53 protein-coding genes and 1 tRNA gene (1 of these 54 running past the window's edge) are annotated in these 56,621 nt (G+C 65.7%); 33 read left to right on the top strand and 21 right to left on the bottom strand.

Going from position 1 to position 56,621, the window contains the following annotated elements:
• The 7 genes from RRU_RS00270 to RRU_RS00240 all read left to right on the top strand — a co-directional run.
• On the top strand, positions 1–675 hold the end of the coding sequence (locus tag RRU_RS00270) for an acyl-CoA carboxylase subunit beta (protein ID WP_011387814.1). 858 nt of this gene lie to the left of the window's left edge; the window shows 675 of its 1,533 coding nt (coding positions 859–1,533); its start codon lies off the left edge, out of view; its stop codon occupies positions 673–675.
• A gap of 53 nt (positions 676–728) precedes the next feature.
• Positions 729–2,717 carry an acetyl-CoA carboxylase biotin carboxylase subunit gene (locus tag RRU_RS00265; RefSeq protein ID WP_011387813.1) on the top strand — a complete coding sequence of 663 codons (1,989 nt, stop codon included), beginning with the start codon at positions 729–731 and terminating at the stop codon, positions 2,715–2,717.
• A gap of 305 nt (positions 2,718–3,022) precedes the next feature.
• The gene (locus RRU_RS00260) at positions 3,023–4,576 is read left to right on the top strand and encodes an acyl-CoA carboxylase subunit beta (RefSeq protein ID WP_011387812.1); all 1,554 of its coding nucleotides are present in this window, start codon (positions 3,023–3,025) and stop codon (positions 4,574–4,576) included.
• A gap of 12 nt (positions 4,577–4,588) precedes the next feature.
• Entirely contained in the window at positions 4,589–4,996 is a 408-nt protein-coding gene (locus RRU_RS00255; protein WP_011387811.1) for a hypothetical protein, read from the top strand.
• Positions 4,993–5,397, top strand: a complete 405-nt coding sequence (locus RRU_RS00250; protein WP_011387810.1) for a biotin/lipoyl-containing protein — start codon at positions 4,993–4,995, stop codon at positions 5,395–5,397. Before RRU_RS00255 ends, RRU_RS00250 begins: the two co-directional genes overlap by 4 nt.
• A gap of 78 nt (positions 5,398–5,475) precedes the next feature.
• On the top strand, positions 5,476–6,102 hold the full coding sequence (locus RRU_RS00245) for a LysE family translocator (protein ID WP_011387809.1): 627 nt from the start codon (positions 5,476–5,478) through the stop codon (positions 6,100–6,102).
• Positions 6,103–6,244: 142 nt separating this feature from the next.
• Complete coding sequence (locus RRU_RS00240) at positions 6,245–7,852, top strand: ABC-F family ATP-binding cassette domain-containing protein (protein WP_011387808.1); 1,608 nt, start codon at positions 6,245–6,247, stop codon at positions 7,850–7,852.
• Positions 7,853–7,938: 86 nt separating this feature from the next.
• Here RRU_RS00240 and RRU_RS00235 read toward each other — a convergent pair whose 3' ends face one another.
• From RRU_RS00235 to RRU_RS00215, 5 genes are all read right to left on the bottom strand, one after another.
• Complete coding sequence (locus tag RRU_RS00235) at positions 7,939–8,448, bottom strand: DUF523 domain-containing protein (RefSeq protein ID WP_011387807.1); 510 nt, start codon at positions 8,446–8,448, stop codon at positions 7,939–7,941.
• A 13-nt stretch (positions 8,449–8,461) separates the two neighbouring features.
• Entirely contained in the window at positions 8,462–9,682 is a 1,221-nt protein-coding gene (locus RRU_RS00230; RefSeq protein ID WP_237703809.1) for a beta-ketoacyl-[acyl-carrier-protein] synthase family protein, read from the bottom strand.
• Positions 9,683–9,822: 140 nt separating this feature from the next.
• Complete coding sequence (locus RRU_RS00225) at positions 9,823–10,074, bottom strand: acyl carrier protein (protein WP_011387805.1); 252 nt, start codon at positions 10,072–10,074, stop codon at positions 9,823–9,825.
• 36 nt (positions 10,075–10,110) lie between these two features.
• Entirely contained in the window at positions 10,111–11,220 is a 1,110-nt protein-coding gene (gene lpxD / locus RRU_RS00220; protein ID WP_014625858.1) for a UDP-3-O-(3-hydroxymyristoyl)glucosamine N-acyltransferase, read from the bottom strand.
• 270 nt (positions 11,221–11,490) lie between these two features.
• On the bottom strand, positions 11,491–11,988 hold the full coding sequence (locus RRU_RS00215; RefSeq protein ID WP_011387803.1) for a hypothetical protein: 498 nt from the start codon (positions 11,986–11,988) through the stop codon (positions 11,491–11,493).
• A gap of 340 nt (positions 11,989–12,328) precedes the next feature.
• On the opposite strand from RRU_RS00215, the gene RRU_RS00210 reads away from it, so the two are divergent.
• From RRU_RS00210 to ccmI, 10 genes are all read left to right on the top strand, one after another.
• Positions 12,329–12,784, top strand: coding sequence for a c-type cytochrome (locus tag RRU_RS00210; protein ID WP_011387802.1), 456 nt, complete (start codon positions 12,329–12,331; stop codon positions 12,782–12,784).
• Between the two features lie 329 nt (positions 12,785–13,113).
• Positions 13,114–13,815 (top strand): heme ABC exporter ATP-binding protein CcmA, encoded by a 702-nt coding sequence (gene ccmA / locus RRU_RS00205; RefSeq protein WP_011387801.1) that lies wholly within the window; start codon positions 13,114–13,116, stop codon positions 13,813–13,815.
• A complete protein-coding gene (gene ccmB, locus RRU_RS00200) occupies positions 13,812–14,480 on the top strand; it encodes a heme exporter protein CcmB (RefSeq protein ID WP_011387800.1) in 669 nt (222 codons plus the stop codon). Before ccmA ends, ccmB begins: the two co-directional genes overlap by 4 nt.
• Positions 14,481–14,645: 165 nt before the next feature.
• Positions 14,646–15,365, top strand: coding sequence for a heme ABC transporter permease (locus RRU_RS00195; RefSeq protein WP_011387799.1), 720 nt, complete (start codon positions 14,646–14,648; stop codon positions 15,363–15,365).
• Positions 15,366–15,393: 28 nt separating this feature from the next.
• Complete coding sequence (ccmD, locus tag RRU_RS00190; protein ID WP_011387798.1) at positions 15,394–15,549, top strand: heme exporter protein CcmD; 156 nt, start codon at positions 15,394–15,396, stop codon at positions 15,547–15,549.
• Positions 15,550–15,669: 120 nt separating this feature from the next.
• Positions 15,670–16,131 carry a cytochrome c maturation protein CcmE gene (ccmE, locus tag RRU_RS00185; RefSeq protein WP_011387797.1) on the top strand — a complete coding sequence of 154 codons (462 nt, stop codon included), beginning with the start codon at positions 15,670–15,672 and terminating at the stop codon, positions 16,129–16,131.
• 85 nt (positions 16,132–16,216) lie between these two features.
• Positions 16,217–18,232, top strand: a complete 2,016-nt coding sequence (locus tag RRU_RS00180; RefSeq protein WP_011387796.1) for a heme lyase CcmF/NrfE family subunit — start codon at positions 16,217–16,219, stop codon at positions 18,230–18,232.
• A 25-nt stretch (positions 18,233–18,257) separates the two neighbouring features.
• A complete protein-coding gene (locus RRU_RS00175) occupies positions 18,258–18,845 on the top strand; it encodes a DsbE family thiol:disulfide interchange protein (RefSeq protein WP_011387795.1) in 588 nt (195 codons plus the stop codon).
• Entirely contained in the window at positions 18,842–19,354 is a 513-nt protein-coding gene (locus RRU_RS00170) for a cytochrome c-type biogenesis protein (protein WP_011387794.1), read from the top strand. The genes RRU_RS00175 and RRU_RS00170 overlap by 4 nt, the downstream gene beginning before the upstream one ends.
• Positions 19,351–20,835, top strand: coding sequence for a c-type cytochrome biogenesis protein CcmI (gene ccmI, locus RRU_RS00165; RefSeq protein ID WP_011387793.1), 1,485 nt, complete (start codon positions 19,351–19,353; stop codon positions 20,833–20,835). The genes RRU_RS00170 and ccmI overlap by 4 nt, the downstream gene beginning before the upstream one ends.
• A gap of 66 nt (positions 20,836–20,901) precedes the next feature.
• Here ccmI and RRU_RS00160 read toward each other — a convergent pair whose 3' ends face one another.
• A complete protein-coding gene (locus tag RRU_RS00160) occupies positions 20,902–21,801 on the bottom strand; it encodes a LysR substrate-binding domain-containing protein (protein ID WP_011387792.1) in 900 nt (299 codons plus the stop codon).
• A 169-nt stretch (positions 21,802–21,970) separates the two neighbouring features.
• Here RRU_RS00160 and RRU_RS00155 point away from each other — a divergent pair, with 169 nt between their 5' ends.
• Genes RRU_RS00155 through RRU_RS00145 form a run of 3 tightly spaced genes read left to right on the top strand, consistent with a single transcriptional unit; the run spans position 21,971 to position 23,709 of the window.
• Positions 21,971–22,516, top strand: coding sequence for a hypothetical protein (locus RRU_RS00155; protein WP_011387791.1), 546 nt, complete (start codon positions 21,971–21,973; stop codon positions 22,514–22,516).
• A gap of 6 nt (positions 22,517–22,522) precedes the next feature.
• Entirely contained in the window at positions 22,523–22,849 is a 327-nt protein-coding gene (locus tag RRU_RS00150) for a hypothetical protein (RefSeq protein ID WP_011387790.1), read from the top strand.
• 20 nt (positions 22,850–22,869) lie between these two features.
• A complete protein-coding gene (locus RRU_RS00145; RefSeq protein ID WP_011387789.1) occupies positions 22,870–23,709 on the top strand; it encodes an MBL fold metallo-hydrolase in 840 nt (279 codons plus the stop codon).
• Between the two features lie 579 nt (positions 23,710–24,288).
• On the opposite strand, the gene mtgA is transcribed toward RRU_RS00145, so the two are convergent.
• The 6 genes from mtgA to RRU_RS00115 all read right to left on the bottom strand — a co-directional run bounded on the left by mtgA (position 24,289) and on the right by RRU_RS00115 (position 29,524).
• Positions 24,289–24,996 (bottom strand): monofunctional biosynthetic peptidoglycan transglycosylase, encoded by a 708-nt coding sequence (mtgA, locus tag RRU_RS00140; RefSeq protein WP_011387788.1) that lies wholly within the window; start codon positions 24,994–24,996, stop codon positions 24,289–24,291.
• Between the two features lie 6 nt (positions 24,997–25,002).
• Entirely contained in the window at positions 25,003–26,346 is a 1,344-nt protein-coding gene (locus RRU_RS00135; protein WP_011387787.1) for a hypothetical protein, read from the bottom strand.
• A gap of 14 nt (positions 26,347–26,360) precedes the next feature.
• Positions 26,361–26,900 carry a hypothetical protein gene (locus RRU_RS00130; RefSeq protein ID WP_011387786.1) on the bottom strand — a complete coding sequence of 180 codons (540 nt, stop codon included), beginning with the start codon at positions 26,898–26,900 and terminating at the stop codon, positions 26,361–26,363.
• 122 nt (positions 26,901–27,022) lie between these two features.
• On the bottom strand, positions 27,023–28,168 hold the full coding sequence (locus RRU_RS00125) for a trypsin-like peptidase domain-containing protein (protein ID WP_011387785.1): 1,146 nt from the start codon (positions 28,166–28,168) through the stop codon (positions 27,023–27,025).
• A gap of 124 nt (positions 28,169–28,292) precedes the next feature.
• A complete protein-coding gene (locus RRU_RS00120; RefSeq protein WP_011387784.1) occupies positions 28,293–28,685 on the bottom strand; it encodes a hypothetical protein in 393 nt (130 codons plus the stop codon).
• Between the two features lie 170 nt (positions 28,686–28,855).
• Positions 28,856–29,524 carry a glutathione S-transferase family protein gene (locus RRU_RS00115; RefSeq protein ID WP_011387783.1) on the bottom strand — a complete coding sequence of 223 codons (669 nt, stop codon included), beginning with the start codon at positions 29,522–29,524 and terminating at the stop codon, positions 28,856–28,858.
• Between the two features lie 209 nt (positions 29,525–29,733).
• On the opposite strand from RRU_RS00115, the gene RRU_RS00110 reads away from it, so the two are divergent.
• Together RRU_RS00110 and RRU_RS00105 are read left to right on the top strand one after the other, a co-directional pair.
• Positions 29,734–30,270, top strand: a complete 537-nt coding sequence (locus RRU_RS00110) for a MarR family winged helix-turn-helix transcriptional regulator (protein WP_011387782.1) — start codon at positions 29,734–29,736, stop codon at positions 30,268–30,270.
• Positions 30,267–30,773, top strand: coding sequence for a glutathione peroxidase (locus RRU_RS00105; RefSeq protein ID WP_011387781.1), 507 nt, complete (start codon positions 30,267–30,269; stop codon positions 30,771–30,773). Before RRU_RS00110 ends, RRU_RS00105 begins: the two co-directional genes overlap by 4 nt.
• A 98-nt stretch (positions 30,774–30,871) precedes the next feature.
• Here RRU_RS00105 and gltB read toward each other — a convergent pair whose 3' ends face one another.
• Positions 30,872–35,446, bottom strand: a complete 4,575-nt coding sequence (gltB, locus tag RRU_RS00100) for a glutamate synthase large subunit (protein WP_011387780.1) — start codon at positions 35,444–35,446, stop codon at positions 30,872–30,874.
• Positions 35,447–35,469: 23 nt separating this feature from the next.
• Positions 35,470–36,927, bottom strand: a complete 1,458-nt coding sequence (locus tag RRU_RS00095; RefSeq protein ID WP_011387779.1) for an NAD(P)-dependent oxidoreductase — start codon at positions 36,925–36,927, stop codon at positions 35,470–35,472.
• 353 nt (positions 36,928–37,280) lie between these two features.
• Between RRU_RS00095 and RRU_RS00090 the strand changes: the two genes are divergently transcribed.
• Complete coding sequence (locus tag RRU_RS00090; protein ID WP_011387778.1) at positions 37,281–38,129, top strand: undecaprenyl-diphosphate phosphatase; 849 nt, start codon at positions 37,281–37,283, stop codon at positions 38,127–38,129.
• A 114-nt stretch (positions 38,130–38,243) separates the two neighbouring features.
• Here RRU_RS00090 and RRU_RS00085 read toward each other — a convergent pair whose 3' ends face one another.
• Positions 38,244–39,266, bottom strand: coding sequence for a complex I NDUFA9 subunit family protein (locus tag RRU_RS00085; RefSeq protein ID WP_011387777.1), 1,023 nt, complete (start codon positions 39,264–39,266; stop codon positions 38,244–38,246).
• A gap of 253 nt (positions 39,267–39,519) precedes the next feature.
• On the opposite strand from RRU_RS00085, the gene RRU_RS00080 reads away from it, so the two are divergent.
• The 10 genes from RRU_RS00080 to RRU_RS00035 all read left to right on the top strand — a co-directional run bounded on the left by RRU_RS00080 (position 39,520) and on the right by RRU_RS00035 (position 47,859).
• Positions 39,520–39,606 (top strand) — tRNA-Leu (locus tag RRU_RS00080).
• A gap of 163 nt (positions 39,607–39,769) precedes the next feature.
• Positions 39,770–40,390, top strand: coding sequence for a ribonuclease D (locus tag RRU_RS00075; protein WP_011387776.1), 621 nt, complete (start codon positions 39,770–39,772; stop codon positions 40,388–40,390).
• A gap of 510 nt (positions 40,391–40,900) precedes the next feature.
• Positions 40,901–41,923: a KpsF/GutQ family sugar-phosphate isomerase gene (locus RRU_RS00070; RefSeq protein WP_014625856.1), complete on the top strand. Its 1,023-nt coding sequence runs from the start codon at positions 40,901–40,903 to the stop codon at positions 41,921–41,923.
• Positions 41,920–42,744, top strand: coding sequence for an LPS export ABC transporter periplasmic protein LptC (gene lptC, locus RRU_RS00065; protein ID WP_011387774.1), 825 nt, complete (start codon positions 41,920–41,922; stop codon positions 42,742–42,744). Before RRU_RS00070 ends, lptC begins: the two co-directional genes overlap by 4 nt.
• Positions 42,741–43,712, top strand: a complete 972-nt coding sequence (locus RRU_RS00060; RefSeq protein WP_011387773.1) for an LptA/OstA family protein — start codon at positions 42,741–42,743, stop codon at positions 43,710–43,712. Before lptC ends, RRU_RS00060 begins: the two co-directional genes overlap by 4 nt.
• Positions 43,709–44,575, top strand: coding sequence for an LPS export ABC transporter ATP-binding protein (lptB, locus tag RRU_RS00055; protein ID WP_011387772.1), 867 nt, complete (start codon positions 43,709–43,711; stop codon positions 44,573–44,575). The genes RRU_RS00060 and lptB overlap by 4 nt, the downstream gene beginning before the upstream one ends.
• Positions 44,576–44,592: 17 nt before the next feature.
• Positions 44,593–46,095, top strand: a complete 1,503-nt coding sequence (gene rpoN, locus RRU_RS00050; RefSeq protein WP_011387771.1) for an RNA polymerase factor sigma-54 — start codon at positions 44,593–44,595, stop codon at positions 46,093–46,095.
• A gap of 389 nt (positions 46,096–46,484) precedes the next feature.
• Positions 46,485–46,949 (top strand): PTS IIA-like nitrogen regulatory protein PtsN, encoded by a 465-nt coding sequence (gene ptsN / locus RRU_RS00045; RefSeq protein ID WP_011387770.1) that lies wholly within the window; start codon positions 46,485–46,487, stop codon positions 46,947–46,949.
• Positions 46,950–47,207: 258 nt separating this feature from the next.
• Positions 47,208–47,414 (top strand): hypothetical protein, encoded by a 207-nt coding sequence (locus tag RRU_RS00040; RefSeq protein WP_011387769.1) that lies wholly within the window; start codon positions 47,208–47,210, stop codon positions 47,412–47,414.
• 145 nt (positions 47,415–47,559) lie between these two features.
• Positions 47,560–47,859 carry a hypothetical protein gene (locus RRU_RS00035; RefSeq protein ID WP_162470589.1) on the top strand — a complete coding sequence of 100 codons (300 nt, stop codon included), beginning with the start codon at positions 47,560–47,562 and terminating at the stop codon, positions 47,857–47,859.
• Positions 47,860–47,964: 105 nt separating this feature from the next.
• On the opposite strand, the gene RRU_RS00030 is transcribed toward RRU_RS00035, so the two are convergent.
• The 6 genes from RRU_RS00030 to dnaA all read right to left on the bottom strand — a co-directional run bounded on the left by RRU_RS00030 (position 47,965) and on the right by dnaA (position 56,394).
• Positions 47,965–49,107, bottom strand: a complete 1,143-nt coding sequence (locus RRU_RS00030) for an ImmA/IrrE family metallo-endopeptidase (RefSeq protein WP_011387767.1) — start codon at positions 49,105–49,107, stop codon at positions 47,965–47,967.
• Entirely contained in the window at positions 49,094–49,438 is a 345-nt protein-coding gene (locus RRU_RS00025; protein WP_011387766.1) for a killer suppression protein HigA, read from the bottom strand. The genes RRU_RS00030 and RRU_RS00025 overlap by 14 nt, the downstream gene beginning before the upstream one ends.
• Before the next feature lie 413 nt (positions 49,439–49,851).
• On the bottom strand, positions 49,852–52,260 hold the full coding sequence (gyrB, locus tag RRU_RS00020; protein ID WP_011387765.1) for a DNA topoisomerase (ATP-hydrolyzing) subunit B: 2,409 nt from the start codon (positions 52,258–52,260) through the stop codon (positions 49,852–49,854).
• Positions 52,261–52,324: 64 nt separating this feature from the next.
• Positions 52,325–53,452, bottom strand: coding sequence for a DNA replication/repair protein RecF (recF, locus tag RRU_RS00015; protein WP_011387764.1), 1,128 nt, complete (start codon positions 53,450–53,452; stop codon positions 52,325–52,327).
• Positions 53,453–53,511: 59 nt separating this feature from the next.
• Entirely contained in the window at positions 53,512–54,630 is a 1,119-nt protein-coding gene (gene dnaN, locus RRU_RS00010; protein WP_011387763.1) for a DNA polymerase III subunit beta, read from the bottom strand.
• A 234-nt stretch (positions 54,631–54,864) separates the two neighbouring features.
• On the bottom strand, positions 54,865–56,394 hold the full coding sequence (gene dnaA, locus RRU_RS00005; RefSeq protein ID WP_011387762.1) for a chromosomal replication initiator protein DnaA: 1,530 nt from the start codon (positions 56,392–56,394) through the stop codon (positions 54,865–54,867).
• Positions 56,395–56,621: the final 227 nt, after the last annotated feature.

The following is a 56,621-nucleotide window of genomic DNA, read 5'->3' as shown; positions in this document are numbered from 1 at the left end:
ATCACCAAGGTCGTCGACGAAGGCGACTTCTTCGAGATCGCTCCCAAATACGCCGGCAATATCATTACCGGCTTTGGCCGGCTTGAGGGCTCGACCGTCGGCTTCGTCGCCAATCAGCCGATGGTGCTGGCCGGCTGCCTGGATATCGCCAGCGCCTGCAAGGCAGCGCGCTTCGTGCGCTTCTGCGACGCCTTCAACATTCCCATCGTCACCTTCGTCGACGTTCCGGGCTTCCTGCCCGGCACCAGCCAGGAATACGGCGGCATCATCAAGCATGGCGCCAAGCTGCTTTACGCCTTCGCCGAGGCGACCGTGCCCAAGGTCACGCTGATCACCCGCAAGGCCTATGGCGGCGCCTATGACGTGATGAGCTCCAAGCACCTGCGCGGCGATATCAACTATGCTTGGCCGACCGCCGAAATCGCCGTGATGGGCCCCAAGGGCGCCGTCGAGATCATCTTCCGTCAAGACATGGATGATCCCGCCAAGATCGCCGATCGCACCGAGGAATACCGCGAACTCTTCGCCAATCCCTTCGTCGCCGGCTCGCGGGGGTTCATTGACGAGGTCATCATGCCCCATGGCACGCGCAAGCGGATCAGCCGGGCGCTGGCCATGCTGCGCAACAAAACGCTGGAGAATCCCTGGCGCAAGCACGGCAACATCCCGCTCTGACGGGATGGCCGCCGGGAGTCCTCCACCAACGACCGCAGACATCGGGGCATGAGATGTTCGATAAGATCCTGATCGCAAACCGCGGCGAAATCGCCTGCCGCGTTATCAAGACCGCCCGCAAGATGGGCATCAAGACGGTGTCGGTTTACAGCGACGCCGACCGCAACGCCGTCCATACCGACATGGCCGATGAAAAGGTCCATATCGGCGGCTCGGCCTCGGCCCAGTCCTATCTGGTCATCGAGCGCATCGTCGAAGCCTGCAAGCGCACCGGCGCCCAGGCTGTCCATCCCGGCTATGGTTTCCTGTCGGAAAACAAGGCCTTCCAGATCGCCCTGGCCAAGGAGGGCATTGCCTTCATTGGTCCCGATGCCCTGGCCATCCAGGCGATGGGCGACAAGATCGAATCGAAGAAGCTGGCGGCCAAGGCCGGGGTCAGCACGGTTCCGGGCTATATGGGCGTGATCAAGGACGCCGAGGAGGCGGCCCGCATCGCCTCCGAGATCGGCTTCCCGGTGATGATCAAGGCCTCGGCCGGCGGCGGCGGCAAGGGCATGCGCGTCGCATGGTCGGTCGAAGAGGCCCGCGAGGGCTTCGTCTCGGCCACCAACGAAGCCAAATCGAGCTTCGGCGACGACCGGGTGTTCATCGAGAAGTTCATCGAGCAGCCGCGCCACATCGAAATCCAGATCCTGGCCGACGGCGAGACCTATCTTTACGTCAACGAGCGCGAATGCTCGATCCAGCGCCGCAATCAGAAAGTGGTCGAAGAGGCGCCCTCGCCCTTCCTCACCCCCGAGGTCCGCAAGGCCATGGGCGAGCAGGCGGTGGCCCTGGCCAAGGTGGTCGATTACAAAAGCGCCGGCACCATCGAATTCATCGTCGACGCCGCGCGCAATTTCTACTTCCTGGAAATGAACACCCGCCTTCAGGTCGAGCATCCGGTGACCGAAATGATCACCGGCCTGGATCTGGTCGAATGGATGATCCGCATCGCGGCGGGCGAAAAGCTGACGCTGCGCCAGGAGGACATCGGCATCGACGGCTGGGCGATGGAATGCCGGATCTATGCCGAGGATCCCTATCGCAACTTCCTGCCCTCGATCGGTCGTCTGGTGCAATACGCGCCGCCCGAGGAGATCGAGGGTCAGGTGCGCGTTGATACCGGCGTCGAGAACGGCGGCGAGATCAGCATGTATTACGATCCGATGATCGCCAAGCTGGTCACCCATGGCGCCGACCGCGCCGAGGCCATCCACCGCATGCGCAACGCCCTTGACGCCTTCCTCATCCGCGGCGTCGCCCATAACATCCCCTTCCTCGCCTCGCTGTTGTCGCGCGAGCGCTTCGTCGAGGGGCGGCTGACCACCAATTTCATCGCCGAGGAATACGCCAACGGCTTCAACGCCTCGGATCTGCCGCCCGAGGATCCGTCGATCCTGATCGCCGTGGCCGCCACCGTCCACCAGAAGGGATCGGACCGCAACGCCAATATCACCGGCCAGATCAGGGGCCACGAAAAGAAGCTCAAGCACGATTGGGTGGTGCGGCTGAACGGCACCAACCATCTGGTCAATGTCCGCTCGATCGACGGCGGCCACGAGGTGGTGCTCGAGCATGGTCCGGTCAATGTGTATCACGACTGGAAATTCGGCCATTCGCTGTTCCGCTGCGCCATCGACGGCCGCGAGGTCTGCGTGCAGATCGAGCGCGAGGGCGTGGGCTATCGCCTGCACCACGCCGGCACCCAGGCCTCGGCCCTGGTGCTGACCCCGGAAACCGCCCATTACGCCTCGCTGATGCTCAAAAAAGAGCCGCCCGATATGTCGCTTTACCTGCTGTCGCCGATGCCCGGCCTGCTGGTATCGCTGGCGGTCGAAGAGGGCCACGAGGTCAAGGCCGGCGAGACCCTGGCGGTGATCGAGGCCATGAAGATGGAGAACATCCTCAAGGCCCAGCATGACGGCGTGATCGCCAAGGTTCATTCCAAGCCCGGCGACAGCCTGTCGGTCGATCAGAAGATCCTGGAATTCGCGCCTTAAGCCGTTTTCCGCCCCAAGCGGAGAGGGGTTGACCACCCTTTTGAAAGGGCGCCTTGACGGAAAGGCGCCTTTTCTTTTTTTGGGCTTGTCAAAGACGGCGGCGGAGGCGAGCCTGGGAATGGTTCCGGTGGTTTCGCCGGCCCGCCTGCAACCCGCCTGCCATCGCCTTTTCCCCCGGTCCGGTCCCGCGCCCTTACACCATTCTTTCCCTTGCGGACCGCCCGACCCCGCTGGCAGGCTTTCCATCCTTCCCAGAGGAACGCCGTCTCTCCGCTCAGGGGCGGTCAAACAAGAACGGGTCGAACATGGCGATTTCCAAGACGCTCGTCGACGAGCTGGAGAAGCGGCGCGCCATCGCGCTGGAAGGGGGCGGCGCCGACAAGGCCGCCGCGCGTCACGCCAAGGGCCGCCTGACGGCCCGCGAACGCCTGATGGCGCTTTATTCGCCGGGAACCTTCCAGGAATTCGGCCTCCACGCCCTTCATAACACCCGTCACTTCGGCATGGAAAACAAGCCGATCCCCGCCGACGGCGTGATCGTGGGCACCGGCTTCGTCGATGGCCGGCCGGTCGCCGGCTTCAGCCAGGATTTCACCGTCGCCGGCGGTTCGCTGGGCGAGATCCACGCCCGCAAGATCTGCCATACCCTTGATCACGCGGTGAAGGCCGGCATTCCGGTGGTCGGCTTCCAGGATTCGGGAGGGGCGCGCATTCAAGAAGGCGTGGGCGCGCTGTCGGCCTATGGTCAGGTCTTCTACCGCAATGTCCAGCTTTCGGGCGTGGTGCCGCAGATCGCCGTCATCGCCGGGCCCTGCGCCGGCGGCGCGGCCTATTCGCCGGCCCTGATGGATTTCGTCATCATGACCCGCGAGAACGCCCAGATGTTCATCTGCGGTCCCGAGGTCATCCGCGCCGTCACCGGCCAGAGCACCACGGTCGACGAGATCGGCAGCGCCCAGGTTCACGCCTCGGTCTCGGGCAATATCCATTTCATCGCCGAATCCGACGATCACGCCGTGGCCATCGCCCACCGCCTGTTGTCGTTCCTGCCGTCGAACAACATGTCCGACCCGCCCCATACCATCGAGCCCGATCTGTCGATCGATGACGATCCGGGCTTCGACGACCTGCTGCCCGCCGATTCCAAGACCCCCTTCGATGTCCGCGAGGTGATCTTGCGGCTGTCCGACGGCGGCGATTTCATGGAGGTGATGGCGGACTTCGCCGCCAATATCGTCATCGGCTTTGGCCGCATCGGCGGCGTGGTGGTCGGCTATGTCGCCAACCAGCCCCTGGTCAAGGCCGGCACGCTTGATATCGACGCCAGCGACAAGGCCGCCCGCTTCGTGCGGTTCTGCAACATCTTCAACATCCCCCTGGTCACCCTGGTCGATGTTCCGGGCTTCCTGCCCGGGGTGATGGAGGAACGCCGCGGCATCATCCGCCATGGCGCCAAGATGCTGTTCGCCTATGCCTCGGCCACCGTGCCCAAGATCACGGTCATTCTGCGCAAGGCCTATGGCGGCGCCTATCTCGCCATGTGCAGCCAGGACATGGGGGCCGACCGGGTGCTCGCCTGGCCCAGCGCCGAAATCGCCGTGATGGGCGCCGAGGGCGCGGTCAGCATCCTTTACAACAAGGAACTGGCCCAGGCCGAGGATCGGCAGGCGCGGGCCCGGGAACTGGCCGATGACTACCGCGCCGAATTCGCCTCGCCCTATCTGTCGGCGGGCATGCTGTTCGTCAGCGACATCATCCAGCCGCGCCAGACCCGCAGTGCCGTGGCCCTGACCCTGCGCGGCCTGCTGTCCAAGCGCGAGACCCGGCCACCGAAGAAGCACGGCAATATTCCCTTGTAAGGAGATCGGCCCATGATCGAGATCCTGACCGTTACCGTGGTCATCGCCATCGTCACCGTGGTTCCGCTGGTCGTCTTGTGGATGGTCAGCGGCTGGTCGGAGCGCGCCTTCGCCCCCGCCGCCGCCCCGCCGCCCACCGCCGCGCCGCAAGCCCGGCCAGAGGCGGCGATGGCGGCGCCCAATAGCGCGGTGGCGGGCATTCCCGCCGCCCATCTGGCGGTTATCGGCGCGGCGGTGGCCGCGCTGATGGACCGTCCCTATCGTATTTCCCGCGTCATCGCTCCGGCCCATAAGATCGCCGACTGGCCGCAGGAAGGACGCATCGAAACCTTCAGTGCCCACCGTATCCGCACCAACTGGGGGCCGACACGCCCGACCCTGGGCGGTCAGACACCAGATATTCTGAGAGGACGGACATGATGAAACGCCTGCGGATCACCGTGGAAGGCACCGCCTACGACGTGACGGTGGAAGAGCTCGACGCCCCCGAAGGGGCGACCGCCCCCCTCGCGGCCGCGCCGAGCGCGAGCGCCCGTCCGCCCGCCCCGGCGACGCCCCGCCCGGCCGCCCCGCCCCCCGCACCCGCCGCCCCGGCGCTGCCCGTCGGCGAAGGCGCGGTGGTCAGCCCACTGGCCGGCACGGTGGTGAAGCTCGCCGTCGCCAACGGCCAAAGCGTCGCCATCGGCGATGTGCTGGTGGTTCTCGAGGCGATGAAGATGAACACCCCGATCGCCGCCACCCGGGCCGGTCAGGTCACCGCCATCGCCGTCGCCGTCGGCACCACGGTGTCCGAAGGTCAGGTTCTGCTGACTTTGGGGTAAAACAAACCGCGACCATCCCAAGCGGGGGCCCCCGCCGTTCTCCGGGCCCCCGTCCGCAGTGTTTTTTGGTGTGATGAGATGACGATTGAAACCTGGGGGCTGTTTTGCGCGGCCGTCTTCGTGCTGGCGGGAACGCCCGGGCCCAATATGCTCCATGTGCTGACGCGCAGCGTTAAATTTGGCGCGCGGCGCAGCATCCCGGCGATGCTCGGCTGCCTGAGCGCGCTGATGACCATTCTTCTGGCCTCGGCCACCGGCTTAAGCGCCGTGCTGATCGCCGCCCCCGGGCTTTTCGAAGCCCTGCGCTACGTCGGCGTCGCCTATCTGGTTTATCTGGGCGTGAAGGCGTGGCGCGGCGAGGAGGCGGCCGTTGACCCGGCGCTCCCGGCTTTGCCGGTATCGATTTCGGCCTGGGCCTTGTTTCGCGGCGGCTTCCTGATCGGCATCAGCAATCCCAAGGCGATCTTGTTCGCCGCCGCCTTCCTGCCGCAATTCGTTAGCCAGAGCGCCCCGCAGATCCCGCAATTCGCCGTGCTGATCGTGACCTTCGCCGCCGTCGAGCTGTTCTGGTATGCCATTTACGGCATGGGTGGCCAGAAATTGGCGGGCTATCTGATCCGCCCGGCCTTGAAGCGCGCCTTCAATCGCCTGACCGGCGGCATTTTCATGGGCTTTGGCGTCGCCCTGCTCCGCGTGCGGTTCTAGAGAACCGGCCCAAAGAGCTCGCCTTTCGCTCGCGCTTTCCTTACCTTGAGAAATGATCCCGAGCTGACAGGAGCTTTTTCAGACATGGATTTCCCCCTCGCTGCTTTCGCCCGTCCCGCACTGCAACGAGAAGTCTCGCCCCATGTCCGCATCCATTGCTCTTGCCAATCTTGGCTGGTCCACGCCTGACGGCACCGCGCTTTTCACCAATCTGACTCTTACCTTCGGACCGGAGCGGATCGGCCTTGTCGGGCGCAACGGCACCGGCAAAACGACCTTGCTGCGGTTGATCCAGGGGGCGTTGGCGCCACAGGCCGGCACGATTCAGGTGACGGGAACCCTGGGCTGGCTGCGTCAGGATGTGTCGTCCACCCCCAAGGATACCCTTGCCGATCTGTTCGACGCGGCGCCCGCGCTTGCCCTGCTCGACCGCGCCGAAATCGGACAGGCCACCGCCACGGAACTGGCCGAGGCGGATTGGACGCTTCCCGCCCGGATCGAAAGCGCCCTGTCGCGCTTTGGCATCGAGGCTGATCTCCAAACCCCGCTTTGCGCCCTCTCCGGCGGACAGCGTACCCGCGCCGGGCTCGCCGCCCTGATCTTCTCCGCGCCCGATTTCCTGCTGCTTGATGAACCGACGAATACTCTCGATCGCAGCGGCCGGCGGGCCGTGATCGACCTTATCAAGGGCTGGCGGGGAGGGGCGATCGTCGTCAGCCATGACCGCGAGGTGCTGGAAGAAATCGATGGCATTGTGGACCTCACCACCCTGGGGGCCACTTTCTACGCCGGGAATTACAGCCGCTATCGGCTGCGCAGGGCCGAAGAGCTTCAGACGGCCGCCGAGGATGTGGCCCATGCGGCGAAACGTCAGGCCGAAAGTGACCGGCGCGCGCAACAGGCCGCCGAGCGCAAGGCCCGCCGAGACAGCGCCGGGCGCAAAACCCGGGCCCGCAACGATCAGCCGAAAATCCTGCTTGATCGGGCAAAAGAGCGGGCCGAGACCTCGGGCGGCGCCAATGCCCGCCTGCGCGAAGCCCGGCGCAAGGAGGCGCAGGCCGACCTTGCCGCCGCACGGGCGCGGATCGAGGTATTGCAACCGATCCGCATGGATATTCCCTCGACGCATCTCCCGGCCGATAAGCTGGTGGCGAGACTTGAAGGCGTAACCGGCGGATATGATGCGGACCGGCCAGTGATCGGCAACCTGTCCTTAACCCTCACCGGCCCCGAGCGGATCGCCTTCACCGGCCCCAATGGCTGTGGCAAGACAACCCTTCTTTGGCTGATCACCGGTAAACTGCGCGCGCAGCGGGGCAGGATCGACCTTTATGTTCCCCATGCCCTTTTGGATCAGCAGGTCGGATTGCTCGATCCCGGCCTTTCCATTCGCAATAATTTTCTGCGCCTGAACCCTCAAGCTGACGAGAACCAGTGTCGCGCCGCCTTGGCCCGCTTCCAGTTTCGCGCCGGGGACGCCCTGCAAACGGTGGGCACGCTCAGCGGCGGCCAAAAACTGCGCGCGGGCCTTGCCTGCACCTTGGGTCGGGCGCAACCACCGGGACTTCTTATGCTGGATGAGCCGACCAACCATCTTGATCTGGAGGGGATCGAGGCCCTGGAAGCGGCGCTCTCCGCCTATGACGGGGCCCTGCTGGTGGTCAGTCACGACGAGGCCTTTCTGGAACGGCTGTCTTTGGATCGAAGGGTCGACCTTCGATCCAAAGAAGAGAGCAGAGCGCGACGATGATTTGCTCCCCTCTCAAACGTTTAGAGCGGGGATGGGGCGGAAAGCCGGTGTCGCCTTTTCCGCGCTATCGCCGCGCCGACCGCCCCCTACCAGGCTGTGGTCAGGGCGAGGGCGAGATCGGCGACCTCGTCTTCGGTGAAGACCGCCAGCCCTTCGCGGCGCAGCAGGGCGGCGGTGACGCCGCGGCCCTCGTGCAAGGTGCCGGCGAACGATCCGTCATAGATCAGCCGCACCCCGCAAGACGGGCTGCGGTTGCTGAGCAAGGCGAAGCGGCAGCCCTGCTCGCGGGCCAGATCGGCGGCGCGGCGGGCGCCCAGCAGGTATTGATCGGTGATGTCGATGCCCCGGTTGTCACAAACCCGGCCGAAGCCATCAAGCACATCCTCGCCGGTTCGCGCTTCGGCGATCTCGGCCGGTGGCCGCGGGGTCGAAAAGCCGGCCAGGATTTCCGGGCAAAGCGGCACCAGCCGCCCTTCGGCCCGCCATGTTTCCAGCAGTGGGTGAAGGACCGGCTTGGCGGTCGCGTTATAACGGATGGGCTCGCCCAGCAGACAACCGCTGACGAGGATACGGGGGGTTACCGGTAGCGGAGCCAAGAACCGATCTCCGTCAGCCGACGAACCGCCGCAGGGCCAGCACCGCGTTCAGGCCACCGAAGGCGAAGCTGTTGGAAATCCCCGCGTCAACCGTGACCTGACGAGCCACATTGGGCACGTAGTCCAGATCGCATTCGGGATCGGGCTCGGTGAAATTCAGCGTCGGAGCGATCAGGCCATCGCGCAACGCCAGAATCGTCGCCACCAGTTCCACCGCGCCAGACGCCCCCAGCGAATGACCGTGGAACGATTTCGTCGCCGAAATCATCAGCTTGTGGGCATGGTCGCCGAAAACCTCGTGCAGGCATTTGGTTTCGGTCGCGTCATTGGCCACCGTTCCGGTTCCATGGGCGTTCACATAGGCGATGTCTTCCGGGGCCAAGCCGCCATCGGCCAAAGCCATGCGAACGGCGCGGCTCGCCCCGTCGACCGAGGGGCTGAGCAGATCGCCGGCATCGGCGGTCATGCCAAATCCAGCCATTTCGGCATGGATGGTCGCCCCGCGCTTCTGGGCGCTTTCCAGGGTTTCCAGCACGAAAACCGCCGCGCCTTCGGCCAGGACCATGCCGCTGCGATCCTTGCAGAAGGGCCGGCAGGTATCCTTGGCGACGACGCGCAGGGCTTCCCAGGCCTTGATATGGCCCATGGTGATCAGGGCGTCGGCGCCGCCGACCACGGCGACATCGGCCATGCCCGACCGCACCATGTGAAAGCCGAGGCCGATGGAATGGGTGGCGGTGGCGCAGGCGCTCGATACCGAGAAAGCCGGGCCCTTCAGCCCGAATTCCATAGTCACCTGACTGGTCGCCGAATTGTTCATGTATTTGGGCACGGTAAAGGGCGGCACCCGGTGCTTGCCCTCTTCATAGAGGCGGCGGTAGCCCTCTTCGAGGGTGATCAGACCGCTGCCACCGCTGCCAATGATGCAGGCGCAGCGCGGCGCCAGATCCTCGTCGATGGTCAACGCGCTATCGGCCATCGCCTCGCGGGCGGCGACCAGGGCGAGCTGGGCGAAGCGATCGAGCATCGCCAGCTTGTCAGAGGTGAAATGGGCCTTGGGATCGAAGCCCTTCACTTCGGCGGCGATCTTGACGGTCAGCCGGTCGGTGGAGATGGCTTCGATCGGACCGATCCCACTCCGCCCCTGGCGCAGGGCCTCGGCGAATTCCCCAACATTGGCTCCGATCGCCGAAACCGCCCCCATGCCCGTAACCACGACGCGCCGCATGCTCATACCCGCCTTGCCCATGTTTCCAAGTAAAAGCCTTCCCCGACACCCCAAGCCCGAACCCGTCGCCGGGTCGAAACTCAAGCGGGCCCGATCCGGCGGATGCCGGAGGGCCGAAGGCTGCTTTCATGCCGTAAGAAAGGGTGTCAGCCCCGCTCCTCGACCAGTTTTTCGACGGCCCCGACAATATCCCCCAGGGCCTTGAAATCCTGGTCCTGCGTATTGGCGTTGTAGGGGACTTCGATATCGAACTCCTCCTCCACCGCGAAAACGATCTCGACGAAATCAAGCGAAGAGATTTCCAGTTCGCTTAACGACGCCTCGCGCGTTAATTTGGCGCGATCGATGTTGGTCTTTTCGACGATGATATCGTAGATCTTGCTTTCGACGTCGCTCATTGATGATCGAACCAATTGGTTGTTGATACAAAGATTTCAGGACGGGACAGTAAGGGATCTTATCCGCTTTTTCAGCTCTGAAACATCCTTGAACAGATGTTTAAGACGGCGCGAGAAAAGATAGTGTTCCGTCGCCTGGTCTTTTGGCAGGGCGGGATACCCCATCCAGACGGAGCGCGGCGGGATATTGCTGCCAACCCCCGATCCGGCGCCAACCACGGCGTTGTCGCCAATGGTGATGTGGTCGGCGACGCCAACCCGGCCGGCCAGAACCACGCCATCGCCGATCACCGCGCTGCCGGCGATGCCGACCTGGGCGCAGAGCATGCACAGGCGACCAACCCGCACGTTATGGCCGATCATCACCATATCGTCGATCTTGGTGCCGTCGCCGATCCGGGTATCATCCAGGGTGCCGCGATCGATACAGGTATTGGCGCCGATTTCCACGTCATCGCCCAGCACCACCGCGCCCAGCGAGGCGATGCGCGCCAACCGGCTGTTGATGGCGTCAACCCGGCCGGTGGCCTTGGCGCTTTCCACCGATCCCGGTTCGGGGGTGACGAAGCTGAAGCCATCGGCGCCGATCACGGCGTTGGCGTGAAGGATGACGCGATCACCCACGCGCACGCGCTCGCCGATGCGCACCCCGGGATGGAGCAGGCAGTCGGCCCCGACCACCGCCCCGGCGCCGATGCTGACGCCGCTATGCACCCGGCTTCCCGCCCCGACGCGGGCACCGAAGCCGACATGGACGAAGGGGCCAAGCGCCGCGCCCTCGCCAATCTCGGCGCCCTCTTCGACCACGGCGCTGGGATGGATGCCCGGGGCCAGACGGGCGGGCTGTTCGAAACGCCCGGTGATGACATGCATGGCAAAGCGCGGACGCCCCACCTCGATCCAGCCATCGACCGAGCCGGCGGGCGGAACGGCGCCGCCGGCCACCAGGGCGGCGCGGGCGGCCGAGCCCTCCAGGGCGGCCAACAAGGCCGGCTCCATGGCGACGGCCAGATCGGTCACGCCCTCGCCGGCTTCGGCCCGGGCCGGATGGACGGGACGGCGGATAATCAAATCACCCTGGCCATGCAGCGTGCCGCCAAGGGCCTCGGCCACCTGCGTCAGGGTCATCGGAAGGGGCTGTGTCATTTGAATAGATGAACTCCTGCAGACGGCTTCCCTCCACAGGACGGGGCAAACCGCGGGCATCGCGGTCTCTCGGAAAGCCGGTCGCGCGGTCGGCGACGCCAGGAAGGAACGGCCCGCCTAAGCCGGAGAACCGTCCCCATCCCGCGCGGCGACCATACCGGCTCGGTCCGGGCAAGGCAATACGCCGACGGACGCACGGCCTACACGAGGGGGCCCCCCCATCGGGGCGGGAACCGGGAAGGGCGATCCCGCCCCGATGGCGTCGGCGTTTCAGCCGGTCCGCCGGTCCGCTCGCGGAGGGCGGGCGTCGTCGATCACCAGAACCCCCGTGTTATCGGTCAGATCGAAGGCCGCGCCCGGATCGCTTGCGGCGTCACCACCGGCCCTCTCCAGGTCGCTCTCGTCCTGCCCGATCCACGCGCCGTCCAGGTCGCGATGCGCCCGATCCCCGGGCCGATCCCCGATAAGAAGGAAAAGATCGGGAGCCGGGCCCTCCGACAGCAGATCATCCCCGGCCGCAAGGTCGTCCGCCGCGTCCCGGATCGGGGGAAGGCCGCCGACCATCAGGCCGTCGGTGCCATCACCCGAGACGAAAGCGCCGTCAGCGTTATCGGCGCCCTCGCCATGCGAGGCCAGATAGCTGGCGAAATCGATATCCTGAGCCTCGGCCGACAGGGCCGCGCCGCCGGCGGAGACCGCCGAGTCGCCGGGATCACTTTTGGCCGTGAACAGGTCGCCTTGCGGGGGAATGTGGGTATCCTCGGCCATGGATCTATCCTTGAAAAACTGCCCCGCCGAGGGTCTTGGACAAGGCCGATCCCGGCTCGGCGGGCGGCGCGAAACGCCGCTTGGCCCCTTGGCTTAATAGACCTGATTGAGCGCCCCCACTATTGAGACGAAAGCCCAGGTTTGGGCCGTTCCCCCCAGCGCCCGGAAAAATGGTTGCGGAGCTGGAGGTTAGCGCGGAGGGCGCCTTGGGAGTATAACCTTTGACCTAATTCGCCCCCCCCGTGGTGACGGTGGAACCCGCTCAGAGCGGAGGGGACGAAGAAAGCCGCCGTGTGTTTTTCCACCTGTCACTCGCATACCCGGACGTGAGGATCGATCAATGGCCTTCTCCCTTCGCTTCGCCCCACCCCTGGGCTTGGCTCTTGTCCTGGCCGCCTCGGCTGGTCTGGCTTGGGCCACCGGGGCCGATGTCATTCAAGCCCGACGGGAGGGCATGAAAACCATGAAATCGGACGTTCGCATCCTTTCGGAGATGATCGAGGGGCAAGGCGTCGTCGATCCCCAGACCGCCGCCCGCTCGGCCCGGTCGCTGGGCGAGGCCGCCCGGGCCATTCCCGGATTGTTTCCCGAAGGCTCGGCCCGCCCGCCCAGCACCGCCCGCCTCGCCGTTTGGGCCGATTGGGCCCAGTTCACCGATCTGGCCCGGCAGTTATCGGACGCGGCGGAGGATCTGGAGAGGGCGGCGGTGAACGGGTCTTTCGAGGACGCCAGCGACGCCTTCGTCCGGGTGACGCGCAGCTGCCGAAACTGCCATCGCGCCTTCAAGGAGGATTAATAAGGAAAGACCGGTCCCGCACCCTCCCCTTCCAAAAAATCGCCACATTTGCCCCTGATCTTCAACCTCAAGGCGCCCGGTTCCCTTCTTAAGCTGAAGACCGGACGCGGGAAAACCGTCCATGTGCCCCCGGGCGGCTTCTTCCCGGGACGCTTTCAGCGAAAGCGTCGGCGGCTGGCGCATTCCAACCCCTCCATCACCCCGGAGCGCCGGCCGCCTTTTTTCGCCCGCCTTTGCCGTCCTCCGCCCCTGGGGACGGCTCCCATGCAGAGGGGCCGACGCGTAAGCGGGATTGGCGGCGGAGCGTTTATCGGCTAAACGAACCCCCCATGATCGTCCCCCCCGACAGCGCTGGTTTTCCCGAGGCCCCGGCCATCTTCGCCGGCGAGGACTTGCTGTGCGTGCGCGGCGAGCGGGCGATCTTCGCCGGTTTGTCCTTTCGCCTCGCCCCCGGCGGCGCCCTGTTGCTGCTTGGCCCCAACGGCTCGGGCAAATCGTCGCTCTTGCGGCTTTTGGCCTTGCTGCTGCGTCCGGCCGCCGGCCGGCTGACCTGGGGGGGCCAAGCCGTGGCCGCCGACCCGGAAGCCCACGGCGGGCGCTGCCATTACGTCGGCCATCTGGATGCGATCAAGCCGGTTCTGGCCCTGCGCGAGAATGTCGCCTTCTGGGCCAAGCTGGCCGGAGCGGGCGAGACCCATGTCGATCGGGCGCTTAAGGCCTTCGCCTTGGCGCCTCTCGCCACCATCCCGGGGCGCATGTTGTCGGCCGGGCAGAAGCGCCGGGCCAACCTCGCCCGGCTGATCGCCGCGCCGGCGCCGCTGTGGCTGCTTGACGAGCCGACGACGGCGCTTGATCGCGCCTCAATCGGCGTTCTTGAGGATCTGATCGCCCGCCACCGGGCGGCGGGGGGTATGGTCGTGGTCTCGACCCACCAGGACATCACCCTGCCCGGGGCGACGGTGCTTGCCCTCGACCACTTCGCCCCCGACCCGTCGCGCGCCGCCGGTTTGTTCCTGGAGGACGAGGGATGAGCGGAGTCTTTTTGTCGGTTCTGACCCGCGAACTGCGTCTGGCCCTGCGCCAGGGCGGCGACAGCCTGATGGTGGTGGCCTTTTTCGTCGTCACCGTGGTGCTGTTTCCCTTTGGCGTCGGCCCCGAACCGGCGGTGCTTGAACGCATCAGCGCCGGGGTGCTGTGGGTCACCGCCCTGCTCGCCTCGATGCTGTCGCTCGACCGCCTGTTCCAGCAGGATTACGAGGATGGCAGCCTTGACCTGCTGGTGCGCTCCTCGGCGCCGTTGAGCGCCGTCGTCATCGCCAAGGTCGCCGCCCATTGGCTGACCTCGGCCCTGCCGCTGATCGCCGCGGCGCCCCTGCTCGCCGTCTTGCTGCAGATGCGCGGCGATGGCTTCGCCGTGCTGATGGCGGCGATGGCGCTCGGCACCCCCAGCCTCAGCCTGATCGGCGCCGTGGGGGCCGCCCTGGTGCTCGGCGCCCGGCGCGGCGGGGTTCTGGTGTCGTTGCTGATCCTGCCGCTGTCGGTGCCGATTCTGATCTTCGGCGTTTCGGCCGTCGACGCGGCGGTGATGGGATTATCCTATGCCGCCCAACTCAAGGTCCTGGCGGCGATTTTGCTTGTCACCCTGGCGCTTTGCCCCTTCGCCACGGCGCTCGCCTTGCGTCAGGCGGTGGAATGACGCTTTCTGGAAGACTTCCAGATAAAACCGCAGAGGCATGATCGAAATCAAGGACGCGCCCGCTGACCGAGCCCCATAAGGACAAAAGACCCAGCGGGGCGCGGGGTGGAAACCACCCCGGCCTTCGGCTAAGGTGACGCGCCTTCTCAAGGACAGACGGTCCAGATGCAAAAATTCGCCAATCCCACCCGCTTCCTGAAACTGAGCAAGGTTCTGGTGCCGTGGTGCGCCGGCCTGACGGCGGTGCTGTCGGTGGTCGGGCTGGTCTGGGGGCTGGCCTTCGCCCCGCCCGATTATCAGCAGGGCGAGACGGTGCGGATCATGTATGTTCACGTGCCCTCGGCCTGGATGGGCATGTTCGCCTATATGTTCATGGCCGCCGCCTCGGCGGTGGCGCTGATCTGGAAGCATCCGCTGGCCGATCTCGCCGCCCGCGCCGCCGCGCCGATCGGCGCTGCCTTCACCCTGATCTGTCTGGTGTCGGGATCGCTGTGGGGCAAGCCTATGTGGGGCGCCTGGTGGGTCTGGGATGCCCGGCTGACCTCGATGCTGGTGCTGTTCTTTCTGTATCTCGGCTATATGGCGCTGGCCAACGCCTTCGACGATGTGACGCGCGGCAATCGGGCGGCGGCCATCTTGTGCCTGATCGGCGCGGTGAACGTGCCGATCATCAAATTCTCGGTGGATTGGTGGAACACCCTGCACCAGCCGGCCAGCGTGGTGAAAATGGGCGGTCCGGCCATTGATCCCAGCATCTTGTGGCCGCTTTTGCTGATGGGCGTCGCCTTCCAGCTTTATTTCGCCACCGTTGTCCTGCTTCGTATGGAAAGCGGCATCGCCGCCGCCAAGGTGCGGGCACTGGGACTGCTGGAGGCCGGCGGCTGAGCCGCCCTTGGAAAGGGTTTTGAAGGTCATGGACATGGGGGGATACGGCGCCTACGTCTGGCCGGCGTTCGGACTGACCGCGCTGGTGCTGATCGGCTTGCTTGTCCAGACGCTGGCCGAACGCCGGCGCAACCGCGCCCGTTTGGAACAGCTGCGCGGCCTGCGACGCGATCGCCGCGACTGATCCCGCCCGCGATCGGGCTTCCGGGGCCACGCCGCCTCCCGCGCTTCAGCCGGGACGGGGCGGCGGGGAAGGACCGGGCACCGGCCGGGGACCAAGCGCCTTTTTTGGGAGAACACGGCGGTGACCCGCAAGAAACGTCGTCTTTATTTCGTTGTCCTCGGCATGCTGGCGCTGTTCGCCGCCGCCGGGCTGACCTTGACCGCCTTTCAGGATAATCTGGTCTTTTTCTACAGCCCGACCGATCTCCAGGAAAAAGGCGTGGACCAGGGCCGGCGTTTCCGTGTGGGTGGTCTGGTCGAGGAAGGCAGCGTGGTGCGCGACGGCGAAACCGTGCGCTTCATCGTCACCGACCTGATGAACACCGTGACCGTCCGCTATACCGGCATGCTGCCCGACCTGTTCCGCGAGGGTCAGGGCGTGGTCGCCGAAGGGGCGATGGATGGGGCGGGCACCTTCGTCGCCGCCAGCGTTCTGGCCAAGCACGATGAAAACTACATGCCGCCCGAAGTGGCCGAATCGCTGAAGGCCTCGGGCAAATGGCAGCACGGCCCGCCGACCGCCGCCGCCGCCCCGGCCCCCTGACGCCGCCCACGCCGACCGGAAAAGGGCACCCTCCCGCCCTCTCCGGCCCGCCGCCTTTTGGCCCCTTTGCCCGGAGCTATCGCCCATGATCGCCGAGCTTGGACATTTCTGCCTCGTGCTCGCCCTGTTCGTCGCCCTCGTCCAGGCGGTGGTGCCGATGGTTGGGGCGCAGCGCGGCAATCTGGCGTGGATGGACTTGGCGCGCAGCGGCTCGGTCGCCCTGTTCGGCCTGATCGTTCTGGCCTTCGCCGCCCTGACCTATTGCTATGTCGTCAGCGACTTCTCGGTGATGAACGTCTTCGAGAACAGCCATAGCGACAAGCCGATGCTCTATAAGGTCTCGGGCGTCTGGGGCAATCACGAGGGGTCGCTGCTGCTGTGGATCCTGATCCTGTCGGGCTTCAGTCTGGCGGTCAGTCTGGTCGGCGGCAATCTGCCCCCCGCCCTGCGGGCCCGCACCCTGTCGGTCCAGGCGATGATCACCTGCGGCTTTTTGCTGTTCATCTTGTTCACCTCCAATCCCTTCGCCCGGGTGCCCGGCCTCGAGGTTCCCTTGAATGGCCGCGGCCTTAACCCGCTGCTCCAGGATCCCGGCCTCGCCTTCCATCCGCCCATGCTCTATGCCGGCTATGTCGGCTTCTCGATGGCCTTCTCCTTCGCCATCGCCGCCCTGATCGAGGGCAAGGTCGATGCCGCCTGGGCCCGCTGGGTCCGCCCGTGGACGCTGGTGGCCTGGGTCTTCCTGACCTTCGGCATCGCCCTGGGCAGTTGGTGGGCCTATTACGAACTGGGCTGGGGCGGCTGGTGGTTCTGGGACCCGGTCGAGAACGCCAGCTTCATCCCCTGGCTATCGGGCACGGCGCTGCTGCATTCGGCCGTCGTCGTCGAGAAGCGCGACGCCTTGAAATCCTGGACGATCCTGCTGGCGATCGTCACCTTCTCGCTGTCGCTGCTTGGCACTTTCCTGGTGCGTTCGGGCGTCATCACCTCGGTTCACGCCTTTGCCACCGATCCCACGCGCGGCCTGTTCATTCTGGGGCTGCTGCTGGTCGCCATCGGCGGATCCTTCACCCTTTACGCCGTGCGCGCCCCGGCGCTGAAGGGCGGCGGGCTGTTCGCGCCGATTTCGCGCGAAGGCGGGCTGTTGATCAATAATCTGCTGATGAGCACGGCCTCGGCCACGGTGCTGCTCGGCACGCTGTATCCGCTGATCGCCGACGCCCTCGATTTGGGCAAGGTCACGGTGGGCGCGCCGTTCTTCAACCGGGTCTTCCTGCCGCTGATGGTGCCCTTGCTGGTGCTGATGGCGATCGGCCCGCTGCTGTCGTGGAAGCGCGCCGATCTGCGTGGGGCGCTCGGCCGGCTGAAGGGCGCGCTGATCGTCGCGGCGCTGGTTTTCGCCGGCACCTTCCTGGCGACCGGGGGCGGTCTGGCCCAGGTCGGCGCCGCCGCCGGCATGACCCTGGCCGCCTGGGTGCTGGTCGGCACCCTGGTCGAACTGGCCGATCGGATCCGCTTTTTGCGCATTCCCTTAGCCGATTCGCTGCGCCGCCTCGTCGGTCTGCCGCGATCGACCTGGGGCATGGTTCTGGCCCATGGCGGCATGGGGCTGGTGGTGATCGGCGTCGTTGGCAATACGGCCTGGAAGGCCGAAAGCATCCAGACCCTGCGCCCGGGCGAAAGCCGCGAGCTGGCCGGCCATACCTTCACCCTGCAAGGCGCCGCCCCGATCCAGGGCCCCAATTACGAGGCGCTGCGCGGCGATATCCTCCTGTCGCGCGAGGGCGAGACCCTGGCCCGCTTGGCTCCCGAGAAGCGGCTTTACACCACCCCGCCGATGCCGACCACCGAGGCCGGGATCCACAGCAACGGCCTGTCGGACTATTACGCGGTGATCGGCGATCCCACCGACAACGGCGGCTTCGTCACCCGCTTCTATTACGAGCCGGCGGTGCCTTTCTTGTGGTATGGCGCCTTGTTCATGGGCCTGGGCGGACTGGTCTCGCTGTCGGATCGCCGCCACCGGGTGGGGGCGCCAACGGCGCGCCGCGTCTCCCCGGCCAAGACCGCCAGCCCCCCCGCCCCCGCCCCGGCGGAATAAGGCCCCTTTTGCAAGGTCCGACGCGATGACCTCTCCCGATCCCCAAGCGTCTTCCCCCGCCCGTTCAGGCGGTCGCCGCTGGGTCTATTTCCTGCCGCTGGCGGTGCTGGCCGGATTGACCGGGCTGTTCCTGTTCGGTCTGGGCAATGATCCCAGACTTTTGCCCTCGCAGCTGATCAACCGGCCCTTGCCCGAATTCGCCCTCGAAGCGCCGCCGGGACGCGACCGGCCGCTGACCTCCGAGGTGCTCAAGGGCGACGTCAGTCTGGTCAATATCTTCGGCTCGTGGTGCGTGGCCTGCTTGCAAGAACACCCGGTTCTGCGCCAGATCGCCGCCGAGGGGGTGGTGCGCATCCATGGCATCGACTGGCGCGAGAAGAACCCGGCCGACGGCATGGCCTGGCTGCGCCGGCACGGCGATCCCTATGACGCCGTCGGCCAGGATCCTGACAGCAAGCTGGCGATCGATCTGGGGGTGACCGGGGCGCCCGAGACCTTCGTCGTCGATGCCCAGGGCGTCGTCCGCTACAAGCATGTCGGGCCGATCACCCAACAGGACTGGACCGAAAAGCTCAAACCCCTGATCGCCGATTTGAGGAAGGCCGCCCAATGATCCGTCGCCTGTTCGCCATCGCCGCCCTGGCTTGGCTTCTCGCCCCGGGAGCGGCCCTGGCCGTGCTGCCCGACGAACAGCTTGCCGACCCCGCCCTGGAAGGCCGGGCGCGGACGCTGAGCCAGGGGCTACGCTGCGTTGTCTGCCAAAGCGAGAACATCGACGAATCGAACGCCGAACTGGCCCGCGACATGCGCATCCGTCTGCGCGAATTGCTGGTGGCGGGCAAAAGCGATGACGAGGCGGTGGGCTATATGGTCGAGCGGTATGGCGATTACGTGCTGATGAAGCCGCCCTTCAAGGCGACCACCCTGGCGCTGTGGCTGGGCCCTTTCGCCCTGCTGCTGGTCGGCGCCCTGGGGATCGGCCTTTATTACCGCCGTCGCGGACCGATAGGCGCCGAAAGCGCCCCCGCCGCCCTGTCGGCCGCCGAGCGCCAGAGGCTTGATCACCTGCTGGCCGACGACGAACCGCCCACCCCGCCCGGCGACCGGGAGGCCGGCCGATGATGTTCTGGATCCTGGCCATCGCCCTGGCCGTCGCCACCTGCCTGCTGCTCGCCCGCCCGCTGTTGCGCCGCGACGGCGCCCCGCCGCCCCGGGCGCGGGGGGAGTACGATCTCGCCGTCTACCGCGATCAGCTTGGCGAGCTTGAGCGCGATGTCGATCGCGGCCTGCTTGGCGCCGATCAGGCCGAGGCCGCCCGCGTCGAGGTCGAGCGCCGCATGCTGGCCGCCGCGCCGCCGCCGCCCGCCGCGTCCGATACGCCGCAGGCGCCGCCCCCGTCCGCCGGTGGGGACGGCCGCAAGGCCGTGCTTAGCCTGATCGCCCTGGTTCCGCTGGCGGCTTTGGCGCTTTATCTTGTCGTCGGCAGCCCCGGCCGACCCGATGTTCCCCATAACGAGCGCTTGGCCCAACTCCACGAGGAGCAGCGCGACCAAACCGCCCAGAGCGCCGATCAGATCGCCCGCCTGCGCGCCGCCCTGGCCTCTGACCCCGATAATCTGGAGGCCAAGCTGCTGCTGGGCAGCGCGCTGGCCCAAAGCGGCGCCCTGGCCGAAGCCGCGCCGCTGCTGGCCGAGGCCGCCCGCGCCGCGCCCGACTCGCTGGCCGTGCAAAGCGCCTATGCCCAGTTCCTGGTGATGGCCCGCAACGGCCAGATCGCCGATGACGCCCATGGGGTGCTGGTCCATATCCTGGGGATCGACCCCGGCGACGCCCGCGCCCGCTTCTTCCTGGGGCTCGAACGGCTGCAGATGGAAGACCCCCAGGGCGCCCTGGCGATCTGGCGCGATCTTCAGGCCGACAGCCCGGCCGATGCGCCGTGGATGGCGATGATCGCCGAGAACATCGCCCAGGTCGCCACCGAGGCCGGGATCGAGCCGCAAAGCATTCCCCCCCGCCATCCCTTGGCCCTGCTCAACGACGACAAGCAGGCCACCGAAGGCCGGACCGGCGCCCCGCCCAAGCCCGCACCCGCCAAGCCCAACCCCGCCGCCGCCGCCACCGCCGGGACCGTCCCCGCCGCCGAACGCGAGCGCATCGAGGTGATGGTCGATGGTCTGGCCAGCCGCTTGGCCGACCAGCCCGACGACGCCGATGGCTGGATGATGCTTGGGCGCAGCCGGATCGTCCTCGGTCAGCCCGACGCCGCCGCCGAGGCCTATGGCCGCGCCGTTGCCCTGCGCCCCGATGATCTTGACGCCAAGCGCCTTCAGGCCCGCGCCCTGCTGGCCGGCGCCCAGACCAAAGCGCCCTCGCCGGCCAAACCGGCGCCGCCGCCGCCGGCGGTCTTCACCCTGATGGCCGATATCCTGGCCGGCGCCCCCGAGGACCGCGAAGCCCTGTTCTTCGTGGGCCTGGAAGCGGCCGAAAAAGGCGACTCGGAACGCGCCCGCAGCCTATGGACTCGGCTGATCGCCGCCCTCGACCCCCAATCGGATCTGGCCCTCGAACTGCGCAAACGCCTGGACGCCCTGCCCCCCGCCTAAAGAGAGGGGGGCTCGTTCCCCCCGTTTGTCAGGGCCGAAGCGCGGGCCAGAGGCAGCGGGCTGGCATCAAGGCGTTGGATTTGCAGATCGCGCTTCCTTGAGAAGCCACTTTGCAAAAACCTGTAGCGGACCGTCACTCAATCCGATCGGCTCGGGCAGGATGAGGCAGAAGGTCTTGGAGATCGACTGACCATCAGGCCAAGGCGCGATCAATCGGCCTTCCGCCAACTCGGTTTCGATATAGAGGCGCGGCACCAGGGCGACGCCAAGTCCCGCGAGCGCGGCCTCGATCAGCATAATGTGAAGATCATAACGGGGACCGATCGCAGGATTGGTCAGAACGAGTCCGGTTTCCTGGGCGTAGCGTTGCCAAGCATCCGGGTTCTGACGTCGATGAAGGCGCGGCAATTCATCCAAGGATACCGCTCCTTCCCCTCCCCCGAGAAGCGCCGGATGGCAAACCGGAACCAAGGTCTCATGCAACAGACGGTGCGTTCCCATTCCCGTCCAAGCAGGATGCTCGAAATGGATCGCGGCATCGAAACCGCTTCCGGCAAGCACAAAGGGCTCCATCCGTTCGGCAAGATGCACGATGATGTTCGGGTGCTCTTGCCTGAACCGTGCCAAGCGGGGAATGAGCCAGCGGGCGGCGAAGGTCGGGATGGTGGCGATGTCGAGGCTCGCGCCATCGCTGGGTTGCCCCATCAGATAGCGACTATCACGCTCCAGTCGGTCGAGTGACTCGCGCACCTGAGCCGCATAACGCTCGCCATTTGGCAAAAGCCGGACACGATTACCAACCCGCGCGAACAGCGTGACGCCGAGGAAAGCTTCCAGCCGGCCTATCTGGCGGCTGATCGCCCCTTCGGTCAGGCCCAGTTCGTCAGCCGCGCGAGCAAAGCTCCCATGACGCGCCGACGCCTCGAAGGCCATGAGTGCAGAATTGCTGGGAATCTTGCGGCGCATGAGGGTTCCTGACGGGATGGCTCGGCATTCGATCCGCCACCACCTTGATATTAGATCACTGAAGCGCGATCCGTTGTCGATATATGGGCGAATATCGGCCGTTTATCATGAGAAAATATCAACGATAGACAAGGCCCGAAGCTCCGCGCTTTCGGTCGAAGGGGGTGTAATGATCTATACGGTGGAATGCGGTTTTGCCGATCCGGACAGCGAGGCGGACTGGAACGACTTTTACAGCCTGGAGAAACTGCCCGCCCTCATTTCGGTAAGCGGTTTCCATACCTCACAGCGTTTCAAGGCGTTGAGCGGTGGCTGCCCCGTTTATCTCGCCCTTCATTCGATTGATGGCCTCGATATTCTGACGGGCGATGAATACCGCCAGAAGGGCGGCGGCAATTTCGCACGCTGGCAGCGGCACATCACCGACTGGCATCGGAACCTCTATGGCGGCCTCGACCGCGCGCCGGCCCTTGGTGAGGGCGACTATCTGGTCTTAAGCGCCACAGGCCCCGAACCTCTGATCCGGCTGGGCCTCACCCCACAAGCGATGCAGGCGGTCGCTATGGAGAAGGTCCCGGAATATCGCTGGCTCGCCAAAGGAGAGCGCGGCAAGACGCCTGACATCGGGCCTCTCCCGGAAGGGGTCCATGTCTATGCGCCGATGACGGCGCAATTAACGCGTGACAATAACGACGCCTTCGAGAAGGCACGGTAGACTCCAATGCCGAATATCACGATCCACATCCCGGCGGACAAGATGCCGCCGGACGAAGCGCTCGCAGACCTCACGGAGCACTGCGCCGAACTCTGCACGGGCATTCTTCGGGCCGCCTTGGGGAATGTGCATATCCTCTATGTCGCTGTTCGGCACGGCCGGGGGCACCCGGTCTTCGCGGAAATCCACTATCGCCTTGAACCCTTTCGCACGCCGCCGGTCATGGAACGGTTCATGAAAGGGCTGGACGACGCCATAAAGGACACTCTCGGCCTGACCGCGCGCATCCGTTGCTTTGGCTATGCGGCGTCGAGCATTCACGCGCGAAACTGAGCCGATACCTGGAGAAAACGATGTCTAGCCTTAGATTTCCCACCCAAAACGTCGGTGATTTAACAATCACCGCAGTCAGCGACGGCTCTCTCCACGCCAGTTTCGATTTCCTCGCCAATATCGCCCCGGCCGACGCCTCCCGTATGCAGGAAAATGCCGGGATAAAGGATCATACCTCGATTCCTATCAACGCCTACCTCGTGCGCGGCGGCGGTCGCACGGTCCTGATCGACGCGGGAGCAGGAGGGGTCAAGCCGGGGGGCGGTCGATTAAAAACCAATCTGCTGCTCGCTGGCATCCAGCCTGCCGCGATTGACACGATCTTGGTGACGCATGCCCATCCCGATCATGTCGGGGGGCTGATGGACGCTTCAGGAGAAGCCGTCTTCCCCAACGCCGAGCTTGTCGTCCGCCATCGGGAAGTCGCGTTCTGGCAGGATGACGGCAATCTGAGCCGCGCGCCCGAGCGCGCCCGTGGCAACTTCCTCGTGGCGCGTCAGGCGTTCAACGGCTACCGCGATAGGCTGCGCCCTTTTGAGGGCGGCGAGGTGCTGCCCGGCATCACCGCGATGCCACTGCCGGGACATACGGCCGGACACACCGGCTATCGACTCGATTGCGGTGACAAGAGCCTACTGGTCTGGGGCGACATCGTTCATTTCCCGCAGATTCAGGTTCCGCGCCCCGAGGTGTCGATCGCGTTCGATCAGGATACGCATCTCGCCGCCGCGACACGAACAAGGCTGCTGGATCTCGCTAGTTCGGAGCGGCTGCTGATCGCCGGTATGCACCTTGGCGAACTCGGCTTCGCACACATCGAGCGAACGGGCGAGAACTATGCCATCGCTTATGAGCAATGAGCGTGGCGCCAAGTCCGCACCCATCACGAGCGGGAGGCGTTCCTTGCCGCTCTCGATCCGATCCCGGCGGGAGGAGCCCCTGCGTAGTCTTACCGTGTCATAAAGACGGCTCGGTGTTTGGTCCCGAAGTGTGATGACGCATCCTCGATCCTGACCCTTAAGGAGGAGGATGCCCTATGAATCACAACAGATTTACCTCGGAAACAGGGAATTCTCTTCTGAGCGAAAGTCGTCCACACGGCCTAAGCGTTCTGCGAACTTGGGCCTCATCAAAGTCGATCCCATGCTTTTCACGGTTCGCGGCGCTCTTGTCGGTGCGCTTCACGTGCCGCTTGATCCCAAGCCCGCGAGGGCCCGCTCTTGACTCCCATCCGCCTTAAGAACAAAAAAGGAACATCATTTCCTTTGTCCGGTGGACCGCCATGCTCCAGGCCACCCCATCCCCCTTGCCCCGAAGCGCCGCGCGGCGATGACCGTCCTGCGGCGGCGGATCGGCAAGATCGGGGTGGGCGGAGTCGAAGGTCCGACGGCGGCGACGCCCGGCGGGCGGGGAGTTTTTCCGCTGACCCCCGTGGGGGTTTACCCGCAGGCGCCATCCTTGCCCAGGTCGACCGCGCCCATGCGGGCCTGGATGGTCGCGGCGCGGCGGCTGACATAGGCCCCCGGACGACCGGCCGACCATTCGCGGGGATTGGGCAGGACCACGGCGAGCAGGGCCGCCTGACGGGGCGACAGGGCGGCGGCCGAAACGCCGAAATGGTGGCGGGCGGCGGCTTCGGCGCCATAGATCCCCGGACCCCATTCAACGATATTGAGATAGACCTCCAGGATGCGCCGCTTGGGCCACAGGGCTTCCAGCAGCACGGTGTCATAGGCCTCCAGCCCCTTGCGCAGCCAGTTGCGGCCGTCCCACAGCATCAGGTTCTTGGCCGTCTGCATCGAAAGGGTGCTGGCGCCCCTTAAGCGGTCGCCGCGCTGATAGTCGCTCCAGGCCTTTTCCAGTTCCTTGGTATCAAAGCCGCCATGCTGGCAGAAGCGGCCATCCTCGCTGGCGATCACCGCCCGGCGTAAAGCCGGGGCGATCGCTTCAAGGGGCACCCAGTCCTTGGCCAACCCCTCGCCTTCGAGCAGGCGCAGCACCATCAGCGGCGTCGCCGGCACCGGCGCCACGCGGAACACCATCAGCAGGCTCAGCGGCCAGCCGAGAAAGACGATGAAAAGGCCAAGCAGGACAAGGCGCCCCCAACGCCAGCGCCCGTCCATCGTCCGCATGCGGGGAAAGCCCATCGCCCCCTACAGCACCTTGCCCTGGCGGAGCGATTCGAAAACGCCGCCGGCGACGGTGCGCAAATCCATCTCGTTGCGCACCAGCCCGCTTTTCAGGGCGTCGCGCTGATACTTGAAATTGTTGTTGAACTTCTGGGGCAGGGAACTCCACACCGGCAGGCGCGAGCTATCGGACAGATAGAAGGCGTATTCGGCCTCTTTGAAGGTCTCGCGACCGAAGCGCAGGATATCCTTGATGATCTCCTGATCGTTCATTTGCAGGAAGGTCGCCGACAACTCGGGGGTGACATAGCGGCTGAAGGGGCCAAGCGCCGGCAACAGATGCTCGGGTGTGTTGACGACATTGCGCAGGCCGGCGGGGTCGTCGAAAATCGCCCAGATGCGGTCGCCAAAAACCGGCGCCACCAGATGGATCAGCTTCTCGGCGTTCGGCCCCATGATCCGCAGCTCATCGATGGCCTTGTGATGGCTGCTCATCAGATCGCGGAAAACCCGGGATTCCTCTTCAAGAAGCCGGGCCTCGTCTTCCTCGCTCAACCGCTGATCGGGCTCGTCCCGGCCGCGTTTGGGCTTGCGCAGCTTCAGCTTGAATTCGGCATAGATCCGCGCGCAATTGCGCAGAACGCTGATATCGCCCTCGGTCAGTCCGGCCAGGAACAAGATCTGGTCGGGCTGATTGAAGCGGGCGATCAGATCGCCCAGAACCTCGGCCTGGGTGCGGCGCAACTGGGCATAGGCCGGGATCAGGGCGAATTGATCAAGCCGGCTGAGGTGGGGCTTCAAGGCCTCGTAAAGCCCATGGCTGGGGCAGCGCGTCAGGAAATCCTGGGGATTGAACACCGGTTCGCGCTTGCGCCCGAACAAGCGCGAGAACAGCCCCTTGGGGGCCTCCTCCTGTTCCTTGCGCCAGCGCGCCTGGGCGCGCTTGGCCTCGGCGACGGCCCAGGCGCCTTGATTGCGGGTGAAGACGACCCGGGCGGTGGCATAAAGATGGGATTGGACGATCTGATCGAAGCTGCGCCCACAGGGCGCGATCGGATCGGCGCGATTGTCCACCACTCCGCCGTCCGGAGCGGCGAACAGATCGGAAAATCCCTCGCGATTGCGCAATTCCCAGGCCATGCCAAGCAGGGTCGGCACCAGTTCCGGGGCGGCGGCCAGCACCTGATCGACGGTCTGCCATTGGCCGAGCCGGGTGGCCAGTTCGGCATGGCCGGCGCGTTCAAGCAGGGCGCGCATCAGCACATAGCCTTCCTGCACCCTGCCCTTCACCTTGACCGGTGCCGGACGCGAGGCGGACGCGGGGGGGGCGGCGGAAGCGGGAGCGGATTTGGTCGAGGCGCGGGCCATGAATAAGGCTCCCTTCAGCTTGCCGGGGAACTGGACAGATCAAGCAGGCGCGGGGCGCGCTCGATAATCTCGTTCAAGATCCGCTCGGCGGCTTTTTGCTGGTGCAGGGTTTCCTCCTCGACCTTTCCGCGATAGCGCTCGCTGGTCAGGATCTTGTGGGCATCATAGAGGGTCTTGATCTCGTGCAGGAAAACCTCGCGCGAGCCAAGGGGCAGATGTTCCTCCTCGGCGATGGAGCGCAGGAATTTAAGCGAGCAGTCCATCAGCGTCGACCAGATCAGCACGGTCAGACTATCGAAGCGGTCCTTGGCCTCGCTCCGCCGCTGGGGGTCGGGCAGCATTTCAACGCGGCGTTCGATGACGATGGAAAAGGCCAAACATTCGGTGGTCAGCATGCGGGTGCGGGCGTAATCGGCGAAGCGCGGCGGATGATCGCCCTGGCGATCGAGAACCGTCGCGCTGCGCGACAGGGCCAGGATGCGATGTTCCAGAATGGTAAGGAATTCCGCAAGTTCGCCCGAACGGCGGTCTTCCTGCCTGGAGGAGGGGGTCATGCCACGAATCCGACGGAGGGAATGGCCAAACCAAAGGAAAAGGGCTGGGCAAACCCCGGCCGCTCCCCCTTCGGAGGCCCTATCTTAAGCATCCCCGGCCCCTCCGCCAAGGGCTGGTGGCGTCATGAGCCGATGCGGGCCTGAAGATCGAAGGATTTGCCCTCGCGCATCACCGTCAGCCTCACCCGGTCGCCGATCTGGGCAAGGCCAATCTGGCGGCGCAGCACCTCGGCGGTTTCCGAAGGCCTGCCGTCGACCGCCAAGATCACATCGCCGGTGCGCAGCCCGACTTTTTCGGCGGTCGATCCCCGCTCGACCGCGGCGATGATAACCCCGGCCGCCCGGGGCAGGCCCAGGCTTTCGGCCACGGCCGGACTGACGGTCTGGATCGACACGCCAAGATGACCGCGCCGAACCGTTCCGTCCTTGAGGATCTGTTCCATCACCGCGCGGGCGATATTGCTGGGAATGGCAAAGCCGATGCCGACGCTGCCGCCGCCCGACGACAAGATCGCGGTATTGATGCCAACCAGATCGCCCCGGGAATTGACCAGGGCGCCCCCGGAATTGCCCGGGTTGATCGACGCGTCGGTCTGCAGGAAATCCTCGTAGCCGTCGGGGATAACGCCGCTGCGCCCCTTGGCGCTGATCACCCCGGTGGTCACCGTTTGGCCCAGACCGAAGGGATTGCCGATGGCGATGGTCAGATCGCCAACCTGGGCCCGATCCGAATCGGCCAGATGCAAGGCGGTCAGACGATCGGCCTTGACGCGGAGCACGGCGATGTCGGTGCCGGGATCGCTGCCCAGCAGCGTCGCCTTGAGCACCCGGCGATCCTTGAGGGTGACGGTGATATCCTCGGCGCCGTCGACGACATGGTGGTTGGTCAAGATGGTGCCGCGCACCGCATCGACGATCACCCCCGACCCGGCCGATACCACCGTGCGCTCGCGCGGGCCTTCGGCCCCGGGCGGCACGCCGAAGAACTGGCGAAACAGCGGATCGGACAGCAAGGGATTGGGCCGCGCCGCCACCGTGGCCTTCACCGCGATATTGACCACCGCCGGAGTGACGATCTCAAGCGTCGGCGCCAGGGTGAGCACGCCCTCCTCGCCAACCATGAACACGGGGGTGAGCGCCAAAGACGGCCCCAGACCGGCCCCGGCGGCGGCTGGCGCGGGCGGCAGGGCGCCGGCCGGACCGATCGTCGATAAAACCAGGGCCGCACCGCCAAGCATGGACCAGACACCGCACCGCCTTCGCGTCATCGCAAAAACCTCCTCGCACGACTATCCCAAGGGTGGAAACCAGCGCCGGGCGGCGACCACCGCCCCCGAGAGCAATCCCCCAGCGATCGGGACGAGAAGAGGGCGGCAATGGGTCGCTCCCCCCTCAGGATCCCAGACCGGCGGCCTGCCGATACCCCTCCAGCACCTGGGGATCGGCGAAGGCCCCCGCAAGCAGGCTGACGGCCATCAACACCGCCGCCTCATCCCAGCGCGTCAGATGATCCTGCCAAATCGGCTCGCGCCGCAACGAGGCGACCAGACACGACGCCAGGGCGGCGAAGTTCAACAGCGAGGCCAGGGCATGGGGAAGCAGGCCATCGGGCATCGTGCGGGCGACGATCAGGGCGAAGCCGAGAAAGACCGCCAGCCGCAGCATCCCGGGAATATTGGGATCCATCATGCGCCCGGGCCCCTGCCCGGGCTCGGGGTGCTGGGATGGGCGCTCGGTCAGGGGTTTGCGATTATCGGTGGGGGGATTCAACTTTCGCTCGGTCATGGCCAATGTCCTCCCTGAGCAACCTTGGCGTCCACGAATGGGGGGGCGAGGAAGGGTCCCGGTAAGACAAGGCGATCCTTCCGGCCATGCCGATATGGGCCGGCGGAGCCGCCCCGTCAACGCGTGAGGGTCCAGGCGGTGGCGACGACGACGGCGATCGGCAAAAAGCCTTAGAAATCCAGATCGGCGTAATGGCGGGGGGGGCGGATTGGCGAAATCGTCTCGGTCAGCAGCGGCCGGAAACTTGGGCGCGACTTGACCAGGGCATACCATTCCTTGGCCTGGGGATGGTCTTCCCACGGCACATCCCCCGCATAGTCGATCAGCGACAGATGGCAGGCCGCCGTGATATCGGCATAGGTCAGCATATCCCCCGCCAGCCAGCGCCGGCGGTCGATCAGCCAGGAGATATAGCGCAGGTGGGTATGGACATTGGCCCGCCCGGCGCGGATCTGCCGGCTGTCGGGGGCGCCGCCGGAAATCACCCGCTTGAGCAGCTTTTCGCGCACCAGCGGCTCGGTCACCTCGCGGTTGAACTTGCGGTCGAACCAAGCCACCAGCCGCCGCACCTCGGCGCGCATGGCCGCAGGACCGCCCAGCAACGACGGTTCGGGATAGACCTCTTCCAGATATTCGCAGATCGCCCAGCCATCGGTGATGGTCAAACCATCGGCCTCGACCAGCACCGGAACCTCGCCTTCCGGGTTCATCGCCAGGAAGGATTCGTTGCGAATCCAGGTCTCTTCGATCACGGCTTCGTAATCGAGCCGCTTTTCGGCAAGGGCGACCCGGACCTTACGGGCCGCCGGGGAGAGCCCATGGTGATAAAGTCTTCGCATGACGCCAAATTAGGCGCCGCACCCGGCTTGGCAAGCGCGAAATGCGCCAAGGGGACGGGCCGCTTCGGGAAGTCTAAGATCGGGCACCGCCCCAGGGACGAAAACCGCCAAAAGCGCCCTCGCCTTTCGCGCCGCCGCCCCTGGCGTCGCCTTCGATTGCCCACGATATTATCGTTTCCCACATCCCCCGCGCCGGAGGCGCCGCCCCCATGCCCGTTCCGCCCATCCTCGCCTGTTCCCCGTCCCGATCCGACCCCGGCGCGGTCGCCGACGAGGATCTGGCCCTGCGGCTTGATCGTCAGATCTGTTTTCCGCTCTATGCCGCCTCGAATCTGATGACCCGCCTTTACCGGCCGCTGCTCGAGTCCCTGGGCCTGACCTATCCGCAATATCTGGTGATGATGGTGCTGTGGGAGGTGTCGCGCTGCCGGGTTGGCGATCTGGGCGCCCGGCTTCATCTCGACAGCGGCACGCTGACGCCGCTGCTCAAGCGCATGGAAGCCGCCGGCCTGGTCAACCGCCGCCGCGACAGCGCCGATGAACGCCGGGTCGAGGTCTCGCTGACCGAGCACGGCCAAGCCCTGCGCCTGAAGGCGCGCAGCGTGCCCGAAGGGGTGATCACCGCCCTGGATCTGCCGCGCGAGCGCGCCCTGGCCCTGGGCGAGGAACTGCGGGCGCTGGTTGACGTTCTGGCGACCGCCCTCGACCACCGGACCACCCCTTCCCCCCCAGGAGACAAGCGATGAGCCCGCTTTACGACATCGAAGTCACCACCCTCGACGGCGCTCCCCAAACCCTGGCCGACTATGCCGGCAAGGTTCTGCTGATCGTCAATGTCGCCAGCAAATGCGGCTTCACCCCCCAGTACAAGGGACTGGAAGCCTTGCAGCGGCGCTATCGGGACCGGGGGTTTTGCGTGCTCGGCTTCCCCTGCAACCAGTTCGGCCATCAGGAACCCGGCGACGCCGGGGAGATCAAATCCTTCTGCACGCTGACCTATGACGTCAGCTTCCCGATGTTCGCCAAGATCGACGTCAACGGCCCCGACGCCCATCCGCTCTATCGCCTGCTCAAGGCGGAGGCCAAGGGGCTGCTGGGCAGCGAGGCGATCAAATGGAACTTCACCAAGTTCCTGGTCAGCGCCGATGGCGAGACCATCTCGCGCTTCGCCCCCACCGACACCCCCGAAAGCCTGCGCGCCCGCATCGAAGCGCTGCTGCCTGCCGCTCAGGGCCCCCTAGGAGCTTAACATTCTGGATCAGATCGCTCGGGATTTGCTCTGAACGACGCCGGCCCGCCTCGGGAAGGAGGCGGGCCGGGTTGAAAGGCGGCGATGCTTAAGGGCGCTTACGCGGAAACCTTCTCGGCCTCGGCCACGCGGGCCGGGATCGCCAGCCGGTTGACCATCTCCTTGGGCACGATCTGCCAGAAATTGCCGATCTCGCGCCCCCAGTCGGCCAACAGATGCTCGGCGTATTTCGACTGGGTTTCGCTGACATGCTCGGCGATCAGATCGCGCAGCACCCCGGCGTAATGGGGAACCTCGATGCGCTGCCAGATCACCGAATCGGGGTTGACCCGCAGCGGGAAGGTGTTCTGCGGATCATAGACGAAGGCCATGCCCCCGGTCATGCCGGCGCCGAAATTGGCCCCGACCTGACCGAGAATGACCACGGTGCCGTTGGTCATGTATTCGCAGCCGTTCGAGCCGCAGCCCTCGACCACCACCTGGGCGCCCGAGTTGCGCACGGCGAAGCGTTCGCCGGCCTGACCGGCGGCGAACAGTTTGCCGCTGGTCGCGCCGTAAAGCACCGTATTGCCGATGATGGTGTTTTCGTTGGTTTGCAGCGGGCTCGACACCGCCGGGCGGACGACGATGGTGCCACCCGACAATCCCTTGCCGACGTAATCGTTGGAATCGCCAAAGACTTCCAGCTTCAGCCCCTGAACGGCGAAGGCGCCCAGCGACTGGCCGCAGGAGCCGCGCAACCGCACGGTGATATGGCCCGGCTCAAGCCCGGTCATGCCGTATTTGATGACGATGCGGTGGCTAAGCTTGGTGCCGATCGCCCGGTGGGTGTTGCGCACCGTATAGGTGAGCTGCATCTTCTCGCCGTCGTCGAGCGCCGATTTGGCATCGGCGATCATCTGGGCGTCCAGGGTTTCGGGAACCTCGTTGCGGCCTTCCATGGTGCAGATATTGGGGCCAGACCCGGTATCGGGCTGAACCAGGATGGGGTTGAGATCGAGATCGTCCAGATGGTCGGCGCCCCGGCTGACCTGCTGGAGCAGATCGGTGCGCCCGACCACCTCATCGAGCGAGCGCATCCCCAGCGAGGCCAGGATCTCCTTGACCTCTTCGGCCATGAAGCTGAACAGGTTGACCACCTTTTCGGCGGTGCCGGTGAACTTGGCGCGCAGATCGTCGTCCTGGGTGCAGACGCCGACCGGGCAGGTGTTGGAATGGCACTGGCGGACCATGATGCAGCCCATGGCCACCAGACTGGTGGTGCCGATGCCGTATTCCTCGGCGCCGAGCATGGCGGCGATCACCACGTCGCGCCCGCATTTGATGCCGCCGTCGGTGCGCAGCGTCACCCGGTGGCGCAGGCGGTTGAGGGTCAGCACCTGATGGACCTCGGCCAGACCGATCTCCCAGGGCAGACCGGCATGCTTGATCGAGGTCTGCGGGCTGGCGCCGGTGCCGCCCGAATGGCCCGAGATCAAGATCACATCGGCATTGGCCTTGGCGACACCGGCGGCGATGGTGCCGATGCCCGAGCGCGAGACCAGCTTGACGCAGACCTTGGCGCGCGGGTTGATCTGCTTCAGGTCATAGATAAGCTGGGCCAGATCCTCGATCGAATAGATATCGTGGTGGGGCGGCGGACTGATCAGCATCACGCCCGGCGTCGAATGGCGCAGCTTGGCGATCATCTCGGTCACCTTGAAGCCGGGCAACTGCCCGCCCTCGCCGGGCTTGGCGCCCTGGGCGACCTTGATCTCGATTTCGCGGCACTGGTTGAGGTATTCGGCGGTCACGCCAAAGCGCCCCGAGGCGACCTGCTTGATCGCCGAATTGGCGTTGTCGCCATTGGCGGCGGGCTTGTAGCGCTCGCGCACCTCGCCGCCCTCGCCGCTGTCGGATTTGGCGCCGATGCGGTTCATGGCGATGTTCAGCGTGCCATGGGCCTCGGGCGACAGGGCCCCCAGCGACATCGCCGGGGTCACGAAACGGCGGCGGATCGAGGTGATGCTCTCGACTTCCTCGATCGACACGCCGGTGGTGCCGGGCTTGAAGTCGAGCAGGTCGCGGATGGTGATCGGCGGCAGCTTGCGCAGACCGGCGGTGTATTTCTTGAAGGTCTGATAGCTGTCGGTCGCCACCGCCTGCTGCAGGGTATGGATCAGATCGCCATCGAAGTGATGGGCCTCGCCGCCCTGCTTGCGCACCCGGTAGAAGCCGCCGACCGGCAGCACCACGGCCGCCGCGCCGAAGGCCTTGGCGTGCTGTTCAAGCACCTTCTTCTGGATGCCAGCCAGACCGATGCCCGAGATGCGGCTGGTCAGCGACGGAAAGTATTCGGCGACCAGCGAGCGCGACAGGCCGATGGCTTCGAAGTTGCAGCCGCCGCGATAGCTGGAGATCACCGAGATCCCCATCTTCGACATGATCTTGAGCAGGCCTTCGTTGACCGCCTTCTTGAAGCGCTTCATCGCCGCCTCAAGGGTGACGCCCTCGTCGAACAGGCCGCGGCGCAGGCGGTCGGCGATGCTTTCCTGGGCCAGCCAGGGGTTGACCGTGGTGGCGCCCACGCCGATCAGCACGGCGAAGTAATGGACATCGAGCACCTCGGCGCAGCGCACGTTGAGCGAGGTGAAGGTGCGCAACTGCTCGCGGATCAGATGGGTATGCACCGCGCCGGCGGCCAGGATCATCGGGATGGCAACGCGGGTCGCCGAAAGCGCCGTGTCGGTCAGCACCACATGGGTGCAGCCGCCGCGCACGGCCTCCTCGGCCTCCTGCTGCACGCGGACGATGGCATCGCGCAGCCCGGTCGGCCCGCCATCGGGCGAGAAGGTGCAATCGACCTCGGCCACTGTTTCGCCCATCGACCGGCGCATCGCCTCGAATTCGGCGGTGGTCAGCACCGGGCTTTCAAGCTGGAGCAGATCGCACTGGCTGGCGTCCTCGTCGAGGATATTGCCAAGATTGCCCAGACGGGTCTTCAGGCTCATCACCCGGGTCTCGCGCAGGGCGTCGATCGGCGGATTGGTGACCTGACTGAAGTTCTGGCGGAAGAAGTGGTGCAGCGCCCGGTAATGGGACGACAGCACGGCCAGCGGCGCGTCGTCACCCATCGAGCCCAGGGCTTCCTTGGCGTCGGCGACCATCGGGTGAAGGATCAGTTCCAGATCCTCCATCGACTGGCCGCAGGCGAGCTGGCGCCGGCACAGGTCCTCGGTCGACAGCGTCGCCGGTTCGACGACATCGGTGCCGATCTGGCCTTCCAGCTCGGTGATCTTGCCCACCCACTCGGCATAGGGCTCGCGGGCGGCGAGCACGTCCTTGATCTCGCCGTCCTCGTAAAGCCGCCCCTCGCGCAGATCGACGGCGACCATGCCGCCGGGGCCCAGGCGCCCCTTGCGCAGAATATCGGACTCGGGCACCCGCACCATGCCGGTTTCCGAGCCGACGATCAGCAGGCCGTCGGTGGTGATGGTGAAGCGCATCGGCCGCAGGCCGTTGCGGTCAAGGCCGGCGACCACCCAGCGCCCATCGGTGGCGGCGATCGCCGCCGGGCCGTCCCAGGGCTCCATCACGCAGTTGCAATAGCCGATCAGCGCCTTGTGGTGATCGGGCATCAGGGCGTTCTGGGTCAGGCTTTCGGGGATGACCATCGCCTTGACCATCGGCGCCGGCCGGCCGGCCCGGCACAGCAGCTCGAACACGCCGTCCAGGGCGGCCGAATCCGACCCGCCGGGCTGAACCACCGGCTTCAGATCCTCGATGACCTCCGCGAAGAACGGCGAGTCCATCCGCGTCTCGTGGGCCTTCATCCAATTGATGTTGCCCGTCAGCGTGTTGATCTCGCCGTTATGGGCCAGCATGCGGAAGGGCTGGGCCAGACGCCAGGTCGGGAAGGTGTTGGTCGAATAGCGCTGGTGGTAGATGGCGAAACTGGAAATGAAGCGCTCGTCGAGCAGATCGGGATAGAAGCTGGTCAACTGCTCGGCCAGGAACATGCCCTTGTAGATGATCGACCGGCACGACAGCGAACAGATGTACAGCTCGCCGACATTCGAGGCCAGGGCGTGCTTCTCGATGCGCCGGCGGATCACGTAAAGATCGCGCTCGAACTGCTCGTCATCGCCGCCCCGGGTATTGGCGATCATGATCTGCTCGATCTCGGGGCGGGTGGCGTTGGCCTTCTCGCCGATCACCGAGGTGTCGACCGGCACCTGACGCCAGCCATAGATCGAATAGCCGAAGCTCAGGATCTCGCTTTCCACGATGGTCCGGCAGACCTCCTGGGCGTTGAGATCGGTCTTGGGCAGGAACACCATGCCCACCGCCACCCGGCCGGCGCGCGGCTCGTGGGTGGTGCGGCGGATATGCTCCTTGAAGAAATCCTGGGGGATCTCAACGTGGATGCCGGCGCCATCGCCGGTCTTGCCGTCGGCGTCGACGGCGCCGCGGTGGAACAGCACCTTCAGCGCCTGGATGCCGGCCTCGACCACCGACCGCCGGGGCTTGCCATTGATCGAGGCGACCAGACCGACGCCACATGAGCTGTGCTCATGGGCCGGATCATAGGCGTGGGCGGCTTCCAGGCGGGCGGCGTCGCGCTGCCAGCGGGCGACGAAGGCCTCGCCCGATTCGGGAGCCGACGCGGAAAGGCGTTCGGAAGACTGGGTCATCGGCGGGGTCCTTCCCGTTTCTCTCAGGCGTTGACCAGGGGGGCGGCTTTGGCCGGCGCGGCGGCGGCCTTGGCGACCAGATAGCGGCGGATGCCTTCGGCGGCGTCGCGGCCGTCGCGGACGGCCCAAACCACCAGCGAGGCGCCGCGCACGATGTCGCCGGCGGCGAACACCCCGTCGAGCCCGCTCATTTTCGAGACCGGATCGATCTGGATGGTGCCCCAGCGGGTGATCGGCAAGCGCGGCTCGCCAAACACCGCGGGCAGATCCTCGGGCTCGAAGCCCAGGGCCTCGATCACCAGATCGGCCTCGAGGGTGAATTCGGAACCGGCGATCGGCTGGGGCGACTGGCGGCCGGTGGCGTCGGCGACGCCCAGATGCATGCGGTGGGCGCGCACGCCCGTCGCCCGCTCGTCACCAAGCACGGCTTCCGGGGCGGTCAACCAGACGAAATCGACGCCCTCTTCAACGGCGTTGATCACCTCGCGCTGCGAGCCGGGCATATTGGCCCGGTCGCGGCGATAAAGACATTTGACCGAGCGCGCGCCCTGACGGATGGCGGTGCGCAGACAGTCCATCGCCGTATCGCCGCCGCCGATCACCACCACCGCCTTGTCCTTGGCGTCAAGGGTGCCGTCCTCGAAGGCCGGAACCCGGTCGCCCAGGCCGGTGCGGTTCGAGGCGATCAGGTAATCAAGCGCCTTGGTCACGCCGCGCAAGCCGGCCCCGGGGATCGACAGCCCGCGCGCCTTGTAGACGCCGGTGGCGATCAGCACGGCGTCGTGGGTCTTGCGCAATTCCGGCAAGGAGGCGTCGCGGCCGACCTCGAAATTGGTCTTGAAGATCACCCCCGAGCGCGCCAGCAGATCGACGCGGCGCTCGACGACGGATTTCTCCAGCTTGAAGCCGGGAATGCCATAAACCAGCAGACCGCCGATGCGGTCATAGCGGTCATACAGCGTGACCTGATAGCCCTGGGCGCGCAGCTGCTCGGCCGCGGCCATGCCCGCCGGACCGCCGCCGATGATGCCCACCGACTGCTCGCGTTCGCGCAAGGGAAGGATCGGCTTGACCCAGCCGCGCTCCCAGGCGGTATCGGTGATGAATTTCTCCACCGCGCCGATGGTCACCGCGCCGTGGCGCGACTGCTCGAGCACGCAAGACCCCTCGCACAGGCGATCCTGGGGACAGATGCGGCCGCAGATCTCCGGCATCGAATTGGTCGCCGAAGACAGCGCATAGGCTTCTTCAAGGCGGCCCGCGGCGGTCAGCATCAGCCAGTCGGGGATGTTGTTTTGCAAAGGGCAATGGATCTGGCAGAAGGGAATGCCGCACTGCTCGCAGCGCGAAGCCTGATCGCCCGCCGCATCGGGGGTGAAACGGCCATAGATCTCGTCGAAATCGACGCGGCGCGTTCCCGCCGACCGCTTGTCGGGGGTGCGCTGGTCCAGCCGGGTGAACTGGAGCATCTTGCGGGCCATCGGCGACTCTCCCTGGTGGCGATCTGGCGAATAGGAACGGCTGTCGGCGGGTCATCTTGGGCAAGGCCGCCGGCGGCGCCGGTCGGGCGCGGCGGCAAGCCGGGGCGCCGGCAACTGGGCCGGGCGTTTCCGTTTCTTAAGGCGCGAAACCGTCGTCGCCAAGAAGAAATCGACAGATCGTAATCCCATGCGAACCATTTGGTTCCGAAGGTTCCTTAAGCCTTACATCCCCTCAGCCTTGGCCGGATGGCCCTGGGAAAATTAGTAAGCCTTCTTGACCTTTCATCCCCCTGTGCCCACAAAACGGCTGGTGTTATAACGCGACCAAGCCAATATTTTGTGGGTGCCCCTTCGTGCTCCTTCTGCAAATTGTGGTTCTGGCGCTGATCCAGGGCATCACCGAAGTCCTTCCCCTCAGCTCCACGGGCCATCTCGCCCTGCTGCCCTTGCTGACTCCCTGGCCGTCGCCAACCACATGGCCCGACCAAGGGGTAGCCCTGGATGTCGCCGTCCACCTGGGGACCCTGGGCGCCGTCGCCCTTTATTTCTGGCGCGACGAGGCGGCAATGATCGGCGGTTGCCTGCGGTTGCTCAAGGGCAAGCGCGATCCCGGCGCCCGCCTCGCCTTTCTGGTGGTTCTGGGCACCCTGCCCGCCGTCGCCACGGTTTTGCTGCTGGCCCATTTCGCCGGACCCATCGCCAGCCCCGGCCTTGCCACCATCGGCTGGACGACCCTGGGCTTTGGCCTGCTGCTTGGCGTCATCGACCGCCTGTGCATGACGGTCAAGCGCGTCGAGCACATGGGGGGGATCGATTGCCTGCTGATCGGCCTCGCCCAATGCTTGGCCCTGCTGCCCGGGGTCAGCCGCACCGGCGTGGCGATGACCGCCGCCCGGCTGCTAGGCTATGAGCGGGTGGAGTCGGCGCGTTTTTCCATGCTGCTGTCGATTCCGGCCATCGCCGGAGCGGCCACGCTGGTCGGCCTTGATCTGGCTCGCGTCGGTCAGTCGGCGATGGCGCCGGCGGCGCTGATCGCCGCCGTGACGGCCTTTTTGGCGGCCTTCCTGGCGGTGGCGGCGATGATGGCTTGGCTGCGCCGCCACGGCTTCGGCCCCTTCGTCGCCTACCGCGTCCTCCTGGGCGCCGCCCTGCTCGCCCTTGCCTATCTGGGACCCGATCTGGCGCCGTTCCTAGTCTCTTGATAGGGGAGCCAATCGTCGCCGCACTTTGGTCCGGAGTGCTCGGGATTCGCTCTGCTCAGGCAAAAGCGGAGCGGAGGCGCCGCAATGGAGCGGCCGGTGTTCCCGGCGCCTCGCTCACACCTTTGGCGGGCGGCCGTCGCCGCGCAGGATCATGTGGCGGTCAAGCCCGCGGAAACGGCTGAGATAGGTGGGCAAGATCGCCTCGGCCGCCTCGGGCTCGATGCCAAGATCGCCAAGACCGGGCAGGGCGCCCGAACACACGTTGTCGACTTCCATCAGCCGCACCTGATCGCTGGTCAGCGGCGGATTGGGCAGCTTTTCAAGCAAACGCCCCTGCAGCCGGGCGACCCAGAACGGCAGCGGAACCACAAGGGTGCGCCGGCGGGTCACCGCGACCACCAGATCCATGATCTCTTTCATGGAATAAACCCGGGGGCCGCCCAGTTCATAGGTTTTGCCGCGCAGGGCCGGGGTATCGAGGATGGCGATCATGGCGCGGGCGACATCGCCGACATAAACCGGCTGGAACTTCGGGCCGCCGCTGCCCGCCAGATCGATCCCGCAAACGCCCGAGCCGCCGCGCCGGAAGCCGTCGCGGGTGAAATAGGGCAGCACCGGCGAAAGCCGCTGGAGACCGGCGAACAGGTTGAAGAACCCGTCGTCGGGGCCGAAGACAACGCTGGGGCGCAAAATGGTGGCGGCGGGAAAGGCCTCGCGCACGGCCTTTTCGCCCAAAGCCTTTGTTTTGCTATAGTTGGCGTCCGAGGCCTCATCGGCCCCCAGGGCCGACATGTGGATCAGGGCGTCGACGCCGGCTTCGGCGCTGGCCCGGGCGACGGTGGCCGCCCCGTCGACATGAACCGCCTGAAAGGTCCGCCGGCCGCTTTCGGCCAGGATGCCCACCAGATTGACCACCTGATCGGCGCCTTCGACGGCGCGCTTGACCGAAGCGGCATCCGACACCGAGGCCGAGATCGGGGCGATCTGGCCCAGTTGGCCGAGGGGCTTGAGGAAATGGGCCTTCTCGGTATCGCGCACGGCGACGCGCACCCGCGCCCCCTGGTCGGCCAACAGGGCGACCAATTGCCTGCCGATGGAGCCCGAGCCCCCGAAAACGGTAACGACGCGGCCAGTCATCTTGCGCCTTCCCTTCGCCTTGCGATCCGTCCGACGTCGATGGCGACGCCGCCCCGATCCGGCTCAAACAACCGGAGCGGAGGAAACCTGACATAAGCCTTCCCCGAACGCAACGCAATCACCCCCCGCCCCACGGGTGAGCGGGGCGCGGATCGGGGTAAGAACCATAAAAAAACGATGGCCATGATTTTTCCCTTTGACAGGTGCGATAAACCCCTTTAGAGATTTGCGCCCTGCCGACAAAGCAGCCTGAGCCCAGGTGGCGGAATTGGTAGACGCGCAGGTTTCAGGTACCTGTGGCCGAAAGGTCGTGGAAGTTCGAGTCTTCTCCTGGGCACCAAATCACACTACCGTATCGTTAGCCGCCGACGGCCGGATCCCCCCAAGGGATCCGGCGGCGGCGCGACGCGTTTTGGCGGTTGGCGCCCTGGCGGTTCCACCCCGTGCTCAAGCGCCTCCCCGCCGATCCTCTCGGCTTTCGCTCCCGCCGCTGGACCCCATCGATGACCATCGCACCGACCATCCATTACCACCGCGGCGACCTGCCCAGCGGTCTGACCTTCCCCCAGGGCATCGCCGTCGATACCGAGACCATGGGGCTGAACCCCCATCGCGATCGCCTGTGCGTCGTCCAGCTTTCGGGCGGCGACAACATCGCCCATGTCGTCCATCTGAACCGCGACCTGCAGGCCCCGGTGCTGGCGTCGTTGCTTGGCGATCCCTCGGTGCTGAAGATCATGCATTTCGGCCGCTTCGACATCGCCTCGATCCACCACGGCCTGGGCGTGCTGTGCGAGCCGGTCTATTGCACGAAGATCGCCAGCAAGCTGTGCCGCACCAATACGGATAGCCACGGGCTGAAGGCCTTGTGCAAGGACCTGCTGGGCGTCGATCTGTCCAAGCATCAGCAAACCAGCGACTGGGGCGCCGAAAGCCTGAGCCCCGAGCAGTTGACCTATGCCGCCAGCGATGTCTTGTACCTGCACGCGCTGAAGGCCCGCCTGGATGGCCTGCTCGCCCGCGAAGGCCGCACGACCCTGGCCGAAGGCTGCTTCCGCTTCCTGCCCACCCGCGCCCTGCTCGATCTGGCCGGCTGGGAAGAGCCCGATATCTTCAGTCATTGATCCCCTCTGGGGATGGTCCGTGATCCCCGGTCGTCCGCAAGGCTGGCCGGACACCGCCATTGACCCGAGCGCACGGCTTTTCCATAGTTTGCCCCCAGGGCGCTTGCCTGTATCCCTGAGGCGGGCTACACCTCTGCGACGTTCGGAGGGAGGTGCGGCACGCTTTACCGACCGTCCACCAAGCCCCGAACCGACCCCGCCCGCCGACCGGATCCGCCATGATGGCGCCATGTCGGCCCGCGATACTGTCTGACTGAAAAGCCGCCGGTTTTTCAGGGACGGGGGTCCGCCCTTTCCGAGGATCCGTTTCGGGCGACCCCCTGGGTACGGAGAAGGGGACCGCCCCTGCGGGACCCCGGTCCTAGATCGAACTGCGTTGGATGGGCCCCCTTTAACGCAGACACCTTGATCTGGATTCAGTGGATTAGAACGATGACAGAGCGGAAAACCGGCAGTCCCTTTTCCGCTCGCCGCTCTAGACTTGGCTTCGAGGAAGGCAACGGTTTCGCGATGACGATCCCCTCTCCCAGCATTTCCGCTCCGGTGGCCGACCTCTCCGACGAGGCGGGCCGCGCCCTCGCTTGCGCCCGCCATGTCCTCGAGGCCGAGGCCGAGGCCCTGCGGGCGCTGGCCGCCGATCTGAACGGCGCCTTCACCGCCGCCATCGACCTGCTGTGCGACGGCCCGGCCAAGCGATCGGGCAAGGTGATCATTTCGGGCATGGGCAAAAGCGGCCATGTCGCGGCCAAGATCGCCGCCACCCTGGCCTCGACCGGAACGCCGTCGTTCTTCGTCCACCCCGCCGAAGCCAGCCACGGCGACCTGGGGATGATCGGGCGCAGCGACGCGGTGATCGCCCTGTCGAATTCCGGCGAAACCCCCGAACTGGCCGATATGGTGGCCTATACCCGGCGCATGGGCATTCCGCTGATCTCGATCACCGGCCGTCATCCCAGCGCCCTGTCGGACGCCGCCGATGTCGCCCTGGTGCTGCCGGCCTTGACCGAGGCCTGCCCCCATGGCCTCGCCCCCACCACCTCGACCACGGCGATGATGGCCCTGGGCGACGCCCTGGCCGTGGCCCTGCTCGAGCGTCGCGGCTTCACCGCCAGCGATTTCCGGCTGTTCCACCCCGGCGGCCAGTTGGGGCGCAAGCTGCTCAAGGTCGCCGACCTGATGCACGGCCAAGACCGCCTGCCGCTGGTCGGCCCGGCCACGCCGATGGCCGAGGCCATCCTTGAAATCAGCTCCAAAAGCCTGGGCTGCGTCGGTGTCGTCGACGCGGCCGGCCGCCTCGCCGGCATCATCACCGATGGCGACCTGCGCCGCCATATGGGCGCCGACCTGTGGTCGCGCACCGCCGGCTCGGTGATGACCCCCACCCCCAAGACCATCGCGCCGACGACCCTGGCGATCGAGGGCCTGCGGATCATGAACGAAAGCGCCATCACCGGCCTGTTCGCCCTTGACGCCGACAAGCGCCCGGTCGGTTTCCTGCATCTGCATGACTGCCTGAGGGCGGGGCTTGCATGAGCGGCGAGGCGCACCCCACGCCCCAGGCATCCCAACCGCCGCCGCTGGTGGCGGTGCGGGCCGACAGCGTGGTGCGCCTTCACGAGGGGGCGCCGCCGATGCGCCCGCGCAAAACCCGCCCGGCCGGCGCCTCGCCCCAGGGCTATAGCCGGTTCGTCGCGCTGATGAAGCTGCTGCTGCCCAGTCTGGCGGCGGCGATGCTGGGGGTGGTGCTGGCCTGGCCGCAGATCGCCGACCGCACCGAATCCCTCAATCTTGATTTCTCGGCCCTCGACCCCTCGGCGATCGATCTCAAAAGCGTGGTCAATCCCCGCTATCTGGGCACGGATTCGACCGACCAGCCCTTCACGGTGACGGCCGATCTGGCGACCGAGATGGGGGCGGGCGACGAACGCACCCGCCTGACCAACCCCAAGGGCGACCTGACCCAATCAAGCGGCAAATGGCTCTCGCTATCGAGCGATCTGGGCTATCTCACCGACCAGAAACAGGTGGTCGATCTGGAAAGCGGCGTTCTGCTCTATCGGGACGATGGCTTCCAGTTCCAGACCAACGCCGCGCGCATTCACCTCGATACCGACGAGGCGATGGGCGATCAGCCGGTCAAGGGCCAGGGGCCGGGGCTGGAAATCGTATCGGAGGGATTCCGCGTGCTTGACGGCGGCAACCGGATCTTGTTCACCGGCAAGGCCAAGCTGGTGGTCACCGAGTCCGACCCGGCCGCGCCTTCGCCGGCCAAGCGCCCCGCCACCGATCCCGAACCGTCTGGCCTCCATTCTGGCCCTCCTTCTGGCCCCCATCCTGGAAAGACCAAACCATGACCCACGCGGCGCCGGCCTTCCCCCCTTCGCCCACGGCCGGATCCCGGCTGATCCGGGCGTTGGGCGTGGCCGCCCTGCTGGTCCTCGCCCCGACCGCCGCCGGGGCGCAGACGGCCGGGGGCCAGCCGCTCGAGGTCTATGCCGATGACGGGATCGAATGGCGCCGCGACGAGGCCGTTTACATCGCCAACGGCAATGCCGCCGCCATCCAGGGCGACAGCGAGGTCCGCGCCGACCGCCTGCTCGCCCGCTATCGCACCGATGCCAGCGCCGGCGCGGAGTCGAGCGATACCGGCGGTGGCGACATCTACCGCATGGAAGCCCACGGCAATGTCCGCATCCTGCTGACCGATCGCACCATCACCGGCACCGACGCCGTGCGCGATCTTGATCGCAAGGTCATGTGGCTGACCGGCGACAATCTCAAAATGGAATCGGCCTCCGACATCGTCACCGCCGACGACAGTCTGGAGTATTGGGAAGAGCGCAATCTGGCGGTGGCGCGCGGCAATGCCACCTCGCGCCAGATCGCCTCGCGCCAGACCATCACCGCCGACGTGCTGACCGCCTATTTCAAGGACGCCTCCACCCCCAAGACCGCCGGCTCCGCCAAGGGCAAGCCCGCGACAAGCAAATCCGGCGCCGGCTTGGCCGCGCCGGCCGAGGGATCGAATATCAAGGTGATGACGGCGGTGGGCAATGTGGTGGTCGTCACCCCCAACGAGGTGATCCGGGGCGACGAGGCGACCTATGACCCGACCAGCGGTCAGGCGACGGTGCTTGGCGCGGTGCGCATCACCACCGAGGGCGAGCAACTTAACGGCACCCGGGCCACGGTCAACATGAAGACCGGGGTCAGCCGGCTGTTCGGCGATGGCCAGGACCGGGCACGGGCCTTGTTCAAACCCTCGGCGAACGGTAATGGTGAGCGCAAGGGATTGATCGGCGGACAGGGAGGGACGAAATGACCGAAGAGCCCCGCCTTGTCGCCACCCCAGATACCGACCCCAAGACCGCCGTCGACGCCCCCCCGGGCGACCAGCCCCGGGACGAACCGGCGACCCCGGCGGCGACGCCCGCGCGCGAGGACGAGCCGCCGCGCCCCCTGCCCTTCGGACTGGCCGCCGTCGGCCTGGGCAAACGCTTCAAAAAGCGCCGGGTGCTGCGCGATGTCAGCCTGTCGGTCCAGCGCGGCGAGGCCGTCGGCCTGCTTGGCCCCAATGGCGCGGGCAAGACCACCTGCTTTTACTGCGTGACCGGATTGATCACCCCCGACGAGGGATCGATCTATCTGGACGGCGCCGATGTCACCACCTTGCCGATGTACCGCCGCGCCCGCCTGGGCATCGGCTATCTGCCGCAGGAGGCCTCGATCTTTCGCGGCTTGAGCGTCGAGCAGAACGTGCTGGGCGTGCTGGAGGTGGTCGAGCCCGATCCCGAGATCCGCCGCGAGGAGCTTGAAACCCTGCTGAGCGAGTTTTCCATCGCCCACCTGCGCCATTCGCCGGCGATGGCGTTGTCGGGCGGCGAGCGCCGACGCGCCGAGATCGCCCGGGCCCTGGCCTCGCGCCCCGGCTTCATTCTGCTTGATGAACCGCTGGCCGGCATCGATCCGATCGCCGTTGGCGAAATCCGCGATCTTGTCGCCCACCTCAAGGATCGGGGCCTTGGCGTCCTGATCACCGATCACAACGTTCGGGAAACCCTGGAGATCGTCGACCGCGCCTACATTCTTCATGAAGGAACGGTGATGATGGAGGGCCCGCCCTCCGCAATCGTCGTCCATGAAGGGGTCCGACGGGTCTACCTGGGGGACCACTTTAGCCTCTAAGGGGGGGGCCGCGCACCATGGTGATGTCGCCCCGTCTGGATCTTCGCCAGACTCAGTCTCTGGTCATGACACCCCAACTGCAGCAGGCGATCAAGCTGCTGCAGCTGTCCAATATGGAGCTCTCGGTCTACGTCGATCAGGAACTCGAGCGCAATCCGCTGCTCGAGCGCGACGACTCGGCCGACGTCAGCCCCGAGCCCGACCGCCGCGAGGAACGCGCCGACAGCGCCGAGACCCAGGTGCTCGATGTCGTGCCCGGCAATACCACCGACGCGCCGCTCGACCAGGATTTCAACACCGCCGCCGAGGAGGGGACGCCGTCCGACAGCTGGGCCGAAGCTGGCGGCGGCTTTGACGCCGGCACCCCCTGGGGCTCGGGAACCAGCGGCTCGTTCGATGACAGCGACGGCGGACTGGAACAGATGGTCGCCGGGCCGCGGTCCTTGCGCGACCACCTGAGCGACCAGATCACCCTTGATCTCAAGACCTCGGCCGACCGGCTGATCGCCCACCATCTGATGGGCATGCTTGATGACGCCGGCTATCTGATCGGCGCCCTCGACGAGGTGGCCGACAGCCTGGGGTGCTCCTTGGCCGAGGTTGAACGGGTGCTGGGCCGCCTTCAGGCGATGGACCCGCCCGGCCTCTTCGCCCGCTCGCTCAAGGAATGCCTGGCGATCCAACTGGCCGACCTCAACCGACTCGACCCGGCGATGCAGGCGCTGCTTGACCATCTCGAGATGCTCGGGCGGCGCGATATCGCCGGTCTGCTCAAGATTTGCGGAGTCGATCACGAGGATATGATGGGGATGATCGCCGAGATCCGGGCGCTTGATCCCAAGCCGGCGCTGCGCTTTGAAAACACCCTGACCCAGCCGGTGATCCCCGATGTGCTGATGCGCCCCGATCCGGCGGGGGGCTGGCTGGTCGAACTCAACAGCGAAACCCTGCCCCGCGTGCTGATCAACAACCGCTATCACGCCCGGTTGAGCCGCAGCGGCGACAAGGAAACCCGAACGTTCTTGTCGGAGAATCTGGCCACCGCCAATTGGCTGGTGAAATCCCTCGACCAGCGGGCCAATACCATCTTGAAGGTGGCGACCGAACTGGTCCGCCAGCAGGACGCCTTCTTCCTGCATGGCGTTCGTCACCTGCGGCCGCTGATCCTGCGCGACATCGCCGAGGCGATCGAAATGCACGAAAGCACGGTCAGCCGGGTGACCAGTAATAAATACATCGCTAGCCCGCGCGGTATTTTCGAGCTCAAGTATTTCTTCACCCAGGCGATCGGCGCCGCCGACGGCGGAGAAAGCCATTCGGCGGAAGCGGTGCGCGATCGCATTCGCTCTCTGATTGAAGCTGAGAGCCCCGATCAGGTATTGTCCGACGACAAACTCGTCGATATCCTGCGCACCGACGGCATCGACATCGCCCGGCGAACGGTGGCTAAATATCGGGAAGGAATGCGGATCGCCTCGTCGGTGCGCCGCAAAAAGGAAAAATCGGGGCGCCTACCTTGACCACCCCCGCCGGCCTTCTGATATCCTCTCGACAGGAGATCTCCAGTGCCAAACAAGCCTATGCCCTTTCCCCGACTTGACAGGGCCCAAAGCCGCGCATAATGTCCGCGACCGCTGAATAGCCTCTGCTTAGTGGCTTTTCAGGGGAAAAGAATTGCCCGTTGTCTTTGGGAATCGCTTGGTTATCCCTATCTGGAATCAGCGACTCCTAGGCCGGGAAATTCGGTTTTGAAGGTGCAGCACGCCGACGGCTCGCGTCGGCGATCTGGTTCGATCGGGCGCCGATCCGGCACCGATCGAGGGACAGCGACCCGTTCCACCACGGGAACACCCCGCGAAAGGGAACGCGGCCCTCCCCAGGGACGGCCCGGGTTGCAAGAGGAACCGGCATGGAGATTACCGACCTCATTACGCCTGACAGCATCATCGCCAATCTGCGCGTGTCCAGCAAAAAGCAGGCCCTGCAGGAACTGGCGAAGCGTGCTGCCGAGCTTACCGGACAGCACGAGCGCGCTATTTTCGACGTGCTGCTGGAACGGGAAAGGCTGGGAACCACGGGCGTGGGCAATGGCATCGCCATACCCCATGGCAAATTGGCCAGTCTTTCGGGGTTACACGGCCTGTTCGCCCGTCTCGAGGAGCCGATCGACTTCGATTCCATCGATGATCAGCCCGTGGATCTGGTGTTCTTGCTGCTCGCCCCGGAAGCGGCGGGGGCTGATCACCTGAAGGCCTTGGCCCGGGTTTCCCGGTTGCTGCGCGACCGTTCGATTTGCGAGAAGCTGCGCGGCACCAGCGACCCGGAGGCGCTCTATACGCTTCTGGCCCATTCCCAGGCCTCCCAGGCGGCCTGACGCTAGGCCTTCTCGCCGACCTGACGGCCGATGGCCGTCGCCGGGCCTTGCCTTTCGCGGAGCGCCCCGGCGCCCTGAAGGGCCCAACAGATCCCCAAAGGGCGCCCTTCTTGTCGGAAGCGGCGCCCTTCGGTCGTTTGGGGGCCCGATTTGGGTCTTTTTAACTTAAGGATATCTTGACCTCCCAGCCCGTTCTTCGGTTTATCAGGAGCAGAAGAACAAAAGGTCTTTACGACCTAGACGGGAAAGAGAGCGACTATGTCCCATGCTGTCCGCATTACGACCTCCATCGCCATTAGCGCCGTCGAGGCTTGGTGCGAGTCCAACTGCAAGGCGCCCTTCGATGTGCGCATCGCCGGCCTGTCGGACGACCTGCGCCGCAAGACCATCGAACTGTATTTCGAATCCGCCGAGGATCTCACGGCCTTCAAGGACTCCTACAAGACCATCGGCCGGGCCCATTAAGGCAGACCCTTTCGCCCGCCCGACCACGGCGGGGCGATGAGTCGCTCCTCGATCAAGAGTCGGGAGCCGGGTGAAAAAAGCATCTAGAGACTTTCCGCCATAGATGCGAAAGTCTTTATTCCTTTTGCCAACCGGAGGAAGGCCGATGGGTAGTCACGAACACCGACACCAGCACGACCACGACCACATCCACAGCCATCGCCATCCCCATACCCACGCCGATGGCACGACTCACACCCACGAGCATCAGCACGTCCACAGCCACGAGCATGGCCATCAGCACAGCCACCCCCACGACCATGGGGAGGCCGGCCCCGCCGCCGATGGCCACAGCCATCCGCCCGCCGGCCAGACCCACGACCACGACCACCCCAACCACGACCGCAAACCCCACGACCACACCCACGACCCCGCCGACCACGGCGACCACGACCATCCCCACTGAGGACCCGGCCAAACAAAACCCCCGCTGGCTTGCGCCAGCGGGGGTTTTCTGTGGGGGGAGTTTACAGGGTCTCTCATCGTGACAGCGGCGATCCCCTAAGCACGTTTAAACCGACGGATGGGATACCGCGCTTTCTGCCGGCCACCGAAAGGTGGTCTTCAAAGAGTTCAGGGTTGTCGCATAGGAAAGATGGGAGTCGTGTTGAAGCTGACCAACGATGATCCCCGGAGAAAGGGAGTGCTCTTTGGCAAAGGCCCGAATCCGCGGCGCTGAAAAATCGCCAGCGGCCGTGAAGGCCATCCACGCCGAGCGAGGAATAAGGGTGGTCGCCGCGAACACATTGGCTTCGCGCTCGCGCTGGGCGCTTTCCGGGGTCGGCGCCTCCCCTTTTTTCAGCTTTTCCTCAAGGATCAGCTTCTTTGGATGCAGCAGGACATGGCCGGCTTCATGGAAGAAAGTGAACCAAAGGTGATCATCCGTCTTATGACGCAGGCTAAGCTGGATCAGGGCCTTGTCTTTTGATAGCCAGCGGGTGGCGCCACTCAGGCATGTTTTGGGAAGCTCCGGGGTAAACACGACCGCGACCCCGACGCAGGCGCATCTCTCGATGAGACTCGGCTGAAAGACCTCCGGCGCTTCGCGCGTCAACTCCCGCACGCTCTTAAGAACCCGCCTAAAGCCGGCCTCATCGAAAGGCCCGCATGGCCTCGCGCCAGCGACCATTTCCCCCCGGCGCAGCCAAGCCGAAACCGATTCAGGCGCACTCTGAAAGGAAGGCGACCGCCGGTAGGCGATCTGTTCGGCCGCGCTGGCGGTCATGGCTTGCCAAGCCTCGACGCTGGCGACCCCGAAGAACGCCAGAAGCTTCGCCACCTCATCAACGCGATCGGACGGCTTGTCGATCCAACCCAACCGAACCATGGCGGCGATCGGGAAGCGCTTGGCCCAATCCCGCTGGTCGCTCAAACGCTGACGGTCGCGCTGTTCGGCCAGACGAAGACGATACAAGCTTTCAAGAGTGAGCCAGTAGCTCGCCGGCATCCCGAGCACCCGCTCAAATTCAAGGGCGGTTTCGGGCATGATCGGCGCTTTTCCGGCGATGATCTCACTGATCATCTTTGCCGAATGTCCGCAGCGCTCGGCGAACTCGGCCTTTTGAAGGCCACGCCCCGCCAGGGTCTTATCGAGAATGCGCCCGGGGAGCACCGCATAATCGGGCGTACCCGTCAGCCGCTCAGCTTTCTCCATGATAATCCCCCACAAACACGATCTCGACCTCGGTTACCAACGTAAGGTCAACGCTTCCATCGGCGCAGCGCGGAAGAGGGGTGTTCGCCGGGACAAGGCAGATACGCACACCCCCATGCGCCTCCACGGCCCACTGCCCCTTCCTCCTGCCGTCCAGCTTATGCCGACGCTCCGGCGGATAGATCGGAATGTCGCCCAGCGTTGGCATCGCCATCAGGGTCGTGATTCGATCCTCGATTTCCTCGGCACAGGGTTTTCCAAAGGCCTTTACCAGCTTTTGCTGCGTCGTACAGAGCTTGAGCAGCTTGGTTGTAGCGTAGCTAACCAGCACGGACGCCCCCTGGACTTAACGTGATAGGTAAAGCCTTTTGCCAAAAAATCAAGGAGGACCGCGACGAGCCCGACAGACGGCTCCCGCATAGACTGTGGACCCTGTTTTCCTAACCTCTTGAAGACCCTTGCCTAAGCGGAAAATCCTACCCCATGCCAACTAGAAACCACCACCATAAGTTAATTTTCCAGGATCTATTTTCGCCGCCAAGCGCCCGTCCCTCCGCCCCAACGGTTTTTCCCAAACAAAACCCCCGCCGGCTTGCGCCAGCGGGGGTTTTTAGTCGGCAGGAGGGGGCGGGGGCGTCCCCTTAGGGCGGTGTGGGGGAAATATGGTCCCCGCACACCGCTCTAAGATCTTGATCGCGAAGCAAATCGTCGTCGCGATCTGGTTCAGATCGCTCGGGATTTGCCTTAAACGTCCAGGTTCTGGACGTTCAGGGCGTTGTCTTGGATAAAGTCGCGGCGGGGTTCGACGATGTCGCCCATCAGGGTGCTGAACACATCCTCGGCGTCGCTGACCTGATTGACCTTCACCTGCAGCAGGCGGCGCACATTGGGATCAAGGGTGGTTTCCCACAGCTGCTCGGGGTTCATCTCGCCCAGGCCCTTATAGCGCTGGATGGCGATGCCCTTGCGGCCGGCGGCCATCACGGCGTTGATCAAGGTCATCGGGCCGGGGATGATCTGGTCGCCGTCCTTGATCCGCAGGCGACCGGGCTGCTCATAGAATTCGCGCAAGGCGGCCGCCATGGAGTCAAGCCGGCGGGCCTCGGTGCTGTGGATGACCTGGGGATCGATGACATGGGTCTCGGTCACCCCGCGCAGCGTGCGCTGGAACACCATGCCGCCCCCGGCGGCCAGGGTGCCGGTCCAGCCGCGTTCCAGCGGGCTTTCCAGGGCGTCGATCCGGCGGGCGACATCGGCGGCCGCGGCGCTGGCGCGGGCGTCGTCATTGACGATCTCGGTATGGAAGGCCCCGGCGACCGCCGCCTGTTCAAGCAAGACCCACGGCACCTTGCGGCCCATGGCGGCGATGGCGTTGCGCGCAAGGCGGGCGCGTTCGACCAGGGCGCGCAGATCGGGACCGGCCATCTGCACGCCGGCGGCGGTGGTGTAGACGGTCTCATCCAGGCCGGTATCCAGCAGATAGTCCTCAAGCTCGCGGTCGTCCTTGAGGTACTGCTCGGAATTGCCGCGCTTGGCCCGATACAGCGGCGGCTGGGCGATATAAAGATAGCCCTTCTCGACGACCTCGGGCATCTGGCGGAAGAAGAAGGTCAACAGCAGGGTGCGGATATGGCTGCCGTCGACGTCGGCGTCGGTCATGATGATGATCTTGTGGTAGCGGGCCTTGCCGACATCGAAATCATCCTTGCCGATGCCGGTGCCAAGCGCGGCGATCAGCGTGCCGATTTCCGCCGAGGATAGCATCTTGTCAAAGCGCGCCCGCTCGACGTTGAGGATCTTGCCGCGCAACGGCAAGATCGCCTGATAGCCGCGATCGCGCCCCTGCTTGGCCGAGCCGCCGGCGGAGTCTCCCTCGACGATGAACAGTTCGGACTGGGCCGGATCGCGGTTCTGACAGTCGGCCAGCTTGCCGGGCAGGCTGGCCATGTCGAGCGCGCCCTTGCGCCGGGTCAGTTCGCGGGCGCGGCGGGCGGCCTCGCGGGCGGCGGCGGCTTCCACCACCTTGCCGATGATCTTGCGGGCCTCCTGAGGGTGTTCCTCCAGCCACTGGCCCAGACGCTCGACGACCACGGCCTCGACCACCGGCCGAACCTCGCTTGAAACCAGCTTTTCCTTGGTCTGGCTGGAGAACTTGGGATCGGGAACCTTGACCGACAGCACGCAGGTCAACCCCTCGCGCATGTCATCGCCGGTCAGCGTCACCTTTTCCTTTTTCATCAGCCCGCTGTCTTGGGCGTAGCTGTTGAGGGTGCGGGTCAGACCGCCGCGGAAGCCGGCCATATGGGTGCCGCCATCGCGCTGGGGGATGTTGTTGGTGAAGCACAGCACCGTCTCGTGGTAGCTGTCGGTCCATTCCAGCGACAGTTCCACGATCATGCCGTCGCGTTCGCCGATCGCCGTGACCGGCGGGCTGTGCAGAACGGTTTTCGACTTGTCGAGATAGCGGACGAATTCCTCGATGCCGCCGTCGTAGTGGAATTTGGTGGTGCGCGGCTCGGTGCCGCGCTTGTCGGTCAACAGCAGCCGCACCCCGGAATTGAGGAAGGCCAGCTCGCGCAGGCGATGCTCCAGGGTGGCGTAATCATAGGTGGTGATGGCGAAGATCGCCGGCGAGGCCAAAAAGGTGATCTCGGTGCCGGTGCGGTCGCCGCAGTCGCCCACCACCTTCAGCGGCGCCACCACCTCGCCGTGCTCGAAGCGCACGTAGTGTTCCTTGCCGTCGCGCCAGATGCGCAGATCAAGCCAGTCCGACAGGGCGTTGACCACCGATACGCCCACGCCGTGCAGCCCGCCCGACACCTTGTAGGAATTCTGGTCGAACTTTCCGCCGGCATGCAGCTGGGTCATGATCACCTCGGCGGCGCTCACCCCCTCCTCGCGGTGGATATCGACGGGGATGCCGCGGCCATTGTCACAGACCGTCACCGAGCCATCGCCGTTGAGAATGACCTCGGAGTGATCGCAGTAACCGGCGAGCGCCTCGTCGATGGCGTTATCAACCACCTCATAGACCATGTGGTGCAGGCCTGACCCGTCGTCGGTATCGCCGATGTACATGCCGGGGCGCTTGCGCACCGCCTCCAGTCCTTTGAGAACCTTGATGGATTCGGATGTATAGGCCTGCTGGGTCATGGGAGCGGTCTTCTTGTTGTCTACGTGGAAAGGTCCGGCCCGAAAGCCGGCAACGGGGGCTTTGCTAGTCTAGCACGGCCCCCTCGGCGATGCGCAGGAATTGAGCGTTTTTGGCCCAGGAGTCAAAAGCTTGCGCCTCCGTTCCCGAGACCCAGGCCTGAAGTCCCTGGCCGCTCAGGGCCTCGCCCAGGGCGGCGCGGCGCGGCGCATCGAGATGGGCCACGCCCTCGTCGAGCAACAGCAGCGGCGCCACGGCGCGGGCGGCCTCCTGGACCCGGGCCTGGGCCAGGATCAGGGCGATCAGCACCGCCTTCTGCTCGCCGGTCGAGGCCTGGACGGCGGGAATGTCCTTGGGGCCGTGGCGCACCGCCAGATCATCGCGGTGCGGTCCCGGGGCCGGCGCCTCGGGTCCGCGCGCCATGGCCAGGGCGGCGCGCAGGCGGTCTTCGGCGGCCAGGGCCGGGCCGGCGGCCAGCCAGCCGTCGACCTCGGAGACCAGATCGATCCGCGCCCCGGGAAACGGCCCGGTGGCGGCGCGCACCGCCGCCCCCAGGCGGTCGACCAGATCGCGGCGCGCCGCGACGATCGCCACGCCATGGCGGGCCATCACGTCTTCCAGCCCGTCCAGCCAGCCGCGCGACGCCCGTCCCTCGCGCAGCAGGCGGGCGCGTTCGCGCTGGGCCTGGGCGTAAGCGGCGGTGCGTCCGGCGTGATCGGGATCAAGGCCATTGACCAGACGGTCAAGAAAGCGCCGGCGCTCGCTCGCCCCGCCGCGAAACAACCCGTCCATTTCCGGGGTCAGCCACAGCACCGAGAACAGATCGCCCAGCGCCGCCTGACCGGCCGTCGCCCCATCGATGCGCACCAGACGGCGCTCGCCCGCCGTCGCCCGCTCAAGGCCGGTGCCGACATCGACGCCGCGCCCCAGGGTTCCCGGCCCCGCCGGCAACCGCAGATGGGCGGCCACCGCCCAGGGCGGGCCCGCCGTCGCGGCGTCGCCCCCGACCCGGCGGCAGGGATCGGCCAGAGCCGCCCGTCGCAAGCCGCGCCCCGGGGCGAGAAACGACAGGGCTTCCAGCAGATTGGTCTTGCCCGCGCCATTGGGACCGGTCAGCACCAGGGGCCGGGGTCCGACATCCAGGCGCAGCCGGTCGTAGCAGCGAAAGGCGGTCAGGGTCAGCCGCTCGACCACGACGCCCCTTGGCCCTCCAGGGGGCGGCCGGTCGGACGCGGCGGAAAGGGGCGGCGTCGTCACACCCGCATCGGCATCAGCACATAGACGGCCGAGGCGTCGGCGACGTCGCGAATGACCGTCGGCGAGGCGGCGTCGGCAAAGGTCAGGCGCACCGATCCCCCCTCGACCTGACCGAGAATGTCGAGCAGGTAGCGGGAATTGAAGCCGATCTCGAGCGAGGTCGACTGATAGGCCGCCTCGATCTCCTCGACGGCGCTGCCGGCATCGGGACTCGAAGCCGAAAGCGTCATCGTACCCTTGGCGACGGCAACCTTGATGGCCCGGGACTTTTCCGTCGAGATCGCCGACACCCGGTCGGCGGCCTGGGCGAAAAGCTTGCAATCGACTTCCAGAACCTTGTCGTTTTCGGTCGGGATCACGCGCTCGTAATCGGGGAAAGTGCCGTCGATCAGTTTGGAGGTCAGGCGGGTTTCGTCGAAATCGAAGCGGATCTTCTGCTCGGACAGCCCGACGGTGATATCCATGCCGGTCTCTTCGATCAGCTTGCGCAATTCGCCCACGGTCTTGCGCGGCACGATCACCCCGGGCATGCCGGCGGCGCCGGCGGGCAAGGGAATCTCGGCGCGGGCCAAACGGTGGCCATCGGTGGCCACGGCGCGCAACACCGGCACCCCGGCGCTTTCCGTGGCGTGCAGATAGATGCCGTTGAGGTAGTAGCGGGTTTCCTCGGTGGAGATGGCAAAGCGCGTGCGATCGATCAGACCGCGCAGATCGGTCGCCGGCAGCGAGAAGCTGTGACTGAACTCGCCGGCGCTGAGCGCGGGAAAATCCTCGACCGGCAGGCACGACAGCGAAAACCGCGAGCGCCCGGCCTTGAGCACCAGCTGGCCGTCGTTGCCGTCATAGCTCAATTCCACCTGGCTGCCGTCGGGCAGCTTGCGGACGATGTCATACAGGGTATGGGCCGGCGCCGTGGTCGCTCCCGGGGCCAGGGTGGTCGCCGTCACCGTCTCGACGATCTCCAGGTCCATGTCGGTGGCGTTCAGGCTGAAGCCGCTCTCGCCGGTTTCCATCCGCACGTTCGACAAGATGGGAATCGTATTGCGCCGCTCGACGACGCTCTGGACGTGTCCCAAGGACTTGAGAAGGGCGGTGCGCTCGATCGTCAGCTTCATGGGCGGGCCTGAACCGGTGTCGGGACGGTTGGCCCCCGGGGGACCGACCGCACGGGAAGGGGAGATCGGCGACGGGAGACAGCGCCGAAAGGGCGGGAAGTATACGCAGACCACGGCCCCCGCCCAAGCGCTTTCCGCGTCAGGCGACGCCCGCAAGGAGAAGGGGGCGCCTCCCTTTCAACCGCAGACGGCGAAAACCGGGGCGGGAAACGGAGTCGCCGGGGGCCGGAGGCGTCAGGCCTCGAGCATGCGCCGCAGCAGTTCGACATCCTCGGCGAAGGTGCCATCGGCCAGGATCAGTTCCTCGACCTTGCGCACCGCATGCATGACCGTGGTGTGGTCGCGGCCACCGAAGCTTTTGCCGATTTCGGGCAGCGAACGGCTGGTCAGCTGCTTGCAGAGATACATCGCCACCTGCCGGGGCCGGGCCACCGCCCGGGCGCGGCGGGCCGAATGCATATCGGCGAGGCGGATCTTGAAGTGCTCGGCGACCTTCTTTTGAATTTCGTCGACGGTGACGCGCTTGTCATAGGTGCGCAGCAGGTCGTGCAGAACATCCTGGGCGGTTTCCAGGGTCAGATCGCGGCCGACCAGTTGAGCATGGGCGATCAGGCGGATCAGGGCGCCCTCAACCTCGCGGCCGTTCGACGCGATCTTATGGGCGATGAATTCAAGGACCTTTTCGGGCACGGAAACGCCCATGTGCTCGGCCTTCGATTCAAGAATGCCCAGGCGCAGCTCATAGGTGGTGGGATGGAGATCGGCAACCAGACCGCAGGCCATGCGCGAGCGCAGGCGGGCGCCGATGTTTTCCAGATCGGTGGGCGATTTGTCGGCCGACAGCACGATCTGGCTGCCCTGATCGACCAGGGCGTTGAAGGTGTGGAAGAATTCTTCCTGGGTGCTGTCCTTGCCGCTGATGAACTGAATGTCATCGACCATCAGCACTTCGACGCTGCGGAACTGCTCCTTGAACGACATGGTGTCTTGCTGGCGCAGGGCGCGGATGAAGCGGTGCATGAACTGCTCGGCCGACAGATAGATCACCCGGCGATGCGGCGAGGCCTCGCGGATGCCCCGGGCGATCGCATGCATCAGATGGGTCTTGCCCAGACCGACGCCGCCATAAAGGAACAAGGGGTTGAAGGCGACCCCCGTGGAATCGGCCACCCGTTTGGCCGCCGCATAGGCGAACTCATTGGGCTTGCCGACAACGAAGTTATCAAAGGTGAAGCGCGGATCGAGCGGGGCGGAAATGCCGTCGTCAAGGGGGGCCGGCGCCGAGTCGGCTCCTTCGGCGCCACCCTCGGCCGCCACCCGCACCATGGTCCGCGAAGCGCGCGCGGCGGGGCGTGGGGCGCCGGCCTCGGCCGGCCGCTGGCCCGCCGCCGGATCGGAGGCGCCCTCCGCCCTGTCGGCGTCCTGACCGGCGCGGGCCGGCGGAGCGGGAGCGGGCGCGCTCTCGACGATGAAATCGACATAGCGAATCGACGAATCCTCGGCCGCCCACAGCGAGCGGATGCGATCCCCGTAATGGTTCATCACCCAGTCGCGCATGAAACGCGTCGGCACGGCCAGACGCACCTCGCCCTCCACCGCCGCGACCAGGGTCATCGGCACGACCCAGGTCCGATAGGCGGAGTCGCCGAATTCCCGCTTCAAGAAGCCGCGCACCCGGTCCCAACTGGCACTCAGGTCGCAGCCATCAGCACCGGCAAGACTGCCGTTCTGGGGGTTCACGGCGACTCCCGACGATTCGTACATCTCGTGCTCCACTAATGGGTGTCCTTCGGCCGACCCAGATCCAGGCCGTTCCAGAAATAACCCCCGTATCCTCGCGTATTCGGGACGGCGTTCGGCATCCGCAGGCCGGGCTTCGGCCCGTGACAGATGGACGACTCATCCCAAATCAAACAGACTTTAGAAGGCTCGCCGTAGAAAAAATAACAACAGAACCTTAAAATCTCTGACATATCCAAACACCGGCTTTC

The organism is Rhodospirillum rubrum ATCC 11170 (assembly GCF_000013085.1).
GTDB lineage: Bacteria > Pseudomonadota > Alphaproteobacteria > Rhodospirillales > Rhodospirillaceae > Rhodospirillum > Rhodospirillum rubrum.
This window is presented reverse-complemented; position numbering and strand designations above follow the sequence as displayed.

Excerpts from the sequence above, each read along its gene's own strand:
- RRU_RS00255 (WP_011387811.1), top strand. The coding sequence starts at position 4,589 with ATGATCGAGATCCTGACCGTTACCGTGGTCATCGCCATCGTCACCGTG.
- RRU_RS00260 (WP_011387812.1), top strand. The coding sequence starts at position 3,023 with ATGGCGATTTCCAAGACGCTCGTCGACGAGCTGGAGAAGCGGCGCGCC.
- RRU_RS00160 (WP_011387792.1), bottom strand. The coding sequence starts at position 21,801 with ATGCGCCGCAAGATTCCCAGCAATTCTGCACTCATGGCCTTCGAGGCG.
- RRU_RS00040 (WP_011387769.1), top strand. The coding sequence starts at position 47,208 with ATGTCCCATGCTGTCCGCATTACGACCTCCATCGCCATTAGCGCCGTC.
- RRU_RS00085 (WP_011387777.1), bottom strand. The coding sequence starts at position 39,266 with ATGACTGGCCGCGTCGTTACCGTTTTCGGGGGCTCGGGCTCCATCGGC.
- gyrB (WP_011387765.1), bottom strand. The coding sequence starts at position 52,260 with ATGACCCAGCAGGCCTATACATCCGAATCCATCAAGGTTCTCAAAGGA.
- RRU_RS00075 (WP_011387776.1), top strand. The coding sequence starts at position 39,770 with ATGACCATCGCACCGACCATCCATTACCACCGCGGCGACCTGCCCAGC.
- ptsN (WP_011387770.1), top strand. The coding sequence starts at position 46,485 with ATGGAGATTACCGACCTCATTACGCCTGACAGCATCATCGCCAATCTG.
- RRU_RS00145 (WP_011387789.1), top strand. The coding sequence starts at position 22,870 with ATGTCTAGCCTTAGATTTCCCACCCAAAACGTCGGTGATTTAACAATC.
- RRU_RS00030 (WP_011387767.1), bottom strand. The coding sequence starts at position 49,107 with ATGGAGAAAGCTGAGCGGCTGACGGGTACGCCCGATTATGCGGTGCTC.
- gltB (WP_011387780.1), bottom strand. The coding sequence starts at position 35,446 with ATGACCCAGTCTTCCGAACGCCTTTCCGCGTCGGCTCCCGAATCGGGC.
- ccmD (WP_011387798.1), top strand. The coding sequence starts at position 15,394 with ATGGACATGGGGGGATACGGCGCCTACGTCTGGCCGGCGTTCGGACTG.
- RRU_RS00265 (WP_011387813.1), top strand. The coding sequence starts at position 729 with ATGTTCGATAAGATCCTGATCGCAAACCGCGGCGAAATCGCCTGCCGC.
- RRU_RS00060 (WP_011387773.1), top strand. The coding sequence starts at position 42,741 with ATGACCCACGCGGCGCCGGCCTTCCCCCCTTCGCCCACGGCCGGATCC.
- ccmI (WP_011387793.1), top strand. The coding sequence starts at position 19,351 with ATGATGTTCTGGATCCTGGCCATCGCCCTGGCCGTCGCCACCTGCCTG.
- dnaA (WP_011387762.1), bottom strand. The coding sequence starts at position 56,394 with ATGTACGAATCGTCGGGAGTCGCCGTGAACCCCCAGAACGGCAGTCTT.
- dnaN (WP_011387763.1), bottom strand. The coding sequence starts at position 54,630 with ATGAAGCTGACGATCGAGCGCACCGCCCTTCTCAAGTCCTTGGGACAC.
- ccmB (WP_011387800.1), top strand. The coding sequence starts at position 13,812 with ATGAGCGGAGTCTTTTTGTCGGTTCTGACCCGCGAACTGCGTCTGGCC.
- RRU_RS00215 (WP_011387803.1), bottom strand. The coding sequence starts at position 11,988 with ATGGCCGAGGATACCCACATTCCCCCGCAAGGCGACCTGTTCACGGCC.
- RRU_RS00120 (WP_011387784.1), bottom strand. The coding sequence starts at position 28,685 with ATGACCGAGCGAAAGTTGAATCCCCCCACCGATAATCGCAAACCCCTG.
- ccmA (WP_011387801.1), top strand. The coding sequence starts at position 13,114 with ATGATCGTCCCCCCCGACAGCGCTGGTTTTCCCGAGGCCCCGGCCATC.
- RRU_RS00175 (WP_011387795.1), top strand. The coding sequence starts at position 18,258 with ATGACCTCTCCCGATCCCCAAGCGTCTTCCCCCGCCCGTTCAGGCGGT.
- RRU_RS00070 (WP_014625856.1), top strand. The coding sequence starts at position 40,901 with ATGACGATCCCCTCTCCCAGCATTTCCGCTCCGGTGGCCGACCTCTCC.
- RRU_RS00135 (WP_011387787.1), bottom strand. The coding sequence starts at position 26,346 with ATGGCCCGCGCCTCGACCAAATCCGCTCCCGCTTCCGCCGCCCCCCCC.
- RRU_RS00150 (WP_011387790.1), top strand. The coding sequence starts at position 22,523 with ATGCCGAATATCACGATCCACATCCCGGCGGACAAGATGCCGCCGGAC.
- rpoN (WP_011387771.1), top strand. The coding sequence starts at position 44,593 with ATGGTGATGTCGCCCCGTCTGGATCTTCGCCAGACTCAGTCTCTGGTC.
- lptC (WP_011387774.1), top strand. The coding sequence starts at position 41,920 with ATGAGCGGCGAGGCGCACCCCACGCCCCAGGCATCCCAACCGCCGCCG.
- lptB (WP_011387772.1), top strand. The coding sequence starts at position 43,709 with ATGACCGAAGAGCCCCGCCTTGTCGCCACCCCAGATACCGACCCCAAG.
- RRU_RS00250 (WP_011387810.1), top strand. The coding sequence starts at position 4,993 with ATGATGAAACGCCTGCGGATCACCGTGGAAGGCACCGCCTACGACGTG.
- RRU_RS00035 (WP_162470589.1), top strand. The coding sequence starts at position 47,560 with ATGGGTAGTCACGAACACCGACACCAGCACGACCACGACCACATCCAC.
- RRU_RS00170 (WP_011387794.1), top strand. The coding sequence starts at position 18,842 with ATGATCCGTCGCCTGTTCGCCATCGCCGCCCTGGCTTGGCTTCTCGCC.
- lpxD (WP_014625858.1), bottom strand. The coding sequence starts at position 11,220 with ATGACACAGCCCCTTCCGATGACCCTGACGCAGGTGGCCGAGGCCCTT.
- RRU_RS00130 (WP_011387786.1), bottom strand. The coding sequence starts at position 26,900 with ATGACCCCCTCCTCCAGGCAGGAAGACCGCCGTTCGGGCGAACTTGCG.
- RRU_RS00225 (WP_011387805.1), bottom strand. The coding sequence starts at position 10,074 with ATGAGCGACGTCGAAAGCAAGATCTACGATATCATCGTCGAAAAGACC.
- RRU_RS00110 (WP_011387782.1), top strand. The coding sequence starts at position 29,734 with ATGCCCGTTCCGCCCATCCTCGCCTGTTCCCCGTCCCGATCCGACCCC.
- RRU_RS00240 (WP_011387808.1), top strand. The coding sequence starts at position 6,245 with ATGTCCGCATCCATTGCTCTTGCCAATCTTGGCTGGTCCACGCCTGAC.
- RRU_RS00095 (WP_011387779.1), bottom strand. The coding sequence starts at position 36,927 with ATGGCCCGCAAGATGCTCCAGTTCACCCGGCTGGACCAGCGCACCCCC.
- RRU_RS00210 (WP_011387802.1), top strand. The coding sequence starts at position 12,329 with ATGGCCTTCTCCCTTCGCTTCGCCCCACCCCTGGGCTTGGCTCTTGTC.
- RRU_RS00195 (WP_011387799.1), top strand. The coding sequence starts at position 14,646 with ATGCAAAAATTCGCCAATCCCACCCGCTTCCTGAAACTGAGCAAGGTT.
- RRU_RS00115 (WP_011387783.1), bottom strand. The coding sequence starts at position 29,524 with ATGCGAAGACTTTATCACCATGGGCTCTCCCCGGCGGCCCGTAAGGTC.
- RRU_RS00230 (WP_237703809.1), bottom strand. The coding sequence starts at position 9,682 with ATGAGCATGCGGCGCGTCGTGGTTACGGGCATGGGGGCGGTTTCGGCG.
- RRU_RS00125 (WP_011387785.1), bottom strand. The coding sequence starts at position 28,168 with ATGACGCGAAGGCGGTGCGGTGTCTGGTCCATGCTTGGCGGTGCGGCC.
- RRU_RS00180 (WP_011387796.1), top strand. The coding sequence starts at position 16,217 with ATGATCGCCGAGCTTGGACATTTCTGCCTCGTGCTCGCCCTGTTCGTC.
- mtgA (WP_011387788.1), bottom strand. The coding sequence starts at position 24,996 with ATGGGCTTTCCCCGCATGCGGACGATGGACGGGCGCTGGCGTTGGGGG.
- RRU_RS00245 (WP_011387809.1), top strand. The coding sequence starts at position 5,476 with ATGACGATTGAAACCTGGGGGCTGTTTTGCGCGGCCGTCTTCGTGCTG.
- RRU_RS00155 (WP_011387791.1), top strand. The coding sequence starts at position 21,971 with ATGATCTATACGGTGGAATGCGGTTTTGCCGATCCGGACAGCGAGGCG.
- RRU_RS00105 (WP_011387781.1), top strand. The coding sequence starts at position 30,267 with ATGAGCCCGCTTTACGACATCGAAGTCACCACCCTCGACGGCGCTCCC.